This is a genomic window from Paracoccus ravus (genome assembly GCF_004522175.1).
Taxonomy (GTDB): domain Bacteria; phylum Pseudomonadota; class Alphaproteobacteria; order Rhodobacterales; family Rhodobacteraceae; genus Paracoccus; species Paracoccus ravus.
The window spans coordinates 111,009-167,400 of the sequence record NZ_SDEB01000006.1; the positions used below are offsets into that span (position 1 = coordinate 111,009).

Here is a 56,392-nt window from a genome sequence, read left to right on the forward strand (position 1 = left end):
GCACCGCCTTTTCGCCTTCATTCTGCTGATCCTTGCCGCGCCGGGTCTGGCCGTGGCTCAGGACTGGGCTCTGGACGGGATCGACCCGGTTGCCTATGGGCAGGCCGATGCCGCGGTCCCCGGGCGCAGCGATATCGTGACATTATGGCGGGGCAAGGTCTGGCATTTTTCTTCGGAACGGAACCGGGACACGTTCGAGGCCAATCCCCGATCCTTTGCGCCGGGTTTCGGCGGCCTTTGCGTCGAGGCCCTGTCCGAGGGTCGCCGCGAGCCGGGCAATCCGCGCCTCTTCGCGATCATCGGACAGCGCACCTATCTGGTGCGCTCCGAAGCCGCGCAACGCCGGCTGTTGGCCGATCCCAAAGGGGTGCTGATGCGCGCCAAAGCCCGCTGGTTGAGGCTCAACCCCTGAATTCTCACTTTTTCGCGAGAGGTGTGGAACTTTTCGGCCACAGTGGTCATTTATTTCATGAACGTGAGCACGGAACGCTCATGTTCAGATCACTGTCCCTCGTTCCGCGACTTGCGCCCGGCCACACTGGACCGGGCGCTTTTTCTATGCGACCTTAGGTTGAGATCTGGGGGAGGATCAGATGCAGTTTGCCATATTGCGCGACATCGGCAGCACGCCGATGGACGATGACATTGCTCGAGTCGCCCGCGAGACCCGCTGCATTGCCATGGTCGGCTTGTCACCGAATGAACTGCGCCCCGCCTGGGGCGTGGCCCGCTTTCTGAAATCGCAGGGTTTTCGGGTGATTCCGGTCAATCCGCATCATGCGGGGACCTATCTGCTTGACGAGCTGGTCTATCCGGATCTGGCCTCGATCCCGGATGAGGCGCAGGTGGATATGGTGGATATCTTTCGCCGCGCCGAGGCGGTTCCGGCCATTGTGGATGAGTCGCTCGCGAGCCTGCGTCATCTGCGCACGATCTGGCTGCAACTGGGCATCCACCATTTTGCCGCCGCAGAACGTGCGCGTGCCCGGGGGCTCACGGTGATCGAGGATCGTTGCCCGAAAATCGAGTTTCCTCGGTTCCTGTAACGAAAAACCCCGGTCGCATCCCTGCGTCCGGGGTCTTCTTCTGCGCGGATGGGCCACGCATCGGAAATTCCAGTTCAGAAGCCGGTATAGAGGCCTTCGTAGATCGGGCCGAGCGTATCGACCTCGAAGAGCGAACTGACCGAAGTGCCGTTCCAGATATTCAGGATGGCCTGCGCAAACATCGGCGCGGTCGGCACGATGCGAATATTCGCGGCCGCCTTGACCTTGTCGGTCGGCTCGATCGAATCCGTGATGACCAGCGATTTCATCACCGATTTCTGTACGCGCTCGACGGCGGGACCGGACAGGACGCCATGGGTGATATAGGCATGGACCTCGACCGCGCCATGCTCGGTCAGGACTTGGGCGGCCTTGCACAGCGTGCCTGCGGTGTCGCAGATGTCGTCGACGATGATACAGGTCTTGCCGGTCACGTCGCCGATCACGGTCATCTCGGCAATCTCGCCGGGCTTCTCGCGGCGCTTGTCGACGATTGCCAAGGGCGCGCCGATGCGCTGCGCCAGATCGCGGGCGCGGGCCACGCCGCCCACATCGGGCGAGATCACCATCAGGTCGGACAGCTTGTCCTTGAAATGATGCAGGATATCCAGCGCGAAGACCGGCGCGGCATAGAGGTTGTCCACCGGAATGTCGAAGAAGCCCTGAATCTGCGCGGCATGCAGGTCGAGCGTCAGCACGCGGTCGACACCGGCCTCGGTCAGCAGGTTCGCGACAAGCTTGGCGCTGATCGGGGTGCGGGCTTTCGCGCGGCGGTCCTGACGGGCATAGCCGAAATAGGGGATGACGGCGGTGATGCGCTGCGCCGACGAGCGCTTCAGCGCGTCGGTCATGATCAGCAGTTCCATCAGGTTGTCATTGGCCGGGTTCGAGGTCGACTGGACGATGAACATGTCCTCGCCGCGGACGTTCTCATAGACCTCGACGAAGATTTCCTGATCGTTGAAGCGCTCGACGCGGGCTTCGATCGGGGCGACATTCATGCCGCGATGCATCGACATGCGACGAGCGATGGAATTGGCCAGAGGCCGGTTCGCATTGCCCGCAATCAACTTGGGTTCGGTCATGGCCGGCATGGCTTGCTCCGTCTGGATTTGGCTGTAAGGGTGCTGGATTCGCAAGATTGCGCACCGCTTATCACCGCGTTAGCTTGCCCGCAAACCCCGGAGGCGAACTTATGGCGCATATCGACTATTACTTTGGGACGCAAAGCCCCTGGACCTATCTTGCTGGCGATCGGCTCGAGGAAATCGCCGCGCGGCACGCTGCGACGATCACCTACAAGCCGCTTGATCTGCTGCAGCTTTTCGACCGCACCGGGGGCATCCGCCCGGCCAACCGCCATGCCTCGCGGATGGAATACCGCATCCAGGAACTACGCCGCTGGGCGGATCACCTTCAGATGCCGCTGAACCTCAAGCCCGCCTTCTGGCCGGTGAACCCGGCACCGTCCTCTTACGCGGTCATCGCCGCGCAGAAGACGGGCGGGGGCGATCTGGCCGGGCTTGTGCAAAGCTTTGTCCGCGCCTGCTGGGCCGAGGAAAAGAACATCGCCGATGACGAGGTGATCCGCGCCTGTCTTTCGGCGGCCGGTTTCGATCCGGCCTTGGCCGATAGCGGGCTTTTCATCGGCGCGCAGGTCTATGAGCGGAACCTCGAAGAAGCGGTCGAGGCCGGGGCCTTCGGCGCGCCCTTCTATGTCGTGCGCGAAACCGGCGAGCGCTTCTGGGGTCAGGACCGTCTGGATTTCCTCGACCGCCATCTCACCAAGATCTGAGCCATGACACATTCCCGAACCTGGCGCGGGCGCGAGGATCGCCCGGCACTGGCGCTGCATTGCATGATGGGAAATGCGAGCTACTGGCGCCCCATTGCCGCCGAACTCGAGGATCTCGTGCAGATCACCGCCCCGGATATGCCGGGCCACGGGCCTGCCCCGGCCTGGCATGCCGGAGATCTGGACTATCATACCGTCGTGACGCGCCAGACCGCCGCGCTGATCAATCGCCCGCTCGACCTGATCGGGCATAGTTTCGGCGCGACCGTCGCCTTGCGCATCGCCGTCGGCGCGCCCGAAGCGGTGCGCAGCCTCACCCTGATCGAACCGGTGCTTTTCGCCGCGACCGACGCCCCGGAGAATGCCGCCCAACTGGCCGAGATCCGTGGGCTGGTCGCCGCCGGACAAGCGACCGAGGCGACACGTCAGTTTCTGGATATCTGGGGCGGGCTCGACTGGGCCTCGCAAACGCCGGCCAGCCAGGAAAGGCTGACGCGCCAGATCGCGCTGGTCGTCGAGGGAAATGACACGCTGTTGCATGACAGTGCCCGCATCCTGCGCGAGGGCGGGCTCGAATCCATCGACGCGCCGGTGCTTCTGGTGATGGGCGAGCACTCGCCCCCGGTCATCCCGGCCATTGCCGAGGCTTTGGCCGAACGCCTTGCCGATGTCGGGCGCGCGACAATCGAGGGCGCCGGGCATATGCTGCCCATCACCCACCCTGCCCAGCTGGCTGGGCTGATCCGGCTCAACCTGGAACGCGCCTGAATTCAGCCGGCATCGAAATCCTCAAGGTATCGCACGGGACCGATGGCCATCCAGCTGGCCCGAGCCCGCGCGACCCGGGTATCGCCCCAGGTGCGGAATTCCACGACGAAGCCCTCGGTGGTGACATCCGTGGCGCGCAGATCGACGCGCTGATTGGCATTCACCGCGATATCCCACATCACCAGCGAGAGATGCACCGCAGGCGGCTCGGCGAAAGGCTCGTCAAATCTGACCTCGCTGCGCTCAAGACGCGGCCCATGGCCGGTCCACATGGGCTGGCCCTCTTCAAAGGCAGAAAACAGATCGAGCGCGCCATTGGCGACGCCCACCGAGAAATGATCGAATCGGCGCAAGCGGGGCCCCCCTGCCGCCTATAAAAAAGGTCGTTCAAAATGGAGTAAAGCCCCGGAATTTCCGGAGCTTTAGAGATCTCAGGTCATTATGCGCCCGTCAGTGCGGAAAGTTGGACTGGTTCGGGTCCAGACCGATATGGGTGCCAAGGGCCTCCATGTCGGCCAGCAGTTTGACGGCTGCGGCGACGACCTCTTCGCCAACCGAGGAACGCTCTTGAGCGACTTTCACCTGACGTTGGGCCTGAGCCATCATGTCATTGAAGATGTCTTGCGTCATTTCGGCGCGCGGCAGGCCACGCTCGGCCAGAAGGGTGACGGATTCGCCGTTGATCTCGGCGAAACCGCCGGTCACCGCGAATTCCGTGTCCGACCCGTCAGCCTTGACCACGGTCACCAGACCGGGGCGCAGGTTGACGATGGCCGGCGCATGGCCGGGCATCGCCGTCAGGTCGCCTTCGGCGCCGGGCAGGCGCACCTCGCGCACGGGAACGGAAAGCAGGTTCCGTTCCGGCGAGACGAGGTCGAACTGCATCGTGTCGGCCATGTCGCCCCCTTACGCCGCGTCAGCAGCGAGACGCTGAGCTTTGGCTTTCACATCCTCGATGCCGCCGACCATGTAGAAGGCCGCTTCCGGCAGGTGGTCATACTCGCCGTTGACGACAGCCTTGAACGACTTGATCGTGTCTTCCAGCGGAACCTGGACGCCGTCCGAACCGGTGAAGACTTTCGCCACGTCGAAGGGCTGCGACAGGAAGCGCTGGATCTTCCGGGCGCGGGCCACGGTCAGCTTGTCCTCTTCCGACAGTTCGTCCATGCCGAGAATGGCGATGATGTCCTGCAGCGACTTGTATTTCTGCAGGATACCTTGGACCGAACGCGCGGTGTTGTAATGCTCTTCGCCGACGACGGCCGGATCGAGAATACGCGAGTTCGAGTCGAGCGGGTCAACGGCCGGGTAGATGCCCAGTTCCGAGATCGCACGCGACAGAACGGTGGTTGCGTCGAGGTGGGCGAAGGTCGTTGCCGGAGCCGGGTCGGTCAAGTCGTCGGCCGGAACGTAGACGGCCTGGATCGAGGTGATCGAGCCGTTCTTGGTCGAGGTGATGCGTTCCTGCATCGCGCCCATGTCGGTGGCCAGCGTCGGCTGGTAGCCCACGGCGGACGGGATGCGGCCCAAGAGCGCCGACACTTCCGAACCAGCTTGGGTGAAACGGAAGATGTTGTCGACGAAGAACAGAACGTCGGTACCGGTGGAGTCGCGGAACTGTTCGGCGATGGTCAGACCGGTCAGCGCGACGCGCATACGGGCTCCCGGAGGCTCGTTCATCTGACCGTAAACCAGAGCCACCTGCGATTCCGACAGGTTGTCCGGCTTGATGACGCCCGATTCAACCATCTCGTGATACAGGTCGTTGCCCTCACGGGTCCGTTCGCCAACGCCCGCGAACACCGAGTAACCCGAGTGCACTTTCGCGATGTTGTTGATCAGTTCCATGATCAGAACGGTCTTGCCGACGCCTGCGCCGCCGAACAGGCCGATCTTGCCGCCCTTCGAATACGGAGCCAGCAGGTCGATGACCTTGATGCCGGTGACGAGGATTTCCGAAGCGGTCGCCTGCGCGGCGAATTCGGGCGCCGGCTGGTGGATCGCACGCTTCTCGGTGACGGCCAGCGCTGCACCTTCGTCAACGGGCTCGCCGACGACGTTCAGGATGCGGCCCAGCGTCACGTCGCCCACCGGAACGGTGATCGGCTCGCCAAGATCCTTGACCGCCAGACCACGGACCAGACCTTCGGTCGCGTCCATGGCGATGGTGCGGACGGTGTTTTCGCCGAGGTGCTGGGCAACTTCCAGAACCAGACGCTTGCCGTTGTTCTCGGTTTCAAGAGCGTTCAGAATCGCGGGAAGGTGACCGTCGAACTGCACGTCCACGACGGCGCCGATCACCTGCGTGATTTTACCTTTGGCCTCTGCCATGTGTTTACCTCTACGTGTCAGAGCGCCTCGGCGCCCGAGATGATTTCAATCAGTTCCTTGGTGATCGCAGCCTGACGCGAGCGGTTGTACTCGGTGGTCAGGCGATCGATCATGTCGCCCGCGTTGCGCGTGGCGTTGTCCATTGCGCTCATCCGCGCGCCCTGCTCCGAGGCCGCGTTCTCCAGCAGCGCCGCGAAGACCTGGGTTGCCACCGAACGGGGCAGCAGGTCGTTCAGGATCGCGCCTTCGTCCGGCTCGTAGTCGTAAAGCGACGAGGCACCGGCCTCGGCAGTCTCTTCGACGACGGCGGGGATGATCTGCCGGGCAGTCGGAACCTGGCTGATGACGGATTCGAACCGGTTGTAGAACAGCGTGGCGACATCGAACTGACCGCCCTCGAACCGCTCGAGGATCTCGTCCGCGATGGAACGCGCATTGTCATAGCCGATGCGCTTCACTTCGCTGAGATCGACGTGATGGACGAAAAGCTCGCCATATTCACGCTTGAGCTGCTCGCGGCCCTTCTTGCCCACGGTCAGGATGGCGACCTCTTTGCCCTGAGCGCGAAGCTCGATCAGGCGGGTGCGGGCCAGCTTGACGATGGACGAGTTGAACCCGCCCGCAAGCCCGCGCTCCGAGGTCAGCACCACCAGCAGGTGGCGACGGTCGTCGCCGGTCCCTGCCAAGAGGCGCGGTGCCGCGTCCGAGCCGGCCGCCGAAGCGGTCAACTCGGCCATGACAGCGGCCATCCGGTCAGCATAGGGACGCGCAGCCTCCGCCGCTTCCTGCGCGCGGCGCAGTTTCGCGGCGGCGACCATTTGCATCGCCTTGGTGATCTTGCGCGTGTTTTTGACGCTGCCGATCCGGTTCTTTAGGTCCTTGAGGCTGGGCATCTATCCCTCCCTCAGGCGTAGGTCTTGGCGTAGCCGTCCAGCGCTGCCTTGATCGCATCCTCCAGTTCGCCCGCGATCTTGCGGTCGTTCCGGGTCATGTCATCAAGCAGATCAGCTTTCTGGTTGCGCAGGTACTGAAGCAGGCCCGCTTCCCATTTCGTCACCTCGGCGACCGGAACAGTGTCCAGATAGCCTTTGGTGCCGGCATAGATGACGATGACGATCTCGGCGGTCGTCAGCGGCGAGTATTGCGGCTGTTTCATCAGCTCGGTCAGGCGCGCACCGCGGTTCAGCAGCTTCTGGGTCGCGGCGTCGAGGTCCGAGCCGAACTGAGCAAAGGCTGCCATTTCGCGATACTGGGCCAGTTCCAGTTTCACCGGACCCGCGACCGATTTCATCGCCTTGGTCTGAGCGGCCGAGCCAACGCGCGATACCGACAGACCGGTGTTCACGGCCGGGCGGATGCCCTGGAAGAACAGGTCGGTTTCAAGGAAGATCTGGCCATCGGTGATCGAGATCACGTTGGTCGGGATATAGGCCGAAACGTCGCCCGCCTGGGTTTCGATGATCGGCAGAGCGGTCAGCGAGCCAGCGCCATTGTCTTCGTTCAGCTTGGCCGAACGCTCGAGCAGGCGCGAGTGCAGGTAGAAAACGTCGCCCGGATAGGCTTCACGTCCCGGCGGACGGCGCAGCAGCAGCGACATCTGACGGTAGGCGACGGCTTGCTTGGACAGGTCATCATAGATGATCAGGGCGTCCATGCCGTTGTCGCGGAAATATTCGCCGATCGCGGTCGCCGAATAGGGCGCGAGATATTGCATCGGAGCCGGGTCCGAAGCGGTCGCAGCGACGACGGTCGTGTAGGCCATCGCGCCGGTTTCTTCGAGCTTTTTCACCAGCTGGGCGACGGTCGAACGCTTCTGACCCACGGCGACGTAGATGCAGTGCAGCGTCTTCATGCCATCGGCTTCGCGGCCGTTGTAGTTCGCTTGGTTCAGGATGGTGTCCAGAGCGATCGCGGTCTTGCCGGTCTGACGGTCACCGATGATCAGCTCGCGCTGGCCACGGCCGACCGGGATCATGGCGTCGACGGATTTCAGGCCGGTCGCCATCGGTTCGTGAACCGATTTGCGCGGCATGATGCCCGGAGCCTTGACGTCTGCGACGCGGCGCTCGGTCGAGTCGAGCGGGCCTTTGCCGTCGATCGGGTTGCCAAGGGCGTCGACGACGCGGCCCAGCAGGCCCTTGCCGACCGGCACTTCCACGATGGCGCCGGTGCGCTTGACGGTGTCGCCTTCCTTGATCGAACGGTCGTCGCCGAAGATCACGACGCCGACGTTGTCGGTTTCAAGGTTCAGCACCATGCCGCGGATGCCACCCGGGAATTCAACCATCTCGCCGGCCTGGACTTTGTCCAGACCATAGACGCGGGCGATACCATCACCGACGGACAGGACCTGTCCGACTTCGGCCACCTCGGCGTCCTGACCGAAATTCTTGATCTGATCCTTGAGGATGGCCGAAATTTCGGCTGCCTGGATTCCCATTATCCGACCTCTTTCATAGCATTCTGGAGGGAGGCGAGCTTCGAGCGGATCGAGCTGTCGATCATCTGCGAGCCCAGTTTTACGATCATGCCGCCGATGAGGCTCTCATCGACGCGCGCGTTCAGTTTGATTTTCTTGCCCGATTTGCTGGCGAGCGTGTCGGCCAGACGGGTCTTCTGTTCTTCGGTCAGCTCTTGGGCGCTGAGCACATCGGCGGTCATCTCGCCACGCGCATCGGCGATCAGGCCTTTGAGCTTGGCGATGAATTGGGGCAGCGTGAAAAGCCGGCGGTTCTTGGCCAGCAAGCGCAGCGTATTGGTCAGCTCGACCGACAGACCCATGCGCGAGGCCAGCGCGGAAATCGCGGCCTCCTGCGCATTGCGGTCATAAAGCGGCGAGACGGTCAGATCGCGAAGATCCGCGCTTTCACCATAGGCGGCAGCCAGGTCGTCGATTTGCGTGGACAGGGCGTCGAGACCCGAATCCTTCACCAGATCGAAAAGGGCCTGTGCATAACGCCCGGCGATATCAGCGGAAATCGAAGCGGAATTGGCCACGGTCATCCTTCCGGTTTGCGCAAGCTCCGCTGGCGGGCCTGTCCTTTGGCTTGGGACAGGTCAGTCACGGAGCGCGGGTCAATGGGCTTCTCAGGCCGTGCCCGGCCGCAAGTCTCCCGAAAAATCTGCCGCGTCATTAGCAGGTGATTTCCCGTGCCGCAACTGCATTGCACACGGAATTGCGAGGGAGTGCGCCCTAGGTCTGATGACCTTGCGGCGTTTGAAAAGACGATTGCGCTAACGCGCGCGGCTGCGGGCTTTTGAAGGCCCTAGGCTAAATATTCAATTGCCCGGACCGGGCTGCGCACCCCCTGACCGCGCGGTTTTGCCGCTGCCCGCCGGTTTGGGCCGGGCGATGCCTTCCAGCACGTCCAGAGGGCTTGGCACGCTGACCCGTCGGAGCCTGCCGACCGGGGCCGGAACCTGCTTGGAGAATTCGCTGATGACCACCCCCGCGACGAGAACCTGGCTGATCCTTGCCCCGGCGCGCTCCCACATCTGGGCGCTGCGCAGCCAGAAGCGGCGATCCGAGGGCGGGATGTAGAGCGCCGCTCCGGTCCGCTCGGCGACAAAGCCCGCACTGCGCGCGAGCGCCTCAAGCTGCCCCGCGGTATAGCTGCGCCCGAAACCGAAGGGCGTCGCATCCGAGCGCGCCCAGAGCCCCGCGCGGTTCGTCGCCATCACCAGCATCCGACCGCCCGGCCCCAGCACGCGCCATGCCTCGGACAAGACCGCCTGCGAATGGCCCGCATTCTCGACCGCATGAAGCAGAACCAGCCGGTCGACGCTGCCCGTATCCAGCGGCCAGGAGGTTTCCTCGCTCAGCACCGAGCAATTCGGCAGGCCCGGCGGCCAGGCCATGACCCCCTGCGCGCCGGGCATCAGGCTGATGACGCGTCTCGCCCGCGCCAGATAGGGCCGAAGCAGCGGTGCCGCGAAGCCATAGCCCAGAACCGTCATGCCCAAGGCCTGCTCGGGCGGCCAAAGCTCGGTCAGGCGATCGCGCAGCACCTTCTGAACCACCCGGCCCAAGGCCCGGTTGTAATAGAATTTTCGCAACTCGATGACGTCCTGATACATTGCACCCCGCCTCTTGTCGGGTCAGACTGCGGCAAAGCAAGGGAATTGCCAATGCCGCTGGAACTCGTCCCCATCCGTTGTCTGACAGACAATTTCGCCTGGCTCGTGCATGGCAATGGCCAGACCGCGCTGATCGACGCGCCGGAAGCCGCGCCGATCCTGGCCGAGCTTGCGGCGCGCGGCTGGTCGCTCGACCTGATCGCGCTGACGCATCACCATGACGATCACATTCAGGCCGTGCCCGATCTGGTCGCCATGACCGGGGCAAAGGTCATGGGCAATGCCGATGACGCCGCGCGACTTCCGCCACTCGACATTTCCACCCGCCCCGGCGAGACCGTGACGATCTGCGGCGAAGAGGCGGCGGTGATCGACGTTTCCGGGCATACGATCGGCCACGTCGCCTATCACCTGCCGGGCTCTAAGATGGCCTTCACCGCCGATAGCCTGATGGCGATCGGATGCGGACGGCTCTTCGAGGGAACGCCGGAAATGATGTGGGAAAGCCTCTCGCGCCTCAATGCCCTGCCCGGCGAGACACTGATCTGCTCGGGCCATGACTATTGCCGGGGCAATGGCGCATTCGCCCTTTCGATCGAGCCCGGCAATGATGCATTGAGGCAACGGCTGGCCGAGACCGCCGCCGGAAACCGGATCTGCGCCCGTGCCACGCTGGATGAGGAACGCGCGACCAATCCGTTCCTCCGCATCGCGGAATTGCGCGAGGCGCTTGCGATGGGTTCGGCCGATGATGTCGCTGTTTTTGCTGAAATTCGCGCGCGAAAGGACAGGTTCTGAGCATTTCGCCGCATTGCAGCAAGGAAATTCTTGCATCTCGTATCCCGGATCGTCGCGGTGACGGACCGCGTGCTGCCCTGCTTGAAATTCCGGCAAGCGGCAATCACATCTCATTCAACCATCGGAGTTTCGGCGGAAGCCAAGGCAGATACCGCTTGAATTGCGCGAGATTCCACCAATTCTTTATGTATCGTGACAGTCTGGTCAGGTGGACCGCCTTGCGTGGCCCATACCGCCAGCCGACTGACAGGAGCTGAATCGTGCCGTCCTTTTCGAACACTTTGGAACAGGCAATCCATTCCGCGCTGGCTTTGGCCAATGAGCATCGTCATGAACTCGCCACGCTCGAGCATCTGCTGCTCGCGCTGACCGATGAGCCTGACGCAGTCAAGGTGATGCGCGCCTGCAACGTCGATCTGGACGAATTGCGCCGCATGCTCGTCGAATTCATCGAGGACGACCTTTCCACGCTCATCACCGATGTCGAAGGCTCCGAAGCCGTACCGACCGCCGCCTTCCAGCGCGTGATCCAGCGCGCGGCGATCCATGTCCAGTCCTCGGGCCGGACCGAGGTGACGGGCGCGAATGTGCTGGTGGCGATCTTTGCCGAGCGCGAGTCGAACGCCGCCTTCTTCCTGCAGGAACTGGACATGACCCGTTACGACGCGGTCAATTTCATCGCCCATGGCGTGGCCAAGAACCCGTCCTTTTCCGAGAACCGGACGGTGCAGGGGGCCGAGCATCCCGAAGAGGCGCAGACCGAGCAGCCGGCCTCGAAGGATGAATCCGCGCTGTCGAAATATTGCGTCAACCTGAACAAGAAGGCATCTAAGGGCGATGTCGACCCGCTGATCGGCCGCGCCGACGAGGTCGAGCGCTGCATTCAGGTTCTCTGCCGCCGCCGCAAGAACAACCCGCTGCTGGTCGGCGATCCCGGCGTCGGCAAGACCGCCATCGCCGAGGGGCTGGCGCTGAAAATCACCCGAGGCGAGACGCCTGACGTGCTGGCTGGTTCCACCATCTTCTCGCTCGACATGGGCGCGCTGTTGGCCGGGACCCGCTATCGCGGCGATTTCGAGGAACGCCTGAAGGCCGTCGTCAAAGAGCTTGAGGATCACCCCGACGCGATCCTCTTCATCGACGAGATCCATACCGTGATCGGCGCGGGCGCGACCTCGGGCGGCGCGATGGATGCCTCGAACCTGCTGAAACCGGCTTTGTCGGGCGGCAAGCTGCGCTGCATGGGCTCGACGACTTATAAAGAGTTCCGCCAGCATTTCGAGAAAGACCGCGCCCTGTCCCGTCGCTTCCAGAAGATCGACGTGAACGAGCCGACCGTGCCCGACACGATCAAGATCCTGATGGGCCTGAAGCCCAGCTTCGAGAAGCATCACGATCTGCGCTATACCAATGATGCGATCCGCATGGCAGTCGAGCTTTCGGCGCGCTACATCCATGACCGCAAGCTGCCCGACAAGGCCATCGACGTGATCGATGAGGCCGGTGCCGCCCAGCATCTGGTTTCGGAAAGCAAGCGTCGCAAGACCATCGGCCCGAAAGAGATCGAAGCCGTCGTCGCCAAGATCGCCCGCATCCCCCCGAAAAGCGTCTCCAAGGACGATGCGGCGGTGCTGAAGGATCTCGAGGCCACGCTTAAGCGTCTGGTGTTTGGTCAGGATGCCGCGATCGAGGCGCTATCCTCGTCGATCAAGCTGGCGCGTGCGGGCCTGCGCGAGCCCGAAAAACCCATCGGCAACTATCTCTTCGCGGGTCCGACCGGAGTCGGCAAGACCGAGGTGGCCAAGCAACTCGCCTCGACTCTGGGCGTCGAACTGCTGCGCTTCGACATGTCGGAATACATGGAGAAGCACGCGGTCAGCCGCCTGATCGGTGCGCCTCCAGGCTATGTCGGCTTTGATCAGGGTGGACTCCTGACTGACGGCGTGGACCAGCACCCGCATTGCGTGCTGCTGCTCGACGAGATCGAAAAGGCGCATCCGGACGTCTATAATATCCTGTTGCAGGTGATGGATAACGGCAAGCTGACCGACCATAACGGGCGTCAGGTCGATTTCCGCAATGTGATCCTGATCATGACCTCGAATGCGGGCGCTGCCGATCAGGCCAAGGCCGCCTTCGGCTTTGGTCGCGACCGTCGCGAGGGCGAGGATACCGCCGCCATCGAACGCACCTTCACGCCCGAGTTCCGCAACCGTCTGGATGCGGTGATCAGCTTCGCGCCCCTCTCGCGCGAGATCATCGTGCAGGTGGTCGAGAAGTTCGTTCTGCAACTGGAAGCCCAGCTGATCGACCGTGGCGTCCATATCGAACTGACCTCCGAGGCCGCGCATTGGCTGGCTGAAAAGGGCTATGACGACAAGATGGGCGCGCGTCCGCTGGGCCGCGTCATTCAGGAAACGATCAAGAAGCCGCTGGCCGAGGAACTTCTCTTCGGTCGCCTCACCAAAGGCGGCGTGGTCCGCGTCCGGATCGAAGAGGACAAGCCCGTCTTCGACATTACCGGCCCCGAGACCCCGCGCATCAGCAAGTCAAAGCCGCCGCTTCTGACGGCGGATTGATCCGGCAAGTTCGACACGAAAGGCGGCGCTGCGAAGCGCCGCCTTTTCCTTTGGAAGATGGTGGAAAACATCCCGCAAACCGGGGCAATGAACCCGCAGCCAAATCAGCGCTTGGCGCGGCCCTCCTTGATCTTCGCCGCCAGTTCCTTGGCAACCGCGAAAGCGCCCTTGATGCGGTCGGCATCCGAGGGCCAGTCCTGCAGCACCACGATCTTGTTGTCGGTGACCTTCGCCTGCCCCTTCTGGTCATGGATGAATTCGACAAGGCCCGCGGGATTCGGGAATTTGTCGCCGTGGAACTGGATGGTGACACCCTTCGGCCCGGCATCCAGCTTCGAGATATTCGCCCGCTTCGCCATGGCCTTGATGCGGATGACCAGCAGAAGCGTATTCACCTCGCGCGGCAGCGGGCCGAAACGGTCGATCAATTCGGCGGCGAAGCCTTCGAGTTCCACCTTGGTCGTCAGTTCCGCCAGCCGCCTGTATAGCCCCAGCCGGACATCCAGATCAGGAATATAGCTTTCGGGGATCGTCACCGGCACGCCGAGATTCAATTGCGGTGCCCATTCATCCTCGGGCGTGCCTTCGATCTCGCCGGATTTCAGCTTGGCGATCGTTTCCTCCAGCATTTGCTGGTAAAGCTCGAAGCCGACCTCCTTGATATGGCCGGATTGTTCTTCGCCCAAGAGGTTCCCCGCGCCGCGCAGGTCCAAGTCCTGCGAGGCAAGGTTGAAGCCCGCGCCAAGACTGTCGATCGCGCCCAGGAATTTCAGCCGCCGCATCGCCTGCGGGGTCAGCGGCACGCGGGGTTTCGTCGTGAGATAGCAATAGGCCCGCGTCTTCGAGCGCCCCACCCGGCCCCGGATCTGGTAAAGCTGCGCCAGGCCGAACATATCGGCGCGCCAGACCACCATCGTATTCGCGGTCGGGATGTCGAGGCCCGATTCCACGATGGTCGTGGCCAGAAGCACATCCGCGCCCCGGTCGTAAAAGGCATTCATCCGGCTATCCAGATCGCCCGCCGCCAATTGTCCATGAGCAACGATGGTGCTGACCTCGGGGACATGCTCTTTCAGCCAGTCCTCGACCTCGGGCAGGTCCGACAGGCGCGGCACGACGAAGAAGCTCTGCCCGCCGCGATATTTCTCGCGCAGCAAAGCCTCACGGATCGTCACGCTGTCGAACTCGCTGACATAGGTGCGGATCGCGAGCCGGTCCACCGGGGGGGTCCCGATGATCGACAGGTCCCGCACGCCTGTCAGCGATAGCTGCAAGGTCCGCGGAATCGGCGTGGCGGTCAGGGTCAGGACATGGATGTCACTGCGCAACTCCTTGAGCCGCTCCTTATGGGCGACACCGAAATGCTGTTCCTCATCGACGATCAGCAGGCCAAGATTCTTGAACCGCACCTGCTTGGCCAAGACCGCATGGGTGCCGACGACGATATCGACCGTGCCTTCGGCGAGGCCCTTGCGGGTCTCGGTCGCGTCCTTGGCGGAAACGAAGCGCGAGAGCGGGCGGACATTGATCGCCGTGCCCCGGAAACGCTCGGCGAATGTGCGAAAATGCTGGCGCGCCAGCAGCGTCGTGGGCGCGACCACCGCGACCTGACGGCCCTGCGAGGCCGCGATAAAGGCCGCGCGCATCGCCACCTCGGTCTTGCCGAAGCCGACATCGCCGACCACAAGCCGGTCCATCGGACGGCCTGCCGCCAGATCCTCGCTGACATCCGAAATGGCGCTCGCCTGATCCTCGGTCTCGGCATAGGGGAAGCGGGCGGCGAAGCCCTCGATCTCGTGATGCTCCGGCTCCAGCACCGGGGCGGGACGCAAGAGACGCTCGGCCGCGACCCGCATCAGCTTGTCGGCAATGAGCTTGATGCGCTCTTTCAGCTTGGCCTTGCGGGCCTGCCATGCCCCGCCGCCGAGCTTGTCCAGCATCCCCTCTTCATGGCCGTAGCGGCTGAGCAGTTCGATATTCTCGACCGGCAGGTAAAGCCGGTCGCCGCCGGCATATTCCAGCGCCACGCAATCATGCGGCACTTTCAGCGCCATGACGGTTTCCAGCCCGGTATAGCGCCCGATGCCATGCTCCACGTGAACGACGAGATCGCCGGGAGACAGGGTCTGGGTGTCGCGCAGGAAATTCTCGGCCTTGCGGCGCCGCTTCGCACCCCGGATCAGCCGGTCGCCCAGCACGTCCTGTTCCGAGATGACCGCCAGCGGGCCGGTCGCCTGCCCGTCCGAGACAAACCCTTCCTCGAGCGGCCAGACCGCCAGACCCAAGGCACCGGGTTGGTCCGGAAGGTCGCGCATGGTGCCGATCGGTTTGGCCCCAATGACGCCCTCATCGGCCAGAAGCCCGGCCAGACGCTCACGCGCGCCTTCCGAAAAACTCGCGATCACCACGCGGCGCGCGCCGCGCTGGTCGCGCAGGTGATCCGCCAAAGCCTTGAACAGATTTCCCTTTTCGGCCTGGCGTTCCGGGGCGAAATTGCGCCCGACCCGACCGCCCGCATCCAGCACGCCCGGGCCCGGAGGCTGCGGCAATACAGCGAGCTTCAGCACGCGATGCGCGGCGAGCCAGGATTTCCACTCGGCCTCGTCAGGGAACATTTCGGCGGGTGGCACAGGGCGATAGACATTATCGGTGCCGCCCTTGCGTTTGAGGGCCTCGCGCCGGGCCTCGAACTGCTCGCCGATCATGTGCCAGCGCGCATCGCGCACCTGATCGAGATGGTCGTCAGTCACCAGGCTCGCCTCGGGCAGATAGGCGAAGAGACTGTCCATGCGCGCATGGAACCAAGGCAGCCAATGCTCCATCCCGGCCATCTTGCGGCCCGCGCTGATGCCCTCATACAGCGGATCATTCGCGCCGCCGCCATATTCCGCGCGGTAATTCTGGCGGAAGCGGGTGATCGCGTCCTCGTCCAGAATCACCTCGGACATCGGGGCAAGCTCGATCCGGTCGAGCTTTTCGATCGAACGCTGGGTCTCGGCGTCGAAGCGCCGCGCGCCGTCCAGCACGTCGCCGAACATGTCGAGCCGGATCGGCCCGATATCGCCGGGCGGATAGATGTCGATGATACCGCCGCGGACCGCGAAATCGCCAGGCTCGGTCACGGTCGGCGATTGCGAAAAGCCCATCCGGATCAGAAAGGCGCGCAGCGCGCTTTCGTCCATGCGGCTGCCGACAGTGGCTGAGAAACTGGCGTCGCGCAGCGCATCGCGGGGCGGAACGCGCTGCATCGCGGCCGAAAGCGTGGTCAGGATCACGAAGGGACCGCGCAGGGCCTTATGGGCCAGCGCGCTCAGCACCGCCATGCGGGCGGCCATCACGCCGGGCGCGGGCGAGACGCGGTCATAGGGCGTCGTGTCCCAGGCCGGAAATTCCAGCACCACCGCGCCGGGATCGTAAAAGGCCAATGCGGCGCGCATCGCGGCCATGCGCCGGTCGTCGCGGGCGATATGGATCACGGGCTGCCCGCGCGAGAGTTCGCGCAGGACCAGCGCGGCATCGAGCCCCTCGGGGGCGCCGGATAGGATCAGATGGTCGGACATGGGAACCGAGGTAAAGACGGAAAAAGTGAAGTCAAGCGGCTAGAAGCCGAAGGGGTGGTCCAGAAACCACAATGCGGCCCGATAGGCGGTGACCGCGACCACCAGAATCGACAGCCCGGTGATGAGGGCGCGATGCCGCGACATCAGCCGCGAGGCCTGTCCCGCCGCGCCATTCAGGGACAGATCCCCGCGCACCGCGGCCTCGACCAGCAGAGAAAGCCTGTGGGCAAGCCGGATTTCGAGAGGCAAGAGCGCAGCGAAGGGCAGGATCAGCAAGGCCAGCGCCTGCGCCATTTCAAGCCCATAGACAAAGCCCAGGATCACGAGGGCGCTCAGCACGAAGGTCGCCGCGAAGAGCAAAAGCAACGCCTCGGGCCGGCCGATGACCCAGCGCGGCAAGGTCAGCGACAACCAGTCCAGCAGCAGGATCGCCGCTGGATCATCCGGTCCGTCCTTAGGGAGGTGCCGGGCTTTCTGGGCGATGTCAAAGGGAACCCCGGCGATCCGCCGCCCGGCCAGCGACCAGACCAGCGCAAGGACCAGCCAGAACCAGATCGACCCAAAGGATCTGCTGTCGAGAAGCGCAAGTATTCCCTCGGTCAAGGCGGGCGGTCTCCTGAAACTTGATCGGAACCTAGCCCCAGCTTGGGGAAAGGAAAACCTCGAACGCACGGCTTGGGTCCGCGGGGGTTGCGCCCCTGCAACTGAGGGTGCAGTTTCGGACCCGCCACCCGTCAGGAAAGCCTCTGCCATGCCCGATCCGATCCTCGCCCCGTTTCCGGCCACCCGCCTGCGTCGCTTGCGGCGCACCCCCGCCCTGCGCGCCCTGACGACCGAGACGAACCTGACGGCGGGAAACCTGATCTGGCCGATCTTCGTGACCGAGATCGCGGGCGGCGAAGGCGAGATCCCTTCGATGCCCGGCGTCCAGCGCCTGACGCTTGACGGCGCGAAACGCGCGGCCGAAACCGCGATGCGGCTCAACATCCCGGCCCTGTGCATCTTTCCCCATTCCGATCCCGACCAAAAGACCGAAGGTTGCGAGCGCGCCTGGGACCCCGAGAATATCGGCAACCGCGCCATCCGCGCCATCAAGGAGGTCGCGCCCGATCTTGCGGTGATGACCGACATCGCGCTCGACCCCTATAACGCCAATGGCCATGACGGGCTGGTGCGCGACGGGGTGATCCTGAATGACGAGACCGTCGAGGCGCTGGTGCGCATGGCGCTGGTCCAGGCCGAGGCCGGGGCGGATATCCTTGGGCCCTCGGACATGATGGACGGGCGCATCGGGGCGCTGCGCGGCGCGCTCGAGTCCCATGGTCGCAAGGATGTCGCGATCCTCTCTTATGCAGCGAAATATGCCAGCGGCTTCTATGGGCCGTTCCGCGACGCGGTGGGGGCCTCTGGGCGGCTCGTCGGCGACAAGAAGACCTATCAGATGAATCCCGCGAATCGTGAAGAGGCGCTGCGCTGCGTCGCGCGCGACCTTGCCGAAGGGGCAGATATGGTGATGGTCAAGCCGGGGATGCCCTATCTCGATATCTGCCGCGAGGTGAAGGACCGCTTCGCCGCGCCGACCTATGCCTATCAGGTCAGCGGTGAATATGCGATGCTCGAAGGCGCGATCCGCAATGGCTGGCTGGGTCGCGGCGTGGTTCTGGAAAGCCTGATCGCGTTTCGCCGGGCGGGCTGCGACGGCATCCTGACCTATTACGCCCCCGAAATTGCCGAAATGCTGGCATGACGGCCGGATTGCTTCTATCATCCCAGACCAACGAGCGGGACAACCGCCGATCAGAGGGACGAGGAAAGATGCAATCCATCAAGGGGCTGAGCAGGCGCAACCTGCTACTGGGCGGCGCGGCTCTCGGGCTTGCCGGATGTTCCAACGCGGTCGGCCAGGATGCCGATGCGCGGCTTGACGCCAGGGTCGATGCGACGCGGAACTATCTGCTGCAGAACTATCCCAACGAGGCCGCCTTGGCCCAGGGCGCGCGCGGCGTCCTTTACATGCCGCTCATGACCGAGGCCGGATTCGGCGTCGGCGGGGCCTATGGTCAGGGTGCGCTGCGCATCAACAATATCACGGTCGATTATTACTCGGCGACGCAGGCCAGTGTGGGCTTTCAGATCGGCGCCCAGCAATATGCCCATGTGCTGATCTTTCAGACCGATCAGGCGCTGGCGAATTTCCGCAGCGCACCGGGATGGGTGGCCGAGGCGGATGCCTATTACACCCTGCCCTCGCGCGGCATGACCACGAATATCGACACGATCCGGGCGCAATACCCCGTCGTGGCGGTGATCTTTGGGCAATCGGGCTTGATGGCCGGTGCGGCGATCGCCGGGACGAAATACAACCGCGTGATCCCCTCGACCTTCTGAGACCAGTGGAAAGGCCACAAGCCGCGGCCTTTCGCTGCCTGTGGCCGATCAGCTGCCGTGAATGATGCGGACGTAATTCGTCGTTTCGCGATAGGGCGGCACGCCGCCATATTTTTGAACCGCGCCCGGACCCGCATTATAAGCCGCAAGCGCCAGTTTCCAGCTGCCGAAGGTGTTGTACATCATCCGCAGATAGCGCGCCCCGCCTTCCAGATTCTGCAGCGGATCGCTGGCATTGACGCCCAACTTCGCCGCCGTTCCTGGCATCAGCTGCGCCAGACCCTGCGCGCCCTTATGCGAGCGTGCCGAGGGGTTCCAACCCGATTCCTGCTGGACAAGGCGCAGGAACAGATCCTCGGGCACGCCATGTTTGCGCGCCATCGCCTTGGCATGGGGCAGATACTGGCTGCGGCGGTTGCCGCGATAGGCCGGGATCGCGCTGGGAAGGTCGATATCGACGACACTTTTCGTCGAAGTTCCGGCCGGCTTCAGCCGCGCGGATTGCTGATACTGTCCGGAAAGGCGCGAATCCATCAGCCGGGTCTGGCGCTCGAACTGGGCGATCCGGGATTTGCCTGTTTTCTGCAACCGCAGACCTTCGGCACCGGCCGGCATCGCCAGCCCCAGTCCCAAGGTCACGGCCAAAACCGCATGGCCCACGAATCGCAGCCCGGCGCGTGCAGGTGAAAGCATCTTTCGTCCCTCATGCCGTCATTGGTTTTTTGCCGAGCACTATAGCTCAAAAGACCGGAAATCCTGCAAGTTCGATTCATCTTCGCCGCCGACAGGCTTTCAAATCGGCAGAAACCTGCCCAAGCGTGGCGGTGGGGACACATCACAAGCGCCCTGCCGAAAGGCCTTGGGGCCTTGCCGCGAAGGGGCAAGAGGGTCTAGACCAGCGAAGAACAAGACACGCAAGGACAAAGGACCGTTTGCATGGCAGGCAGCGTGAACAAGGTGATCCTGATCGGCAATCTGGGCCAAGATCCCGAGATCCGCAATTTTCCGAATGGTGGCAAGGTCGCCAATCTGCGGATTGCAACCTCGGAGACCTGGAAGGACCGCAATACCGGCGAGCGCAAGGAACGCACCGAATGGCACACGGTCGCGATCTATTCGGAACCGCTGGTGCGCGTGGCCGAGCAATTCCTGAAGAAAGGCTCCAAGATCTATGTCGAGGGCCAGCTGGAAACGCGCAAATGGCAGGACCAGCAGGGCAATGACCGCTACTCGACCGAGGTGGCGCTGCGCCCCTTCCGCAGCGAGTTGACCATGCTCGACGGCCGCGCCGGCGGCGGCCAGCGTGACGACAGCTATGGCGGTGGTGGCGGCTATGGCGGCGGCTATGAGGGCGGCTCGGGCGGCCAGTCCTCGGGCGGCGGCTATGGCGGCGGCGGTCGCGGCGGCCCGGCGTCGGGCGGAGGCCGGTCGGACTTCGACGACGAGATCCCGTTTTAGGGCACAAACTTCCAGATCGGAAGTTTGACAGAAAAAGGCCCTTACCTCAGAGGGGTAAGGGGCTACTATCGAACGAAAGGTGAATGCAAGCAGTTCGATATTGGGCATGCCATCACAACAGCGGAAGTTTCGACGAGTCTCGATCCATCTCCGACCGGACGGAGAGCGTTTGCCGATCCTCCTCGAAGCAGGTGGCTGCCCTGCCTACTACCCGACCTGCCTCCTCTTGGATCTACGCACCAAGAATGCCGCATGGCGAACCATGGAGGTCTTGGCCAATGACCTCCTCCATCTCGAGCATATCCTTATCTTTGCTGGCATTACCGGTATCGAGCGCAGAATGGAGGATGGCCGATACTTGGATTCGTCCGAAGTTCACATCATTGCCGATCTTTGCGGCGTGTCGCTTGCTCGACTCCGCAAGTTAAGCGAGCTGAAAGTGGCTCCAGCCAGCCTCGATCAGGCTTTCGCCCAAGAGCACGCAGTCACCAACATCGTTAAGCATCGGCGCATCACGAACATCGCTCGCTACCTCGACTTGATTGCCCGGGTCGGTGAAGCTCACGTCTTAGCCCCCGGTATTCGACGGGAACCCGTCATGCAGCGTGAGGCGATGCTCGACAACTTGCGCCAGCTCCGTCCCAGATTTCGGCACTCCAGGGGGCGGAGGACCGTGGAATATCAGGATCTGGCGCGCGTAATAGAGTTCATCATGATCGGCGACCCTGAAGCGATATGGAGCAAAGCAGAAATCCGTAGCCGCAATTGGGCGATTGTCACTACCCTTGCCCTCCTGGGCCTCCGCCAGGGCGAACTTCGACAACTGAAAACCTCGGACGTAAACACTAACGTCGGAAGACTGACAGTTGCTCGCCGCTCCGACGATCAGGAAGACCCTCGACTTCGCGAACCTAATGCTAAGATCTCTGATCGAATCGTTCCGCTCCTCGACGTCGTGTCTGAGCGTATCGAGGATTATCTCTATAACCACCAAAGCCACGCCGCCGAATTTTCCGGATCAACTTTCTTGTTCCTTAGCCACGGTCCCACGTCGCGGGGCCAACCAACGCCGGCCAGTTGCGGGCACCCGCTGAAGTGACATCGCGCTGCCCAGGTCGGCGGCTCCTGCACATGCCGGGCAATGCACATGGGCAAGGCCCTGCGCCCACTCAAGGGGCGCGTGAGCAGGATCCTCCGGGACCAACGCCGAGCCTTGCGGCAGTCTTGGAAACGCTCTGGCTGTCGGTCGCCCGTTGGCGCTGTCTTCCGATGAGCAAGGGCAATAACTCTTCCCTGCACGAAGCCGCGACCGATTGCACCGCCAAGTGCAAGGCGCGGGTCAGTCATACATTCGGCATCAAGAACCCGCCGCGCCACCTTATCGGCGAGGGCTACGCCCTCGGTGCCCGCAGCTTTTCCGGCAACCCATATGATGCCCAGACCCTGACACCTGCCCTGAAGAAGTCGCCATCTCGACCAGCAGCCTGCCCGCTCTCGCCGTCGTTGATCGCGGCCATGGCGTGGGGTCCAGCAAGAACATGAGCAGCGGCATGCGAAGCTGCAACATGGCGCCGCCGACCAAGCTACCGAGTCCGGTCTAAACAACTCAGAACACATTGAGTTTTCGTGAGAAAGCTGGGGTTTTTTGGCTTTGAAACGCAGGGTTTCGTATGCTTTGGCCAGAAACCTTGCGATTCCAGGTGCCTGATGAAACCCCATTCCCGCGTCCCTGAACAGGATGACCTGCTCCGCCCGCGGCTGGTCGACATGATCGACGCCCGTCATGAGCAGGTAAAACTCGCGGCGCTCATCGACTGGGATTTCTTCGAACGGGAATGGGCGAGCTTCTTCCCCTCGCACCAAGGCCGACCGGCAACCTCGCCACACCTGGTTGCAGGGCTGATGTATCTGCAGCATGCCTTCAAGCTCTCGGACGAGGCGGTTATCGCGCGCTGGGTCGAGAATCCCTACTACCAGCACTTCACGGGCGAGACCTTCTTCCAGCACCACCCGCCGATCGATCCATCCTCTCTGACCCGCTGACGCAAGCGGATCGGCAAAGAGGGCGTGGAATAGTGGTTCCCGGGAAAGCTGCGGGCGCCGACGACGACGCCCTCATCGATGGTGGTGGCGAGGCTGACCTTTGTGCCGAACTCGTAACGGATGTGGGCCTTGCCCTTGGAGATACAGTCGACCTCCGCTCGTGCGGGGAATAGATCTTATCCTTGCTCTTCGGACCCTGCTCGAGCAGGCAACCGACCAGCCAGAGTGCTTCACCGCGGCCATCGCGGCCACGGTGTGAACAGCACCAAAGTCCTGATCAGCGGCATGCGACGCGGCCTCACGCCGTTACTGGCAGGGCTGTTGAAACGGCGCGGTGCCATCGGGCCCGAGATGGCCACATTAAAGCAGACGGTCGTCTCGCCAGATCTCCGCTGAAAGGCCGCATCGGCGATGCCGTCTTCGCCGTCCTTTGCGCCTGCGGCCACAATATCCGAAAGATCCTCGCCCATCTCCGAGCGATTTTGTCGCTGTTCTTTCAGATGCTCGCCGCGATCCTTTGGCAGGAAAATCCCCGCAGCGGGGTCACAATCGGCGCCTGAAAGGTTATTCAGACCGGACTCCTGAAGCGGCGTCGCGCCACCAAGCCCGATATCTCCCAGATGAAGGGGACCGTCGCTGCGCCAATGCCCGCTCAAAGGCCGCATCGGCGATGCCCTCCGCGCCGCGCTCTGCGCTTTCGGCCATGCCGACGCCCGCCGTTGCGGAGGTCATCTGGGATGCAAGGATTGCCAAGATAAGGTCGCACTCGCCTGAAGCGATTGTGCGGAACGGAGTAGCTATACCCCCACTGATCGAAACGGGCGCTGTCACGTGCCCCTTCTTCGTGTCCGTCCCCGGTGTGGCGAAGATGGGCCCGGCCGAAACGGCAAGGACCGCGCCCATTGCCGGGCGCGGTCCTGCTTGATCGGATATGATCCGGAAGATCTTACTTGATCTTGCCTTCTTTGTACTCGACGTGCTTGCGCACGACCGGGTCGTATTTGTTGACCGTCATCTTCTCGGTCATCGTGCGGGCGTTCTTCTTGGTAACGTAGAAGTGCCCGGTCCCGGCCGAGGAGTTCAGGCGGATCTTGATCGTCGTCGGCTTCGCCATGTGCTTCGCTCCTGCTGTGGGGCAAAACGCGTATAGCAAACCCCGTGGAATCTCTTGAAGCCCGCCTTTTAGCCATCGGGCCGCCAAAGTCAACGCAGAATCCGGCGCGAGACCTCGGTTTTCCTCGTGAAACGCTGGATCTGAGGTCAGGGATAAAGGTATTTCAGCCAGTTCCCATGCACCCAGCCCAGACCTCGCCCCGTGATCTGGCGTTTCGGTCCGTTATTGCCGCATAGATCGCGCTCCTTCACCCCGGCTTTCGATACGGCGATTCCCACCCAGTCGCCGCGCCGTTCGATCTCGGTCACGCGGTCGCCATTGTGCAATTCGCCCAGCTTGCGGTACTTCGCCCCCGGCCCCGAGCGGAGGGCGAGAAACCCGTCCCCGCCCGGCTTGAGCCCGCTCACCTCGCTGATGCCGCAGGTGGCGGCCTGACCGTCGCCTGCCATCTCGTGGATCGGCACATCGAGCCCCTGCGCGGCGGCTCCACCGGCAAAGATCATCAGGAAAACGGTCGCAAGACGCATCATCCGCCTCCCCCAGAACGGAACAAGGATAGCATGGGATCTGGGCGATACATCGGGAATTGCGCGGATGGCCTGTAAGCCGGATTTTGTTCCGGGGTTGCCCCCTTCGATGACCATTCCTCTGGCCCCGCCATTGCTGACGGGATCTAGCTGCCAACCCGGACCTGCTGGGGCGAAAGCAGCCCTGTCTTGCGACACGCGGTCCCTATTCGGCATTGCTCCCGGTGGGGCTTGCCTTGCCGGTCCTGTTGCCAGTCCCGCGGTGGGCTCTTACCCCACCGTTTCACCCTTACCCATGCAAGCATGGGCGGTCTGTTCTCTGTGGCGCTTTCCCTAGGGTTACCCCCGCCGGGCGTTACCCGGCACCGTGCCTTCATGGAGTCCGGACTTTCCTCGACGATTGCTCGCCGCGGTCATCCGGCCATCCGCGCAAGGGCCAGATATGCCGCCCCAGTTGTCGGGTCAAGGGGCGGGTCAGGCCTAAGGGGCGCTGACCCAGACCTTCGCCGCCTCAAGCGCGTTGCCCGGAAAGACCGCGACCTCGCTGGGCATGAGCGGTGCAAAGAGCTTCACCGAGCGGGTGATCCAACCGATATCGGTGACGAGCGCCACCCGCTCGAAGCTGCGCCAATGCGTCAGGCCCAGCCGCGCATCGTCCCAGATCGCGCCTGCCGAATAGCCCTCGAACTCGGGGCCAAGCGCCATGAGCAGCCGGACCTTGCCGAATTTGTCGGCCTTTTCGCGCACCAAGGGGATCAGCACGTCGTCATAATCGCGCGAGGTGACCTCGCCCATGGCGCGGATCGCGATGACGTTGTCGGGAAAGCCGTCGAGCAGGCGGTAGCCCTCGGGTGCGGTTTCGTCGGCACCGGCCCATGCGATGGCCTGATCCTGCTCCTTGACGTCGAAATGCCGGATGCGGGCCTGCGCAAAGACATTGGCAAGCCCCGGCACGAGCGAGAGGCCCATCACATCCGTCACCACCGCCACGCGCGGCAAGGTTGAGGCATGTTTGCGGATCACCTCGAAATGCGCCTTGAGCGCGGAAAGCCCCTCCCAATGGGGTATGCCGGTCGGAAAGACCACCAGCCCCGGCAACTTGCCATGGGCCTTGGAATAGGCCGCTATGGCCTCTCCCAGCGCCTCGAAATCCGAGGCGGGCAGCACCCCCTCGGGACGGGCCAATATCACATTGCGCTTGTCGTCGGTTTCGATCTTCAGCATGGGGGACCTCCCTGATGGCAGATCCCGAACGCCGAAGGGGGCCAATGGGTTCTCAGAACGGCACGTCGTCCAGAGCGCCCCCGCCCGAGGAAGGCTGCACATAGCCCGCCTTGATCGTCTTGAAGCCGGTCGGGAATTCGATGGTCAGCGTATCCTCGGCGATGCCCATGATGGTGCCATTGCCGAATTTCTGGTGAAACACCCGGTCTCCGACCTTATAGGTCATGCTAGGCGAAGCATCGATGGTGACCGGCACGCGCGGTTTCACCTGCACCGGCTTGCTGCCGCGCTCCTGCATCCGCTTCCAGCCCGGCGAGTTGTAGACATCGGCCTTGGAGGCGCGGTCATGCATCGAGCTTTGCCCGAACGCGGGCTGGCCGAAGCTTTGCGCCGCCGCGCCATAGCCGCCGCCGTAAAGGCCGGGCGGGGTCAGCACATCGACATGGTCCTCGGGCAGTTCGTCGATGAAGCGCGAGGGCAGCGAGCTTTGCCATTGCCCATACATGCGGCGGTTTCCGGCGAAGCTGATCGTCACCAATTCCTCGCCGCGGGTGATCCCCACATAAGCGAGGCGGCGTTCCTCTTCGAGGCCCTTGGTCCCGCTCTCGTCCATGCTGCGCTGGCTCGGGAACAGCCCATCCTCCCAACCGGGCAGGAAGACGATGGGATATTCGAGCCCCTTGGCGGCGTGCAGCGTCATGATCGACACTTCCTCGGCTTGCTCGTCCTTCTGGGTGTCCATGACCAGCGCGACATGTTCAAGGAATCCCTGAAGATTGTCGAATTCCTCAAGCGCCTTCACGAGTTCCTTGAGGTTTTCCAGTCGACCCGGCGCATCGGGCGATTTGTCGTTCTGCCACATGGCAGTATAGCCGGATTCGTCCAAGATACGCTCGGCCAGTTCGACATGGTTGGCCGAGCTATCGATGGCATCGGCGTGCCAGCGCCCCATGCCCTCGACAAAGACCCGAAGCGCGCCCGCGGCCTTGCCGCCAAGCGCCCCCACGGCCACGGCCGAGGCCGCGCCCTCCAGCAGCGACAACCCGCGCTCGCGCGCCTCGCGCTGGATGGTCTGCACCGCCTTTTCGCCAAGGCCGCGCTTGGGCAGGTTCACCACCCGCTCGAAGGCGAGGTCGTCGGTTGGGCTAACCGCCAGCCGGAAATAGGCCATCGCATCGCGGATTTCCTGTCGCTCATAGAAGCGCGGACCCCCAATGACGCGGTAGGGCAGACCAATGGTCATGAAGCGGTCCTCAAATGACCGCATCTGATGGCTGGCCCGCACGAGGATCGCGATATCGTTCAGGCTGTGCTTGCCGACGGAATGGCGATGGCCGCCTTGGAAGCTTTCGATTTCCTCGCCGATCCAGCGTGCCTCGGCCTCGCTGTCCCAATGGCCTATCAGGCGCAGGCGCTCGCCGCCCTCGGCCTCGGTCCAAAGGGTCTTGCCCAAGCGGCCCTTGTTCGCCGCAATCAGCCCCGAGGCCGCCGCCAGAATATGCGCGGTCGAGCGGTAATTCTGTTCCAGCCGGATGACCTTGGCGCCGGGGAAATCGCTCTCAAACCGCAGGATATTGCCGACCTCGGCGCCGCGCCAGCCATAGATCGACTGGTCGTCATCGCCGACGCAGCAGATATTGCGATGGGCGCGGGCCAGCAGCCGCAGCCACATATATTGCGCGACGTTGGTGTCCTGATACTCGTCCACAAGGATATAGCGGAAACGATCTTGCCATTGGTGCAGCACATCGGGATGGGCCTGGAAGATCGTGACGCAATGCATCAGCAGGTCGCCGAAATCGACCGCGTTCAGTTCGAGCAGGCGGCGCTGATAGGCGGCATAGAGCCGCGCGCCTTTGCCGTCGAAGCTCGCGATCTCGCTGCGCGGCACGTTGGGCGGCGTCAGGCAGCGGTTCTTCCAGCTATCGATCAGCCCGGCCAAGGCACGGGCAGGCCAGCGCTTGTCGTCGATATTCTCGGCCGAAAGCAACTGCTTCAGCAGCCGGATCTGGTCGTCGGTGTCGAGAATGGTGAAGCTGGGCTTCAGATGCAGGGTCGCATCGCCTACCAGTTCGGCATGGCGGCGCAGGATCTTGACGCTGACGCTGTGGAAGGTGCCAAGCCACGGCATCCCCTCGACCGTCTCGCCCAGAAGGCGACCGATGCGGTCCTTCATCTCGCGCGCAGCCTTATTGGTGAAAGTCACCGCGAGAATTTGCCCCGGACGCGCCTTGCCCAAGGTCAGAAGATGCGCGATCCGGGTGGTCAAGGCGCGTGTCTTGCCCGTCCCCGCACCCGCAAGCAACAGGACCGGGCCGTCGAGTTCCTCGACCGCCGCGCGCTGCGCCGGGTTCAGCCCGTCGAGATAGGGCATGGGTCGTGCGCCCATCGCCCGCTGCGACAGGGGGACCACGGGGGCCGTGGCGGCCTCGAAGGCATCAAACTCGTCGAAATCACTCATGGCGTCAGCATAGACTCTGCCTGCGCGTGGGGAAAGCCCGTGTTCACGCCTTGTTCACATCACGCCCGAAGGCCCGCGAAAATCGAAGGGTCGAGGCTTACCTGCGCGAAAGTCTCGCCCTGCGTCAGCACCGAAACCGCATCATGGGAATGCAGCGATTCCTGATGGCTGGCAACCACGCGAAAGTCGCCGATGCGCGGATCCGCCATCAGTCCGGCGGCAAAGGCGCGCACGGCATCCTCGACAAAGATCGGGTTGGCGGCATTGAGTTCCGCGAAAGCCTGCTCATCCTCGCGCTTGACCATGACTTGGGTTTCGGTCGGCACGGCGGCGCGGCAGAGATCCACCAGATCCTCGAACCAGATCCGCTCATGGCCCAAGACCACCGCCGAAATCCGCGCAATGGAACGCTGAGAATGGGGCGTCGCCAGTTGCCCGCGCATCTGCCGGGCATGTTCCGACAGTTCCAGCGAGCAGGGGCAGGTCGAACTATAAACGAAATCCAGATGCATGATCTGAAGCCGCTGGCCGGCACGTTCCACGAGTTCCAACGCGATATCGTAATATTGCCAACCGCTCAGCCCCGAGCGCAGCGATTCCACCCGCATCGGGAAGCTGAAGCGCATCTGAATACGCGCGTCCAGACTTTCGAGGTCGGATTTGTAATCATCCAGCGCCGCTTCCAGCACACCCATCGAAAAACGCTTCTCGGCATGGGCATAGAAGCTGCGCATGATGCGGGACATATTGATGCCCTTGCGGTCGGCTTCAAGGCTGACCGTGCCGGTGACGCTGGTTTCCAGCGTGATCTCACCACCCTCACGGGTCTGGTAGCGGATCGGCAGGCGGAAATTCGAGATGCCGACATGCTGGATCGGGGCGCGTGCGCCCACGATCAGGCTGGCCGGCCCGTTTTGCAGATCGGGAAGGCTGGCCTTGTAGCTGTCATCGACACGGAAATCCGCGGGATATTCGCGTTTGAGCGCCGGATAGGCGCGTTCGGTCGCGATGGGGCGGGCTTCGGTCATGGTCGTCTCCCCCTTGCAGGTCGGGAACAATCTGGGATCTGGGGACGAAAATTAAAGGGGCGGCACGACCGCCCCGTGACAAGCCGCCCCTGTTTTTATGCGAGTGCCTCGCGGAAATCCGCAAGAAGATCGTCCGCATCCTCAAGTCCGATGGACAGGCGCAGCAAACCCGCCGTGATGCCCAACCCAGCCTGAACCTCGGGGGACAGACGCGAATGCGTCGTGGTCGAGGGATGGGTCACGATGGATTTCGCGTCGCCCAGATTGTTCGAAATCTGGAAAATCTTCATCTTGTTCATCGCGGAATAGGCGCGTTCCTTGCTGCCCACATCCACGGCGACCATCGTGCCACCCGCGCCCATCTGACGCATCGCCAGATCGTGCTGGGCATGGCTTTCAAGGCCCGGATAAATCACTTTCAGCGCGGGATCGGCCTGCAAAGCGGTGGCAAAGGCCGACGCGGTCTCGGACATGGCGCGCACACGCAGGTCCAGCGTGGTCAGACCGTTCAGCATGATCCAAGCGTTGAAGGGGCTGATCGCCGCACCGGTATGCTTGAGATAAGGCTCGGCCACTTCGCGCACGAACTGCTTGGTGCCGCAGATCACGCCGCCAAGGCAGCGCCCTGCCCCGTCGATATGCTTGGTCGAGGAATAGACCACGACATCGGCGCCCTGAGCGATAGCCTGCGAATAGACCGGAGTGGCAAAGACGTTATCGACGATGACCAGCGCGCCGACCGCATGGGCCAGTTCCGCGACGCCCGCGATATCGACCAGTTCCAGCGTCGGGTTCGAGACGGATTCAAAGAACACCGCGCGGGTCGTCGGACGGATCGCCGCCCGCCAGGCGTCAAGATCGGTGCCATCGACGTAAGTCACCTCGACCCCGAAGCGGGCCAGCACATCCAGGACATAGAGGCAGGAACCGAACAGCGCCTTGGCCGAGACGATGTGATCGCCGGGCTTCGCAAAGCTCATCAGCGCACCATTGACGGCGGCCATGCCGCTGGCAGTGGCAAAGGCGTCCTCGGCCCCTTCCAGATTGGCGATGCGATCCTCGAACATGCGCGAGGTCGGGTTGCCGTAGCGGGCGTAGATGAACTCGTCATCGCCGACCTTGATGAAGCGGGCCTCGGCCTGCTCGGCGCTGTCATAGGAAAAACCCTGCGTCATGAACAAAGCCTCGGCCATCTCGCCATATTGGCTGCGGCGAATGCCGTGATGGACGGCGCGGGTGCGCGGATGCAGAGGCTTATCGGTCATGTGCGGACTCCTGTGCGTGGGAGGTCCGGTTACTCCTGCACAGGAAATGGCGCAAGGGTCGTCGGGCTATTCGCTGTCGCGCGGCAGCGCGTGACGCTCGAAGAGTTTCGAATTCAGCACGAAAAAGACGACCATCAGCAGCGGCAGGCCAAAAGTCTTGAAATTAACCCAGGCGGTTTCGGACATCATGCGCCAGACGAATTCATTGGCTACAGCAAGGCCCAGGAACAGCGCCGCCATACGGCCGGTCAGGATACGCCAGCCCGTCTCGCTCATCGGCAGGGCCTCGGCCATGACCAGCCCCAGCCAGTTGCGGCGCAGCATCAGGCTAAGACCCAGAGTGCCCGCGAAAAGCAGGTAAATGATCGTCGGCTTCATCTTGAAGAATTTCGGGTCGTTCAACCAGACCGACAGCCCGCCGAACAGCACCACCAGCACCAGGGTCGCGATCTGCATGGCCGAAAGCCTGCCAGTCAGCCGCCACAGCGCCAGCGTCGTCGCGACCAGCACCGGAATGAAAATCAGCGTGGCGACGACGAAGCCGGAATATTCCGTGCCCGCCAAGGTCACCGTCTTGTCGCGCAGCCGCATGAAGGCCAGGAAGAACAGCGCGACGGGGCCAAGCTCCAACGCGGTCTTCAGCCAGGGGTTTATCTTTTTCGGGTCGCTCATCGGGGCCTCGGCATTCTGTCAGTCGGCCTTGTTTCTGGCCCACAAGGCCCGATCAGTCCAGCCGGATCGCGGCAAGGATCGGGCCGGTCGCACGGCCCTCGCGCGGGCCTGCCTCCTGCGCGAGGATGGCGTGACGCGTATCGGGCGGGAAATCCGGACCTTTGGCACCACTTGCGCGCGCCGTCGCCGTGACATTCATGCGCAGCGGCGCCCGCCCGTCCCATTCCGCGATCCGCTCGGCATCCAGAACGACATTGCGATAAGTAACGATCATGCCGCGATTTTCACCTGCATGGATCTCGATCCGGCGTTCAGGAACATAGCGCACCAGCAGGATCACCACACCGTTGCGGATCTGGGCGCGCGGCGTGAGTTCAAGCCGGAACCCTTCGGGCTGCGGCGTCGAGGTCACCAGAACCGGGGCAGGTCGGGCCATCTGGGCCTCGACCAGTGCCATCAACTCGGCGGGGTTGACCTGCAGCATGGTGTCCGTGCCGCCCACGACCATCTGAGGGGTGTAGACAGCGCGTTCGCGCCAGGCATGGGCATAGGCCTTTTGCCGGCGGGTAAATTCGGGCCGCGCGAACTCATCTGCCCAGCCAAGATAGTCCCAGTAATCGACATGCCACGCCAGGGCCAGGATATCCTCGCGCGCGGCAAGGTCGTTGAGCATCTGATCCGCGGGCGGGCAGCTTGAACAGCCCTGCGAGGTGAACAGTTCCACCACCACGGGCGAATGGCCGCGCACCGCCGAGAACTCGCGCGCCTGCGCGCTCCGGCGCTCGGCAAAGGCGGGGGCAACGCCATCGGCATCTGCATTGATCCGGCCCATGCTGAGATCAGCAGAACTGCCAGCGCGAAACCCGTTCCGGCCCTCGGGGGCCTCGATCAGACCGATCCGGCCGTCATCCTCGGGCTGTGCCTCGGGACTGTCGGAAAAGGACGGATTCGGGCCTCGTTCCGGCTCGCTCGCCACGCCTTCGGAAGGGCCGCGCGGATCCATGCCCGCCCGCTCTTGCGCAAGGACGGGCTGTGCCGCGACCGAAGCCATGACAAGCGCCAGCATGGCCAGTCCCTGAGTGAGAGCACCAATACGCCCTCCCCGCTGCCCGTCCCGTAGGCGCGTGCAACCTTTTGCCATGCCAGACGTCATAATTCCCGAATATCCCAATGTTATGGTCTTGCCTCACCTAACGCCCATGCGTCACGCTCCGCAAATCAAGGCTATGTTAGCAGCGCGCGTGCGGCGCGTGATCGTTGCGCGAAACCCACATCCAACGGCGCGCGTTACGGTATGCGATAGTATACAAACCTGCCCCGTCCCTCTTGATCGGCTGCCGGAAAAGCGCCACATCTCGGGACGACACAGTCATTCAGCCACCTTGCGACAAGGAGAGGGAGCCGAGTCATGCCCATTCAAACCGGAACCGATACTGCAGGCACGCGCCGCCAGCTTGAGGTGGCAGGCGCCTCGATCGCCTATTACTCGATCGACGCCGCAACCGAAGCGGGCCTGGGCGATTTCTCGAAGCTTCCCGCCTCGCTCAAGGTCGTTCTAGAGAACCTGCTGCGCTTCGAGGATGGCGGCCGCACGGTCAGCGTGGACGACATCAAGGCCTTCGCCGAATGGGCGACCCTTGGCGGCAAGAACCCGCGCGAGATCGCCTATCGCCCGGCCCGCGTTTTGATGCAGGATTTCACCGGCGTTCCGGCGGTCGTGGACCTTGCCGCCATGCGCGACGGCATCAAGGCGCTTGGCGGCGATCCTCAGAAGATCAACCCGCTGAACCCGGTCGATCTCGTCATCGACCATTCGGTGATGATCGACGAATTCGGCACCCCCCGCGCCTTCCAGAAGAATGTCGAGCTGGAATATGAGCGCAATATGGAGCGTTACACCTTCCTGAAATGGGGCCAGAACGCGTTCAACAATTTCCGCGTCGTGCCGCCCGGCACCGGCATCTGCCATCAGGTCAATCTCGAATATCTCGCCCAGACCGTCTGGACCGACAAGGATCAGAACGGTGTCGAAGTTGCCTATCCGGACACTCTGGTCGGCACTGACAGCCACACGACCATGGTCAACGGCCTCGCGGTGCTCGGCTGGGGCGTCGGCGGGATCGAGGCCGAGGCGGCAATGCTGGGCCAGCCGATCTCGATGCTGATCCCGGAAGTCGTCGGCTTCAAGATCACCGGCGCGCTGAAGGAAGGCGTGACCGCGACCGACCTCGTCCTCAAGGTCGTGCAGATGCTGCGCAAGCATGGCGTGGTCGGCAAATTCGTCGAATTCTACGGCGAGGGTCTGGACCATATGCCGCTGGCCGACCGCGCCACCATCGCCAACATGGCCCCGGAATATGGCGCGACCTGCGGCTTTTTCCCCATCGACGATGAAACCCTGCGCTATCTGCGCCAAACCGGACGCGAGGAAAGCCGCATCGCTCTGGTCGAAGCCTATGCGAAGGAAAACGGCTTCTGGCGCGGCAAGAACTACGCCCCGGTCTATTCCTCGACGCTGGAACTGGATCAGGGCGACGTGGTCCCCGCGATTTCCGGTCCAAAGCGCCCGCAGGACCATGTCGCGCTGACCGATTCGGCCCGTGAATTCCGCAAATATATCTGCGACACGCGCAAGCTGCCGGAACCCACCGCCAATGGCGAACGCCGCTGGAGCGCCGAGGGCGGAGCCCCTGCCCCCACGGACCTGCCCGGCCATCACGAGGGCTATAACGAAGGCGCGGTCGAGGGTCAGGATTACAAACTGCATGACGGCTCGGTCGTGATTGCCTCGATCACCTCCTGCACCAATACCTCGAACCCCTATGTGCTGATGGCTGCGGGTCTGGTCGCCCGCAAGGCGCGCGCTCTTGGGTTGACGCGCAAGCCTTGGGTCAAGACCTCGCTCGCCCCCGGCTCGCAGGTGGTCGAGGAATATCTGAAGGCCGCAAACCTGCAGGAGGATCTGGACGCGCTTGGCTTCAACCTTGTCGGCTTCGGCTGCACCACCTGCATTGGGAATTCGGGGCCGTTGCAGGCGGAAATATCGAAGTCGATCAACGAAAACGACCTTGTCGCGGTGTCGGTCCTGTCGGGGAATCGCAACTTCGAGGGCCGGATTTCCCCCGATGTGCGCGCGAATTATCTGGCCTCACCGCCGCTCGTCGTGGCCTATGCGATTGCGGGCGACATGAATATCGACCTGACCAGCGAACCGCTGGGCTATAGCTCCGAAGGCGCGCCTGTTTTCCTCAAAGACATCTGGCCGACATCGAAAGAGGTCGCGGAACTGGTCGACAGCATCGTCACCCGCGAGATGTTCCAGACCAAATATGCCGATGTCTTCAAGGGCGACGCGCGCTGGCAGGCGGTCGAGGTCACCGATAGCGAGACCTATGACTGGCCCGCGACCTCGACCTACATCCAGAACCCGCCCTATTTCCAAGGCATGTCCGCCGAGAAGGGCGCAATCCACGATATCCACGGCGCGCGGGTTCTGGCGCTCTTGGGCGACATGATCACCACCGACCATATCTCTCCGGCCGGCTCCTTCAAGCCGACCACCCCGGCGGGCGTCTATCTGACCGAGCGGCAGGTCGCGCCCAAGGACTTCAACAGCTACGGTTCTCGCCGCGGCAACCATGAAGTCATGATGCGTGGCACTTTCGCCAATATCCGCATCAAGAACGAGATGCTGGACGGCGTCGAAGGCGGCTACACCACCGGCCCCGACGGCACGCAGACCTCGATCTATGACGCCGCGATGGCCTATAAGGAAGCCGGTATCCCGCTGGTGATCTTTGGCGGTATCGAATATGGCGCGGGATCGTCGCGCGACTGGGCGGCCAAGGGCACGAACCTGCTGGGCGTCAAGGCCGTGATCGCGGAAAGCTTCGAGCGCATCCACCGCTCGAACCTCGTGGGAATGGGCGTTATCCCCTTTGAGTTCACCGGCGGCGACAACCGCAAGACGCTGGGGCTGAAGGGCGACGAGGTCGTTTCGATCGATGGTCTAGAGGGCGATTTCAAGCCGCTCTCTCTGGTTCCGGCGACCATCCGCTATGCCGATGGCCGCGAGAAGGTCATCCAGCTGAAAGCCCGCGTCGATACCGAGGTCGAGATCGAATATCTCGAAAACGGCGGCGTGCTGCATTACGTCCTGCGCAACCTCGCGAAAGCCTAAATCAGAAGGCCCCGGAGAAATCCGGGGCCTTCCGCGCTGCCCTCTTGCCTTCCCGATGCGCCGCCTGAATTGTGACAGTTTCATGACAACAGGGACGCAAGCAAATGCTCAAAAAAGGTTTTTCCGTTATCGCCGCGACGCTCGCGCTTGCTGCAGCCGTGCCCGGCCATGCGGATGAAGCCGCCGACGCTTCGGCCAATGCGCTGCTTTACGCGGTCGCATGGAAACAGACCGCCGCCGAATATCGCGCGCTTTACCATCAAGGCTATAATATCGCCCGCGACCGCGTCGACGCCGCCTTGGCCGCCCGCAAGGATGGGGACAAGCCTTTGGCCGTCCTTACCGACATGGACGACACCGTCCTGCTGCCGCTGCCCTATTGGTCGAAACTGACGGGCGAAGGCAAAGCGTTCTTCGACGACCCGATCTGGGATGCTTGGGTCCCGCAAAACGATCTGGTGATCGCACCGGGCGCCAAGGAATTCTTTGAATATTGCAAGGAAAAGGGCGTCGAGGTCTTTTACATCACCAGCCGCGATCAGGGCGAAAAGACCTATGAATACGCGCTTGGGAACCTCAAGGCGCTTGGCCTGCCCTATGCCGACGAAGAGCATCTGACCGTTCTGACCGACAGCTCAAACAAAGAGCCGCGCCAGCAGGAACTGGCCGAGAAGTTCACGCCCGTGGTCTATCTTGGCGACAACCTGAACGACTTCCAGCGCAAATATTACATCAAAGGCGACGTCGCCGGACGGATCGCGGCGATGGAGGCCGACCGCGAAGAATTCGGGCGCCGCTTCGTCATCCTGCCCAATCCGACCGACGGTCACTGGATGGCGGCGGTCTTTGGCGAAAGCGAACCCGCCGACACGCCTGAGGCCCGCGCCAAGCTGGTCGAGGCCGCGAAAACCGTCCTGCGCTGATCCGAACCCGCGCCGCCGCGAACTTCGCGGCGGCGTAACCCGCCTATTCTTCGGCGCAATACCACATGGTGCCACCCGCAGCCGCCGTGCCAACCACCAGCGACCCGACCGCGACCGGAGAGGCCGCGACCCCGGCCGCCGCCGATCCGGCGGCCTGCGCCATGCCCACAACCCCGCCCGAGGTCGCCGCCAAAATCGTCGCGCCCGGCCTTTGCGTGACGGCATCGAAACCGGCAACCGCCAGATCGTTCGCGCTTTTCATCGTCGCAGCCCGCGCCCCGTTCACCTTCTCGCAGAAGGTCTTGCGGCAGAGGGCATTGCCTTTGCGCTCGCCGATCTGCGCGCCGATATAGGTGTCGCCCGCCTTGTCCCAGAGCAGGCAATAGCTGCCATCGTCGGTCATCGCATTGCGGCGCAGGATCTCGCGCAGGGTGACATAGCCCGGACAGGAGATCCTGCCCCAGCCCGACAGGTTCTTTTCCAGCTTGCCGACATTCTCGCGGAATTCGCTGTCGCGGACATAGTTGATCTCGGTCCGCTGGCCCGCGATCGAAGTTTCGCAGGTCCAGAGGCGTTCGTCCTTCGGGCTCACTTCGCTCTCTTGCGCATGGGCCGGGGTCATCCCGACGGCCAGCATGGCCACAAGCATCAGGCTCCGCATCTTTCTCTCCAGCATTTCAGGCAGGGGCATAGATCCCTGTTCCAAGGGCAGGTTGCAATCCGAGCACCGCATCTTCCGGGGATTGTGATCGCCCTGTCACCGAAACGGAAAAGGCCGCCCCCGAAGGGACGGCCCTGAATTCCTGCGAACCGAAAAGGATCAGTTCTTCGCGTAGAATTCGACGACCAGGTTCGGTTCCATCACGACCGGGTAGGGCACGTCGCCCAGAGCCGGGGTGCGGACGAAGTTCGCGGTCATTTTGTTGTGGTCGACTTCCAGATAGTCCGGAACGTCGCGCTCGGTCAGAGCGACGGCTTCCAGCACGATGGCCAGCTGACGCGAACGCTCACGGATCGAGATGACGTCGCCTTCTTTGACGCGGTAGGAAGCGATGTTCACTTTCTTGCCGTTCACTTCGACGTGGCCGTGGTTCACGAACTGGCGTGCGGCGAAGATGGTCGGAACGAATTTGGCGCGGTAGATGACCGCGTCCAGACGACGCTCCAGCAGACCAACCAGGTTCTCACCGGTGTCGCCCTTGACGCGCTCGGCTTCACCATAGATGCGGCGGAATTGCTTCTCGGTCAGGTCGCCGTAGTAACCTTTGAGTTTTTGCTTGGCGCGCAGCTGGGTACCGAAGTCCGACAGCTTGCCCTTGCGGCGCTGACCGTGCTGGCCCGGGCCGTATTCGCGCTTGTTCAGCGGCGACTTGGCGCGGCCCCAGATGTTTTCGCCCATGCGGCGGTCGATTTTGTACTTGGCAGCGGTGCGTTTGGTCATCGCTGATCTCCTTCTTTATGTTATCTTCTCGAAGGGCGTTGTCCTCTGGCCGAAGCCTGACAGGGTTCCCCTTGCGGGGTCCACCAACACCAATGAAGCGGCGCTTATAGCCGCGACAGGGGCAAAGTCAAGCACCCCTTGAGACGGCGAGCGACTGCCCTTATGTGAATGGCAGCGAACAAGGAAGTCCCGATGTTTTCGATCCCCGGCAAGCCCCCCGTCTCGATCACCCCTGCTGCCGAGCGCCAGATTGCGCGTCTGATGGCGGCGAAATCCGCCAATGGGCTGCGCATCGGCCTGAAAAAGGGCGGCTGCGCGGGCATGGAATATACGATGGAACTGGCCGAAACCGCGACGCCCGGCGACGAGGTCGTCGAACAAGGCGAAGCCCGCGTTCTGATCGCCCCAATGGCGCAGATGTATCTGTTCGGGACCGAAATCGACTACGAAAGCGGCCTGCTGGAATCCGGCTTCAAGTTCCGCAACCCCAATGTCACCGATAGTTGCGGCTGCGGCGAATCCGTCAATTTCGCCCCGATCGAAGGCACGCGGGCGCAGGTCTGAGGATTCTTCGCCTCCGTTAGCGCACACATCCTTCCCCCCGTCTTGATCGCATGAAACCCCCGGCCTAATGCCCTTTTCAGACATGAGAAAAGGGAGAGGCTGATGGCCCCGCGCAAACTCGCCGCCGGCAATTGGAAGATGAACGGAACGCTGGCTTCGCTGGAGCAGATAGACCAGCTGCTGGCCGACCACCCAGCGCCCGGCTGCGACGTGCTGATCTGCCCTCCGGCGGTGCTGGTCCATGCCATGGCCGCGCGCGCCTCGGGCAGGATCGCGGTGGGCGGTCAGGACTGCCACGCCAAGGCCTCGGGCGCGCATACCGGCGATATCGCTGCCGTGGAGCTTGCCGATGTCGGCGCAAGCCACGTCATCCTGGGCCATTCCGAGCGCCGCACCGACCACGCCGAAACCGATGCGCAAGTCGAAGCCAAATCCGTTGCAGCCCATGAGGCAGGTCTGATCGCGGTGATCTGCGTCGGAGAAACAGAGGCCCAACGCGATGCGGGCGAGACGCTGGACGTGATCTCGGCGCAACTTGCCGGTTCAGTCCCCGCAGGTGCGACGGCCGCCAATACAGTCATCGCCTATGAGCCGGTCTGGGCTATTGGAACCGGTCGCACCCCCACCAACGACCAGATCGCCGAGGTTCATGCCCTTATGCGCGAGCGCCTATCCGCGCGTTTCGCGGATGGGGCGGATATGTCGCTGCTTTACGGTGGCTCGGTGAAGCCCTCGAACGCCGCCGAGATCTTCGCCACGCCCCATGTCAATGGCGCGCTGGTCGGCGGCGCGAGCCTCAAGGCTGCCGATTTCGGCCCGATCATCGCGGCGCTTTCCGCCGCGTAAGACGCGCAACAGGAAACAAGTTCCATCCGGCACGCCCCGGATGGAACAATATGAGCATTTTGCAGGCCAAGTGCCTCTTGCAAAGACCACATTCCCGCGCATAGGTCACGCCTGACATTCAGGAAGGACCCATGGCAGAGCCAGCAATCTCATTTCAGGGCGTGACGCGCCGCTATCCGCAAAAAGGCGGGGCGGGCGATGTCGTGGCCTTGCAGGACATTTCCCTCGACGTGCCGCAAGGCGCGATCACCGGCATCATCGGGCGCTCCGGCGCGGGCAAGTCCACATTGCTGCGCATGGTAAACGGGCTTGAGCGCCCCTCCGAAGGCAAGGTCATCGTGAACGGTCACGATGTCGGCGCGGCCTCGGACGCGGCGCTTCGCGGCATCCGCCGCGAGGTCGGGATGATCTTCCAGCATTTCAACCTGCTGGCCTCGCGCACCGTGGCGCAGAATATCGCTTTGCCGCTGGAAATCGCGGGCGTCGATTCCGCGCTGATCCGCCCCCGCGTCGCGGAACTGATCGAGCGTGTTGGCCTGACCGCGCAGGCGGCCCGCTATCCTGCAGAGCTTTCGGGCGGCCAGAAACAGCGCGTCGGCATTGCCCGCGCGCTTGCAACCGGGCCGCGCGTGCTGCTGTCGGACGAGGCGACCTCGGCGCTGGACCCCGATACGACGCGGCAGGTTCTGGACCAACTCAAGGACATCAACCGCGATCTGGGCCTGACCATCCTGCTCATCACGCATGAAATGGCCGTCGTTCGCGATATTTGCAGCCATGTCGCGGTGATCGAGGCGGGCAAGATCGTTGAAGCGGGCGAGACCTATTCCGTCTTCTCGCGCCCGACGCATCCGACCACGCGCAGCTTCCTGCAAGGCGTGACCGGCGTCACCGTGCCGCAATTCGTCGCGGGCCAGCTTCGGGCCGCGCCTCAAGCCCATGACGCCGAGGCGGTGGTGCAGATCACCTTCACCGGCCGCCACGCCACCGACCCGATGCTGGCGCGCCTGACCTCCGAGCGTGGCGTCAGCGTCAACATCCTTGCCGGTGCCATCGAGGAAATCGGCGAGCGGCCCTTTGGCAGCCTGATCGTCGGCCTGCCGGTCGAGCGGCTAGACGAATCCCGCCAATTCCTCGAAGAACACGGCCTTCTGACGGAGGTGCTTGGCTATGTCGGCTAACCTCATCCCGCTTCTGTGGGAATCCCTGCTGCAGACGCTCTACATGGTGTTCATGTCCACCGCGCTTGGCACGCTGATCGGCGCGCCGCTGGGGATCTTCCTCGCCACCTCGCGCAAGGGCGAGCTGCTGTCCGCGCCGGTGCTGAACAAGGTGCTGGGCCTGATCGTGAACGCGGCACGCTCGACCCCCTTCATCATCCTCGTGGTCGCGATCATCCCGCTGACCCGGCTGATCGCGGGCACCTCGATCGGGACCACCGCCGCCATCGTGCCTTTGACCATCGCGAGCGCACCCTTCATCGCCCGCCTGATCGAGACCGCGATCCGTGAAGTCGATGCAGGCCTGATCGAGGCCGCCCGCGCCATGGGCGCGACACCGGGCCAGATCGTGCGCAAGGTGCTGATCCCCGAGGCCATGCCCGGCATCATCCTGGGCCTCACGCTCGCCGTGGTCAGCCTGATCGGCTATTCGGCCATGGTCGGCGCGGTCGGCGGCGAGGGTCTGGGCGATCTCGGCATCCGCTACGGCTATCAGCGCTTCATGCCCGAGGTGATGCTGGCCGTCGTCGTCATCCTGATCGTTCTGGTGCAACTGGTCCAAAGCCTTGGCGAATGGATCGCGGCCCGCTTCGACAAACGCGCCCCCCGCAACCGGGGCCGCTAAGTGATTTTCAACCCGAAAGGACAATCCATGCGTAAACTTCGCATTGCCGCCCTCGCCTCGACCCTCGCACTGGTCGCCGGCATGGCTTCGGCCGAGGACATCAAGGTCGGCGTCTCGGTCGGCGAGCATGCCGAGATCATGGAGCAGGTCGCAGCCGTCGCCAAGGAAAAGGGCCTGAACATCGACATCATCGAGTTCACCGATTACGTCGTGCCGAACCAAGCGCTGAACGACGGCGACCTGCAAGCGAACAGCTTCCAGCACCAGCCCTATCTGGACAACCAGATCAAGGATCGCGGTTTCGATCTGGTCTCGATCGGCAAGACCATCACCACCCCGATGGGCGTCTATTCCGAGAAGCTGAAATCGCTCGACGATCTGCCCGAGGGGGCCAAGATCGCGCTGCCGAATGACCCGACCAATGGCGGTCGCGCGCTGCTGGTTCTGCAAACCAAAGGCGTGATCAAGCTGGCCGAAGGCACCGGCCTGACGCCCACCCCGCTGGACGTCACAGAGAATCCGAAGAACGTCAAGTTCCTTGAACTCGATGCCGCCCAGTTGCCGCGCGCTCTGGCCGATGCCGATGCCGCCGTCATCAACACCAACTACGCGCTGGAAGCCGGTCTGAACCCGGAAAAAGACGCGATCGCGATCGAAGCCGCCGAAAGCCCCTATGCGAACATCATCGTCGTGCGTACCGCCGACAAGGATGCCGAATGGGCCAAGACGCTGGTCGAGTCCTACAACTCGGACGCCGTGAAGAAATACATCACCGAGAAATACTCGGGCGCGGTCATCCCCGCCTGGTAAGTCCTTCGCGGACCGGAAATGGAAACGCCCCGCTTTCGCGGGGCGTTTTTTTAGTGCGGTTTCATTGTCCCGGTGCGGCTTTCATTGTCCCGGTGCGGCGCAGCCGGTCATGCCAGCTTAGCGCCTCCTCCAGCAGATGTGGTGTATGCCCGCCCCGAGCGACTGCGCGGTCGAAGTAATCCTGCAGCCCCTCACGCCATTCCGGATCGACGCAATTGTCGATGATCAGTTGCGCACGCTCGCGCGGCGCGAGACCACGCAGATCAGCCAGCCCCTGTTCGGTGACAAGGATATCCACGTCATGCTCGGTATGATCGACATGGCTGACCATCGGTACGATGGAGGAAATCCGACCATCCTTGGCGGTGGACTTGGTCACAAACACCGACAGATAGGCGTTGCGCGCGAAATCGCCCGAGCCGCCGATGCCGTTCATCATATTCGTGCCCATGACATGGGTCGAGTTCACATTGCCATAGATGTCAAACTCCAAGGCCGTGTTGATCGCGATAATGCCAAGGCGACGAACGACCTCGGGATGGTTCGATATCTCTTGCGGGCGCAGGACCAGCTTGCGCTTGTAATCCTGGAACCGCGCCATGACCTCGGCATATTTCGGCTCGGAGAGCGTGATGGACGAGCCCGAGGCAAAGACCATCTTGCCCGCATCCATCAGATCGAAGGTCGAATCCTGCAAGACCTCACTATACATCGTCAGACCCTCGAAGGGGCTATCGATGAAGCCATGCATCACCGCATTGGCGATGCTGCCGATGCCCGCTTGCAAGGGATGCAGCGAGGCAGGCATCCGGCCCTTGGCGACTTCCTGCGTGAAGAACTCGGTCAGGTGCCCCGCGATCTGCCGCGTGCCAGCATCGGGCTCGGTCACAGTCGAGGACGAGTCGAGCTTGTTCGAGATCACGATTGCCGCGATCTTTTCCGGCGGGATCGGGATATAAGGGAAGCCCGCGCGACTTTCCGGCGTCACGACCGGGATCGGCGTCCGCACCGGCCAATAGGTCGGGATATAGATGTCATGCAGCCCTTCCAGATCGGCGGATTGGTTCAGGTTGATCTCGACGATGACCTGCTTGGCGAGAATGGCGAAGCTGGCCGAATTGCCGACGGAGGTGGTGGGGACAATGCCGCCATTTTCGGTAATTGCGGCAGCCTCGACGATGGCGATATCGACGCCCGGCAATTGCCCGGTGCGCAGCTGTTCGACGGTCTCGGACAAATGCTGGTCGATATACATGACCTCGCCCGCATTGATGGCGCGGCGCAGCGACGGGTCCGACATGAAGGGCATGCGGCGGGCGGTGACATGGGCCTCGTTGAGGATCTTGTCCAGATCATTGCCCAAGGACGCCCCGGTCATCAGCGTCACTTTCAGCGGGGACTGCCGGGCGCGCTCGGCCAAAGCCAGCGGCACGGCCTTGGCCTCGCCCGAGCGGGTAAAGCCGCTCATCCCCAGTACCATGCCGTCCCGGATCAGGCCAGCGGCCTCATCGGCACTCACGACGCGGTCGCGCAACCCCTTGTGGCGGATACGATTCAGATAGTCTTCGGTCATGATGTCCTCAGTCTCCTCGATCCGACCCGATTATGAGGGTTCAGGATCACAGACAAATCAAGGCCGACATGCGCATAGCGCAAAGCCGGGCCAAGGCCCGGCTTTGTCGCATTCACGTGGTGTCATTTTCTGCGGGAAAGCGCCCATGACCCGTCGCCCAAGAGCGACAGCGCGCCCATCACCACGGCCCAGAGGACGGGATATTCCCAGCCGCCGCCTTGGTTCGAGAAGGTGAAGCCATTGCTGCCATGACCGAAGACGGCAGCACCCAGCAGCACCGGGATCATCACGAGCGAGATCCAGCGCGTATAGATCCCCGCGATCAGGGCAAGACCGCCGCCGACCTCGATCAGGATCGTGAGGTAACCCAGCGCGCCCGGCAGGCCGATGGATTCAAAGTAACCGGCGGTTCCGGCGGGGGTGAAGATGAAGAGCTTGATCAACCCGTGGATCAGGAAGAACAGGCCGGTCGAGACACGAAGCAGGAAAGCGGCAAGATCTGCCCGGTTTTCCGTGCCGGAGGCGTAGCTCAGCGAAAGATCAGACATTTCGATGTTCCTTTGAGGGGGTGTGTTCTGATGCAGGGGATTTAGGCGGTTGCCACTGTCGCAAAAATGGACATTATTATGGAAACATTACCGCCAATTTGAGGATAGAATGGACCGGCTGGACGGAATCCGCGCCTTTGTCGCCGTGGTGGACGCGGCGTCCTTCACGCGGGCGGGCAAGCGGCTGGGGATCTCGAACAAGCTGGTCAGCAAATATGTCGCGACGCTGGAATCGCATCAGGGCGTGACGCTGCTGAACCGCACGACGCGCTCGCTGTCTCTGACGCCAGCGGGAGAGCGTTTTCTCTTGGCAGCGCGGCGGGTGCTTTCGGCGGTCGAGGAGCTTGACGCGCAGGCCCGCGCCGATGAAGGCACGCTTTCTGGCAGGCTGCTCGTCACCGCCCCGGTCACTTTCGGCGAGATGTTCGTCTCGGTCCTGACGCATGATTTCATCGCTGCCAATCCGGGCATCTCAATCGACCTGCGCCTGACCGACCGCTATGTCGATCTTGCGGCCGAGGGTTTCGATCTGGCGCTGCGCATCGGGGTTCTGGCCGATTCCAGCCTGATCGGGCGGAGGATCGGGCGCACCGAATCCGTCACCGTCGCCAGTCCCGCCTATCTCGATGCGCATGGCCGCCCGAACCATCCCGACGCGCTGCGCGAGCATGTGAACATCCGCGACAGCAATGTGCCGTCGATCCATCGCGCGACCTTCGTGATCGAGGGCAAGGCCGTCAGCGTCCCCCTGCCCGGCCGGATCACCGTGAACAGCCCGCAAGCCGTGCGCCGCCTTGCCCTGGAGGGGCACGGCATCGGCATCATCCCGCGCTTCGTCGTCGAACACGACTTGGCCGAAGGGCGGCTGGAGCGGCTGCTCTCAGGCTTTCCGGGGCCGCAGCTTGATATCCAGGCGCTCTATCTGCCGCAGCCTTTCATCCCGCCGCGGCTGACGGCCTATCTGGAGCATCTGCGGCGCAATCTCAGCCCGCAGATCGGGAAAGCACTGCCCCCGGATTCATGATCCCCAGCGGGTCGAGCGCCGCTTTGATCGCACGCATCGCCGCCAGCCGCGCCGGATCACCCCAGCGTTCCAGTTCCGCGACCTTGAGCCGCCCGACACCATGTTCCGCCGAGAAGGAACCACCCCGCGCAACGACCATCTCATGCACCATCAGCGACAAGTCCTTTCGCTGATCGTCATATTCCGTGCGGTCGCGGCCCTTTGCGGGGAAGAGGTTGTAATGCAGATTGCCGTCGCCGAGATGGCCGAAGCAATTCACCCGCAGGTCCGAGCGCGCCGCCAAGGCCGCATTGGCCTCGCGGATGAAGCCCGCGATCTCGGAAAGCGGCAAGCTGATATCATGGCTCGCAATCGCGCCGATACGGCGGTTCGCCTCGGGGATATGCTCGCGCAGATGCCAGAACCCCGCAGCCTGCTGACCCGATTGCGCGATCACCCCGTCGCTGACGAGGCCCTGCTCCAAGGCATCCGCAAAAAGCGCTTCCAGAGCCGCGTCGGGCGAGATGCCCGCAGGCAGACCGACCTCGATCAGCACCGACCATGAGGCTTTGGGCAAGGGCTGGCGGATCTCGGGCAAGGTCTCGGCGAGGAAGGCCAGACCCTGACCGCCGATCAGCTCGAACGCCGTGACGCCGCCCGCCATATGGCCCTCGGCCAGCGACAAAAGCGTCAGCGCCGCCTCGGGCGAGGGCACCTGCAGCATCGCCACGCCGACATTCGGCGGCGGCACGACCAGCTTGAGGCTGGCGGCGGTGATCACCCCCAGCGTCCCCTCGGCCCCGATCAGGAGGTCGCGCAGGTCGTAGCCGGTATTGTCCTTGCGCAGGCGCTTGAGGTCATGGACGACGCTGCCGTCAGGCAGCACCGCCTCGATGCCAAGGCACAGCGCGCGGGCCGTGCCGTAGCGTAGGGCGGTGACGCCGCCCGCATTGGTCGCAAGGCAGCCGCCGATCGCCGCCGTGCCCTGGCTTGCGAGCGACAAGGGGAACAGCCGCCCTTCCCCCTCTGCGGCGTCACGCACGGCTTGCAGGGTCATGCCCGCCTCGGCCACCAGCACGTTTTCCGAGGGAAAAATACTGCGCAGCGCAATCATTCGCTCAAGCGAGAGAACCAGAGGCGCGGGGCCGTCCGCCATCACCTGCCCGCCGACCAGCCCCGTGCCGCCGCCCCGCGTGACGATGCCGACGCGCGCCTCGGCGCAGGCCCGGACCACGGCAGCGACCTCGGCCGTGTTGCGCGGGGCTGCGACCAGACCGGCCTGACCGTGATAGCGGCCACGCGGCTCTTCCAGATAAGCGGGGGTAACGGGACGCAGCACGCCCTCGGGCAGCAGAGCGGCAAGCCGGTCATCGGCGGGATTGAGCATTAGCGGACCTCGGTCTTGCCCCGGCGATCTGTGCGCAGGTTCGAGTAAAGCACATGGTTGCGCCAGCGCCCGTTGATTTGCAGGTAGCTTTGCGCAACGCCCTCATATTTGAAGCCCGCCCGTTCCAGCGCTCCGCGTGAGGCGACATTCTCGGGCAGGCAGGCGGCCTCGATCCGGCTCAGATCCATCCCGGCGAAAGCGTGATTGACCAAGGCCCCGATGGCCTCGCGCATGAAACCCTGGCGGGCATGAGGCTGGCCGATCCAATAGCCGATGGTCGCCGATTGCGCCGGGCCGCGCCGGATATTGTCGAGTGTGATCGCGCCCAGAAGCGTGCCGTCATGGCGCACGAGGAACAAGGGCAGCGCCGTGCCATTGCGGTTCGCGCGCTGCGCCCAATAGACGCGATTGGTGAAGCTTTTCTTGGAGAGATGATCGGGAGCCCAGACGGGCTCCCAAGGGGTCAGAAAATCGCGGCTGACCGTACGCAAGGCCGACCATGCGTCGTAATCGCCATGTGCTGGCAAACGCAGCACCATCCGCTCGGTTTCAAGGCGAGGCGGACGGCGGCGGTTGAACATCAGGCGGCGAGCCTTTCAGCCAGTTTATCTCGGCTCGGAGCAGAACGCACCGGACCGTAAAGCGCAAGGGCTGGTCGCGCATTCTGGATCAGGCGCTCGGCATGGGCGCGCACATCGGCCACACTCACCGCGTCGATCCTTTCGGCGACCTCGGCCGGATCGGCGACCCGGCCCCAGATCGCGAGCGAGCGCGCCATGCGTTCGGCCTGACCGGTCGGGCTTTCCAGTCCCATCAGCAGACCCGCTTTCAACTGAGCGCGGGCGCGGGCGATCTCGGTCTCGGTCATATCCTCGGCCGAGCGTTTCATCTCATCAATGGTCAGATTGGCCAAATCGGCAATCTGATCACCCGAGGTTCCGGCATAGATCGTGACCATGCCGGTATCGTCATGGAAGCCCGATTGGGCAAAGATCGAATAGCACAGGCCACGCTCTTCGCGCACCTTCTGGAACAGGCGCGAGGACATGCCGCCGCCCAGGGCCGAGGTCCAGATCTGCGCCGCGTAGAAATCCGGGGCCATATAGCCCGGACCCTCGAAGGCCAGCGCGAAATGGGCCTGTTCGAGCTTCTTCACGCGCCGCGTCTCGGCACCTTGCCAGCGGGCAGGCTCGCGCCGCGTTTGCGGACGGGCGGAAAGATGCGAGAAGATGCCCTCAACCTGACGCAGGATCGCGTCGTGATCGACCGCACCGGCGGCGGCCACGATCATGCGTTCGGGACCGTAATGCTCGGTGATGAAACCCGAGAGGTCCTCGCGCGAGAAATTGCTGACCCGCTCGGCCGGACCAAGGATGGTGCGACCCATCGGCTGGTTCGGATAAGCGGCCTCTTGCAGCCAATCGAAGATCACGTCGTCAGGCGTGTCGAGGCTTTGGCCGATCTCCTGCAGGATCACGCCACGCTCGACCTCGATTTCGCGCTGATCGAAGATCGGGTTCAGCACGATATCCGAGATCACGTCCAAGGCCATGCCAACATCACCCGAGAGCACCCGCGCGTAATACGAGGTCACATCGCGCGAGGTATAGGCGTTGATATAGCCGCCGACATTCTCGATCGCTTCTGCAATCTGCAAGGCACTGCGCGTCGGCGTGCCCTTGAAGGCCATATGCTCGAGAAAATGGGCAATGCCGTTCTGGTCCGCGCGCTCGTCGCGGCAGCCGGCACCGACCCAGACCCCGATGGCGGCCGAGTGCAGGCCGGGCATATCGCGCGTGATGACGCGCAGGCCATTGGAAAGGGTGCTGATGCGGGTTTGGCTCACAGAGTTCTCCGTTCAAGGATCAGCGATTTAATCTTGTCCGCGTCGTTTTCAACCCGCGTGATGCGTTCGTCGCGATCAAAGAGGTCGGCCATATGCGCCGGAAGCGCCGGACGGATGCCGATAGCAGCTTCCACCGCATCGGGGAATTTCGCCGGATGCGCGGTCGACAGGCTGATCATCGGGACGCCCGCGCGCAGATGCTCGCGCGCGACTTTCACGGCGACAGCGGTATGGGGGCAGATCACCTCGGCCGTCTCGGCGCGGATCGTGGCGATCATCGCGGTGGTTTCCTCTTCCGAGACGCGGCCCGAGACATAAATCTCGCGCAGATGCTGAAGCGCGCCTTGGCTGATCGCGAAGCCGCCGGATTTGAGTTCGTCCATCAACTGGCTGACGGCGGCGCTGTCTTGGCCGTAAGCCAGCCACAAGGCACGCTCAAAGTTCGAACTGACCTGAATATCCATCGACGGGCTGATCGAAGGCTCGACCGTGCCGGTGCGATATTCACCCGTGGTCAGCGCGCGGTGCAGGATGTCGTTCTGGTTCGTCGCGACCACCAGTTTGCCGATCGGCAGACCCATCGCCTTGGCAATGGAACCCGCGAAGACATCGCCGAAATTGCCGGTCGGAACGGTGAAATCGACCTCGCGCATCGGCGCGCCAAGGCTGCTGGCGGCAGTGAAGTAATAGACGATCTGCGCCAGCACCCGTGCCCAGTTGATCGAGTTCACCCCCGCAAGACCCACGCCATCGCGGAACTCGTGATCGTTGAACAGGTCTTTCAGCCGCGCTTGGCAGTCGTCGAAGGTGCCGTCCACCGCCAGCGCATGGACATTGGCATCGGCGGGCGTCGACATCTGGCGACGCTGCACTTCGCTGACGCGGCCATGCGGATACATGATGAAGACATCGACATTCGAGAGGCCGCGGAAGGCCTCGATCGCGGCCGAGCCGGTATCGCCCGAAGTCGCACCAAGGATGGTGACGCGGTCGCCGGACTTCGCCAAAGCCAGCTGGAACAGCTGACCGATCAGCTGCATGGCGAAATCCTTGAAGGCCAGCGTCGGCCCGTGGAACAGTTCCAGCAGGAAATGCCCCGGCGCCAGCTGCACCATCGGCGCGCGGGCAACATGGTCAAAGCCCGCATAGGCGCGCGAGATCGCGCCTTTCAACTCATCCTGCGTGAAGCTTTCGCCCACGAAGGGGGTGATGACGCGCAGGGCCACTTCCTCATAGGACAGGCCCTCAAAGGCTGCGATTTCTTCGGCGGTGAAGGTCGGGATCGCTTCCGGCAGGTAAAGGCCGCCATCGCGGGCAAGGCCCGTCATCATGGCCTGCGCGAAATCAAGAACCTCTGCCCGGCCTCGGGTCGAAACGTAGCGCATCACTATCCTCTAGAATTGTCGCTGCCTGATACGCCAGATCAGCGCCAGTGTCATCCCTGCCCAGACTGCAGCAATCATGAACCATTGCACCGCATAGCTGAGGTGATTGTTCGGAATGCCTTGCACCGCAACCGGCATAGCCTTCACGCCCTGCCCGTCGCCCCGGATTTCGGCGGCGACGACCAGAATGGGATCAGTCTTTAGCTGCGCGGCCATAGCGGGCACGTCGCGGGCGAACCAGATGTTCTGCTCAAGGTTCGGTGCCGGGGTCGATGAGGATTTCTCTTCGGGCCAATGCAGGTTTCCGGCGACTTCCAGCCGCGTTGCGGGCCTCGGATCGTGCTTGTGGTCCTGATCGACAAAGCCGCGATCGAGCAGGATGCGCCGACCGTCATCAGTCACAAAACTGGAAATCACCTGATAGCCGCCACCGCTGTCCTTGGTGCCGGAAAGCACGTCGATCTCATCGCCGGTGGTCATGCCGGAAACCAGCACGGGCTGGTATTTCATCTCGGGCATGGGCGCGGCGGGCAGCGGGACCGGTGCCGCAGCGATCCGGTTCTCGATCTGCTCGATCATCGCCTGCTTCCATTTCAGGCGGTCGAGCTGCCAAAGGCCCAGCGAGATCAGGATAGCACAGCCGAGCAGGCCGGAGATCAGGGGAAACAGGTAACGACGCATGGGTTCTTCCAATGAAAACGGCGCGAGAATGACCTCGCGCCGCCGGAAATTCGATGAGGGATCAGCGGCCCCAGATATAGATCACGACAAACAGGAACAGCCAGACCACGTCGACGAAGTGCCAGTACCAGGCGGCAGCCTCGAAGCCGACATGCTGTTTCTGGGTCATCTGGCCCCGCAGCAACCGGATCAGGCAAACGAACAGGAAGATCGTCCCGATAATGACGTGGACGCCGTGGAAGCCCGTCGCCATGTAGAACGCGCCCGCATAGACCGTATCGGCCAGACCGAATGCTGCATGGCTGTATTCATAGGCCTGAAGCGCGGTGAAGCAGAGGCCAAGGATCACAGCGACGATCAGCCCGTTGATCGTGGTCTTGCGGTCGCCCTCATGGACAAAGGCATGGTGCGCCCAAGTCACCGCGACGCCCGAAAGAAGCAGGATCAGCGTGTTGATCAGCGGCAGGTGCCACGGGTCAAAGGTGACGATGCCCTCGGGCGGCCAGACGCCGTCCTTGATCGGGCTGTCCGGCCCCATCGGATACATGGCGTTCTTGATGAAGGCCCAGAACCAGGCGACGAAGAACATCACCTCGGACATGATGAACAGGATGAAGCCGTATTGCAGGCCAATCCGCACGACGGGCGTATGCTCGCCGCTCTCGCCCTCATTCACGACATCGGCCCACCAGCCGAACATGACGTAAAGCACCGCAACAAAGCCGATCAGGAACATCCACGGCCCTTCGATCGGCGCGCCGAAGAAGGTGATCCCCTTCATCCAGGCCACTGCCCCGGTCAGCATCACGAAGGCCCCGATCGCGCCGAGGAACGGCCAGATCGAGGGCGGAAGGATCTGGTAGTCGTGGTTCTTTACATGGGCCATGGCTGCGTTCCGCTGTTGCTGCGTCTTGTTGCTCTAGTTGATTTTCGGTGTCGTCGCCCCGTTCAGCGCCGCCTGTTTCGGTGCCGAAGGTTCGCTTCGATGGAAAGTATAGGACAGGGTAATATCGCGGATGCGCCCCGCGTCGCGATCATCGACCAGACCGGCATCGACGAAGAAGCTGACCGGCATTTCGATCCGCTCGCCCGGTTGCAGGGTCTGCTCGGTGAAGCAGAAGCATTGAATTTTATTGAAATAGTAACCGGCGATCTCGGGGGCGACATTATAGCTGGCGGTCCCGGTGATCGGCTGGTCGGTATTGTTCACCGCCTCGTAAAAGGCGATGGCGTTCTCGCCGATGCGCAGCTCCATCTCGCGCTGCATCGGGCGGAAGGTCCAGCCCATATTGGTGTCGACATTGGCGTCGAAACGGACGCGCACTTTCTCTTCAAGCACCACATCCGAGGCGGCGGCGGCGACATTCGTCGTGCCGCCATAGCCGGTCACGCGGCAGAACCAGTCATAGAAAGGCACGGCCGCCCATGACAAAGCGCCCATAACGATCACAACGCCGACCAGAAGGCTGACAATGCGGGCGTTCGAGCGCGGCTGTGTCATGGCTTGACCTGAGCTGCGCCGGGCGTTCCGGGGGCTGCGACCGGAGCGGCGTTCGGGACCGGGGGATTGGGGTCTTTGGGCAGCATCGTGGCGCGGGGCTGGTGATCATAGCCCTCCAGCATGTCGCCGCTGGTGATCTTGGCGATGGACAGGCCGAAGACCAGCGCAACAAAGCCCAGAAGCACGGCCAGCAGCCCTAGATTCCGGCTCCGGCGACGCTTGTGCAACTCATGTTCGACCTGCGGCAACATCACCATGCCCCCACCCAATGTTGGACCAGAAGCGCGGTGAAATGCAGGAACAGATAGTAAAGTGACAGGCGGAAGTAGCGTTTCTCGACTTTGTACTTGTCGGCTGCCGCCGCATCGTCGCCGCGGCGCAGGATCTGCCAGCCGCCTGCGATGAACAGCAGGTTCAACACCGCTGACACCGACAGGTAGATCCAACCCCCAACCGAGGTGAAGCCCAGCCAGATCGCAAACGGTGCCAGAACCAGCGTATAGCCAAAGATATGACGGCGCGTGACCTTGCGGCCATGCGTCACGGTCAGCATCGGCACGCCCGCATTGGTGTAGTCATTGTTCATGAACAGCGCGAGCGCCCAGAAATGCGGCGGCGTCCAGAAGAAGATCAGCGCGAACATCAGCAGCGATTCGAGGCCGATGCCGCCGGTGGCGCAGGCCCAGCCGATCATCGGCGGGAAAGCACCCGCCGCACCGCCGATCACGATGTTCTGCGGCGTCGAGCGCTTCAGCCAGATCGTATAGACGACCGCATAGAAGAAGATGGTGAAGGCGAGGAAGGCGGCCGCGAACCAATTCGCAGCCAGCCCCAGCATCATCACCGAGAGGCCCGACAGCGCGATACCAAGCGCCAGCGCATCCTGCTTCGGGATCAAACCCGCCGGAACCGGACGGCTTGCCGTGCGCTTCATCACCGCGTCGATATCCGCGTCATACCACATGTTCAGCGCGCCCGAGGCCCCGCCGCCAAGCGCGATGAACAGGATCGAGCAGAAGGCGACAAAGGGGTTCATCGACACCGGCGCGATCCACAGCCCGACAAAGGCCGTGAACACCACCAGCGACATGACGCGCGGTTTCAGGAGGGCGACGTAATCCCCGAATCCGGCCTCGGCCGGCCCGTGATATGCGTTGATATCGGCCACGTTTGGTCCTTATTCGACCGAGGCCAGCTTCACGGGCTGGCCCGGCAGGTAATCGGATGCGTCGGCGGCGAATTCCTCTTTGGCGCCCGCCAGCCACGCATCGTATTTCTCTTGCGAAACCGCCTTCACGACGATCGGCATATAGGCGTGGTTGATGCCGCAAAGCTCCGAGCACTGGCCGAAATAAACGCCTTCCTGATCCGCTTCGAACCAGAGCTGCGCGATACGGCCCGGCACGGCGTCCTGCTTCACGGCAAAGGCGGGAATGGTCCAGCTATGGATCACGTCGGTCGCCGTGACCTGAACCAGAACCTTCTTGCCAATCGGAACAACCACCGGGTTGTCTGCCGCGAGCAGGTATTCATCCTCGGAATAACCGGCCTCGGCAAGCGCGTCCTTTTCCAGCATCAGCGCGTCGAATGCAATGCCGTCATTGGGGTATTCATAGGACCAATACCACTGATGCCCGATCGCCTTGATCACGAGATCGGGATCATTGGGCATCTCTTGGCTGCGGAACAGCGCCGGCAGAGAAAATACGCCAATCCCCACAAGGATGAGCACCGGAACCAGCGTCCATGCCACCTCGATCGGGGTGTTATGGGTAAAACGGGCCGGCACCGGATTGGCGCGGCTGTTATAGCGCAGGATGCAGATCAGCAGCAAAAGGCAAACGAAAATCGTGACCGCGGTGATGATGTACAGGACGAAATGGTCCAGCCATTGCTGATCATGTGCGAGGGGGCTCGACGCCGGCTGAAAGCCCATGCCGCCATTCACCGGCTTGCCGATCACGGGCAGGTCGCCCAGCACTTCCTGCGCAGCGGCCGGGATACCCGCCAGAGCCGCAAGTCCAAGCCCGGTTCCCGCCGCCAGAGTGCGGCGCATCGTCGCAAATGCCATTATCCCATCCCGTTGCCTACATCCCATCGGCGGGCAATGTCCTCCAGCCCGGCCGATATCGGTACAGTTTGACAAGCATATCTTCCCCGGTCGGGCAAGCCATACCTATCGACTTACAGCCAAAAAACCCATAGTCGATGCCTTCTGGCACACCCATCACGATGCCATCCGGCAAGAAGGACTTCACGCATGACCGCATCGCCGTTTTCGCCATTCGAGACCCATCTTGACCGCAACCATGCGTTGCAGATCCTGAAAGAATCGCTTGCCGGGGCCGATGATGGCGAGCTTTTCCTCGAACGTTCGCGGGGCGAGGCGCTGGTCTTCGACGATGGCCGGCTGCGCACGGCAAGCTATGACGCCGATCAGGGTTTCGGGTTGCGTGCGGTGCGCGGCGAGGTGACTGGCTATGCCCATTCCACCGAAATCAATGAGACAGCATTGCGCAAGGCCGCGGAAACGGTGCGCCTTGCCGTGGGCGATGGCGGTGGCACGCTGGCCTTGCCGCCCAAGGGCAAGATCGCCCCGCTTTACGCCGCGCTCGACCCTGCCGAGGGCATCAGCTTCGCCACCCGCGTGGCGCTTCTGCGCGAGATCGACGCATTCGCCCGCGATCTCGACCCGCGCGTGGTGCAGGTTTCGGCCAGCATCTCGACCTCGGTGCAGGAAATCGCGATCCTGCGCCCCGAAGGCGGGCTGGCCACCGACATCCGCCCGATGGCGCGGATCAATGTCTCGGTCATCGTGGAATCGAACAGCCGTCGCGAATCAGGAAGCGCAGGCGGCGGCGGGCGCATTCCGCTGGACGGGCTGATCGCTCCGGATCACTGGCAGGCGCAGGTGCGCGAGGCTTTGCGCATCGCGCTGGTGAACCTGCGCTCGGTCCCCGCCCCCGCAGGCGTCATGGATGTGGTGCTTGGCCCCGGCTGGCCCGGCATCCTGCTGCATGAGGCCGTGGGCCATGGGCTCGAGGGCGATTTCAACCGCAAGGGCCATTCGGCTTTCGCCGGGCTGCTGGGCAGCCGCGTCGCCTCGCCCGGCGTCACGGTGATCGACGATGGCACGATTCCCGACCGGCGCGGCTCGATCTCGGTCGATGACGAGGGCAACGCCCCTGCCCGCAATGTCCTGATCGAGGACGGCATCCTCGTCGGCTACATGCAGGACCGCCAGAACGCGCGCCTGATGGGCGTCGAGCCGACCGGCAACGGCCGCCGCCAAAGCTATGCCCATGCTCCCATGCCGCGCATGACCAATACCTTCATGCTCGGCGGTCAGGATGAACCCGCCGCGATTCTCGCCGATCTCAAGGACGGGATCTATGCGGTCGGCTTTGGCGGCGGACAGGTCGATATCACCAATGGAAAATTCGTCTTCTCCTGCACCGAGGCCTACCGCGTGAAGAACGGTGAGGTCGGAGATCCGATTCGCGGTGCGACCCTGATCGGCGACGGGGCGACGGCGCTGCAGCAGATCCGGGCGATCGGCGATGATCTGGCGCTGGATCCCGGCATCGGCAATTGCGGCAAGCAGGGCCAATGGGTGCCGGTCGGCGTGGGCCTGCCGAGCCTGATGATCGGCGGGCTGACCATTGGCGGCTCGGCCGCGTGATCTCTGCGTCACCGCTAACGAAATCTTAACCGGCGAATGCCATCACCCATGCAGCGATGAAACGAGGCATGGCGCATGGCAAGAGCAGTTCCGATCGTGACAGATCGGCCGGATCGTGGATTTGACCGGGTCGCCACGCTGAGGCTGATCCGGTCCCGCCGCGTCGGGCCTGCCACATTTCACCGGCTTCTCGCCGAATATGGCGGGGTCGAGGCCGCGCTTGCGGCACTGCCCCAAATCGCGCGGGATGCGGGGCTCGCAGATTACAGCCCCTGCCCCCTTTCGGTGGCAATGGCCGAGATCGAGGCCGGATCGCGCGCCGGTGCACGGCTGATCTGCTGGGGCGACGCGGATTACCCGCCGCATTTGCGTGACATCGCCGACGCCCCTCCGGTTCTGTGGATACGAGGCAATCCCGCAGTCTTGTCGCTTGTCCCGATCGCCGTGGTGGGCGCGCGAAACGCCTCGTCGCTCGGGTTGCGCATGGCCCGAGGAATGTCTGCCGGGCTTGCCGCTGCCGGCCTTGGTGTCATTGCCGGTCTGGCGCGGGGGGTGGACAGCGTGGCTCATGAGGCCGCGCTTGCAACGGGCACCATCGCCGTCATGGCTGGCGGCATCAACCGGGTCTATCCCCGTGAAAACGCCCGACTGGCAGAAGCGATCTGCGAAACCGGGCTCCTGATCAGCGAGCAGGCTCCGGGCACAGAGGCGGTGGCGCGTCATTTCCCGGCCCGCAACCGCATCATTTCGGGCCTGTCGCAGGCCGTGGTCGTGATCGAGGCCGCGCATCGCTCGGGCAGCCTGCTCACCGCCAAGGCGGCCCTTGATCAGGGTCGTGAGGTCATGGCCGTTCCCGGCCACCCGATGGATGCCCGCGCCGCCGGATGCAACGGGCTGATCCGCGACGGCGCGACTCTCGTGCGGCACTCCGAGGATGTGCTGGCCGCCCTGAACATCGACACGCAGGCCGTTCCGCACCCCCGGCGCGATAGGGCGGCGGGCGCGACCTCGCCGGTCTCATCGTCCGCCGCCCTATCGCGCCA

The 56,392-nt window shown here is 63.2% G+C and carries 53 protein-coding genes, 1 other RNA gene and 3 pseudogenes (2 of these 57 only partly in view); 23 read left to right on the plus strand and 34 right to left on the minus strand.

What is annotated here, in order from left to right:
* Both ESZ60_RS07220 and ESZ60_RS07225 read left to right on the plus strand, forming a co-directional pair.
* Window positions 1-412 carry the 3' portion of a YHS domain-containing (seleno)protein gene (locus tag ESZ60_RS07220; RefSeq protein WP_245155607.1) on the plus strand. The gene continues 38 nt to the left of window position 1, outside the view, so 412 of the gene's 450 nt are visible here — the last part of the coding sequence; its start codon lies off the left edge, out of view; it ends in the stop codon at window positions 410-412.
* A gap of 181 nt (window positions 413-593) precedes the next feature.
* On the plus strand, window positions 594-1,046 hold the full coding sequence (locus ESZ60_RS07225; protein WP_134679746.1) for a CoA-binding protein: 453 nt from the start codon (window positions 594-596) through the stop codon (window positions 1,044-1,046).
* A gap of 74 nt (window positions 1,047-1,120) precedes the next feature.
* On the opposite strand, the gene ESZ60_RS07230 is transcribed toward ESZ60_RS07225, so the two are convergent.
* On the minus strand, window positions 1,121-2,140 hold the full coding sequence (locus ESZ60_RS07230; protein ID WP_134679747.1) for a ribose-phosphate pyrophosphokinase: 1,020 nt from the start codon (window positions 2,138-2,140) through the stop codon (window positions 1,121-1,123).
* Between the two features lie 101 nt (window positions 2,141-2,241).
* Between ESZ60_RS07230 and ESZ60_RS07235 the strand changes: the two genes are divergently transcribed.
* Window positions 2,242-2,841 (plus strand): 2-hydroxychromene-2-carboxylate isomerase, encoded by a 600-nt coding sequence (locus ESZ60_RS07235; protein WP_134679748.1) that lies wholly within the window; start codon window positions 2,242-2,244, stop codon window positions 2,839-2,841.
* Window positions 2,842-2,844: 3 nt separating this feature from the next.
* Window positions 2,845-3,609: an alpha/beta fold hydrolase gene (locus tag ESZ60_RS07240; RefSeq protein ID WP_134679749.1), complete on the plus strand. Its 765-nt coding sequence runs from the start codon at window positions 2,845-2,847 to the stop codon at window positions 3,607-3,609.
* 2 nt (window positions 3,610-3,611) lie between these two features.
* On the opposite strand, the gene ESZ60_RS07245 is transcribed toward ESZ60_RS07240, so the two are convergent.
* The 7 genes from ESZ60_RS07245 to ESZ60_RS07275 form a co-directional block, all read right to left on the minus strand.
* Window positions 3,612-3,962 carry an H-type lectin domain-containing protein gene (locus ESZ60_RS07245; RefSeq protein ID WP_245155608.1) on the minus strand — a complete coding sequence of 117 codons (351 nt, stop codon included), beginning with the start codon at window positions 3,960-3,962 and terminating at the stop codon, window positions 3,612-3,614.
* Between the two features lie 97 nt (window positions 3,963-4,059).
* Window positions 4,060-4,506: a F0F1 ATP synthase subunit epsilon gene (locus ESZ60_RS07250; RefSeq protein WP_134679750.1), complete on the minus strand. Its 447-nt coding sequence runs from the start codon at window positions 4,504-4,506 to the stop codon at window positions 4,060-4,062.
* Between the two features lie 9 nt (window positions 4,507-4,515).
* Window positions 4,516-5,940, minus strand: a complete 1,425-nt coding sequence (atpD, locus tag ESZ60_RS07255) for a F0F1 ATP synthase subunit beta (protein ID WP_134679751.1) — start codon at window positions 5,938-5,940, stop codon at window positions 4,516-4,518.
* A 17-nt stretch (window positions 5,941-5,957) separates the two neighbouring features.
* The gene (locus ESZ60_RS07260) at window positions 5,958-6,833 is read right to left on the minus strand and encodes a F0F1 ATP synthase subunit gamma (RefSeq protein ID WP_134679752.1); all 876 of its coding nucleotides are present in this window, start codon (window positions 6,831-6,833) and stop codon (window positions 5,958-5,960) included.
* An 11-nt stretch (window positions 6,834-6,844) separates the two neighbouring features.
* Window positions 6,845-8,380 (minus strand): F0F1 ATP synthase subunit alpha, encoded by a 1,536-nt coding sequence (gene atpA / locus ESZ60_RS07265; protein ID WP_134679753.1) that lies wholly within the window; start codon window positions 8,378-8,380, stop codon window positions 6,845-6,847.
* On the minus strand, window positions 8,380-8,943 hold the full coding sequence (locus ESZ60_RS07270; RefSeq protein ID WP_134679754.1) for a F0F1 ATP synthase subunit delta: 564 nt from the start codon (window positions 8,941-8,943) through the stop codon (window positions 8,380-8,382). The genes atpA and ESZ60_RS07270 overlap by 1 nt, the downstream gene beginning before the upstream one ends.
* 276 nt (window positions 8,944-9,219) lie before the next feature.
* Complete coding sequence (locus ESZ60_RS07275) at window positions 9,220-10,017, minus strand: class I SAM-dependent methyltransferase (RefSeq protein WP_134679755.1); 798 nt, start codon at window positions 10,015-10,017, stop codon at window positions 9,220-9,222.
* 51 nt (window positions 10,018-10,068) lie between these two features.
* On the opposite strand from ESZ60_RS07275, the gene gloB reads away from it, so the two are divergent.
* Window positions 10,069-10,815, plus strand: coding sequence for a hydroxyacylglutathione hydrolase (gene gloB, locus ESZ60_RS07280; RefSeq protein WP_134679756.1), 747 nt, complete (start codon window positions 10,069-10,071; stop codon window positions 10,813-10,815).
* A gap of 260 nt (window positions 10,816-11,075) precedes the next feature.
* Window positions 11,076-13,394 carry an ATP-dependent Clp protease ATP-binding subunit ClpA gene (clpA, locus tag ESZ60_RS07285; protein WP_134679757.1) on the plus strand — a complete coding sequence of 773 codons (2,319 nt, stop codon included), beginning with the start codon at window positions 11,076-11,078 and terminating at the stop codon, window positions 13,392-13,394.
* A gap of 104 nt (window positions 13,395-13,498) precedes the next feature.
* On the opposite strand, the gene mfd is transcribed toward clpA, so the two are convergent.
* Window positions 13,499-16,954, minus strand: coding sequence for a transcription-repair coupling factor (mfd, locus tag ESZ60_RS07290; RefSeq protein WP_134679758.1), 3,456 nt, complete (start codon window positions 16,952-16,954; stop codon window positions 13,499-13,501).
* 39 nt (window positions 16,955-16,993) lie between these two features.
* Window positions 16,994-17,557, minus strand: coding sequence for a hypothetical protein (locus ESZ60_RS07295; RefSeq protein ID WP_134679759.1), 564 nt, complete (start codon window positions 17,555-17,557; stop codon window positions 16,994-16,996).
* 148 nt (window positions 17,558-17,705) lie between these two features.
* On the opposite strand from ESZ60_RS07295, the gene hemB reads away from it, so the two are divergent.
* On the plus strand, window positions 17,706-18,701 hold the full coding sequence (gene hemB / locus ESZ60_RS07300; protein ID WP_134679760.1) for a porphobilinogen synthase: 996 nt from the start codon (window positions 17,706-17,708) through the stop codon (window positions 18,699-18,701).
* A gap of 77 nt (window positions 18,702-18,778) precedes the next feature.
* Window positions 18,779-19,342 (plus strand): lipid-binding SYLF domain-containing protein, encoded by a 564-nt coding sequence (locus ESZ60_RS07305; protein ID WP_425331313.1) that lies wholly within the window; start codon window positions 18,779-18,781, stop codon window positions 19,340-19,342.
* 48 nt (window positions 19,343-19,390) lie between these two features.
* On the opposite strand, the gene ESZ60_RS07310 is transcribed toward ESZ60_RS07305, so the two are convergent.
* Window positions 19,391-20,035, minus strand: a complete 645-nt coding sequence (locus ESZ60_RS07310; RefSeq protein WP_134679762.1) for a lytic transglycosylase domain-containing protein — start codon at window positions 20,033-20,035, stop codon at window positions 19,391-19,393.
* 243 nt (window positions 20,036-20,278) lie between these two features.
* Here ESZ60_RS07310 and ssb point away from each other — a divergent pair, with 243 nt between their 5' ends.
* The 5 genes and pseudogenes from ssb to ESZ60_RS07340 form a co-directional block, all read left to right on the plus strand.
* A complete protein-coding gene (gene ssb, locus ESZ60_RS07315; RefSeq protein ID WP_134679763.1) occupies window positions 20,279-20,800 on the plus strand; it encodes a single-stranded DNA-binding protein in 522 nt (173 codons plus the stop codon).
* Between the two features lie 169 nt (window positions 20,801-20,969).
* Window positions 20,970-21,899: a site-specific integrase gene (locus ESZ60_RS07320; protein ID WP_167620083.1), complete on the plus strand. Its 930-nt coding sequence runs from the start codon at window positions 20,970-20,972 to the stop codon at window positions 21,897-21,899.
* 170 nt (window positions 21,900-22,069) lie between these two features.
* The gene (locus tag ESZ60_RS07325) at window positions 22,070-22,342 is read left to right on the plus strand and encodes a hypothetical protein (RefSeq protein WP_134679765.1); all 273 of its coding nucleotides are present in this window, start codon (window positions 22,070-22,072) and stop codon (window positions 22,340-22,342) included.
* Between the two features lie 165 nt (window positions 22,343-22,507).
* Window positions 22,508-22,840 (plus strand): annotated as a pseudogene (locus ESZ60_RS07330) (transposase); the annotation flags it as partial.
* Window positions 22,841-23,059: 219 nt separating this feature from the next.
* Window positions 23,060-23,334, plus strand: a pseudogene (locus ESZ60_RS07340) (IS5/IS1182 family transposase); the annotation flags it as partial.
* Between the two features lie 455 nt (window positions 23,335-23,789).
* Here the strand turns inward: ESZ60_RS07340 and rpmG are convergent.
* The 9 genes and pseudogenes from rpmG to ESZ60_RS07385 all read right to left on the minus strand — a co-directional run bounded on the left by rpmG (window position 23,790) and on the right by ESZ60_RS07385 (window position 32,200).
* The gene (gene rpmG, locus ESZ60_RS07345) at window positions 23,790-23,957 is read right to left on the minus strand and encodes a 50S ribosomal protein L33 (RefSeq protein ID WP_101752137.1); all 168 of its coding nucleotides are present in this window, start codon (window positions 23,955-23,957) and stop codon (window positions 23,790-23,792) included.
* Between the two features lie 146 nt (window positions 23,958-24,103).
* On the minus strand, window positions 24,104-24,487 hold the full coding sequence (locus ESZ60_RS07350) for an SH3 domain-containing protein (protein WP_134679766.1): 384 nt from the start codon (window positions 24,485-24,487) through the stop codon (window positions 24,104-24,106).
* A 56-nt stretch (window positions 24,488-24,543) separates the two neighbouring features.
* Window positions 24,544-24,913: RNase P RNA component class A (gene rnpB, locus ESZ60_RS07355), an RNA gene on the minus strand.
* A 51-nt stretch (window positions 24,914-24,964) separates the two neighbouring features.
* Entirely contained in the window at window positions 24,965-25,708 is a 744-nt protein-coding gene (locus ESZ60_RS07360; protein ID WP_167620084.1) for a SpoIIAA family protein, read from the minus strand.
* A gap of 52 nt (window positions 25,709-25,760) precedes the next feature.
* Complete coding sequence (locus tag ESZ60_RS07365) at window positions 25,761-28,169, minus strand: ATP-dependent helicase (protein WP_134679768.1); 2,409 nt, start codon at window positions 28,167-28,169, stop codon at window positions 25,761-25,763.
* Between the two features lie 59 nt (window positions 28,170-28,228).
* Window positions 28,229-29,161, minus strand: a pseudogene (folE2, locus tag ESZ60_RS07370) (GTP cyclohydrolase FolE2); the annotation flags it as partial.
* 131 nt (window positions 29,162-29,292) lie between these two features.
* The gene (gene metZ / locus ESZ60_RS07375; protein ID WP_134679770.1) at window positions 29,293-30,462 is read right to left on the minus strand and encodes an O-succinylhomoserine sulfhydrylase; all 1,170 of its coding nucleotides are present in this window, start codon (window positions 30,460-30,462) and stop codon (window positions 29,293-29,295) included.
* 66 nt (window positions 30,463-30,528) lie between these two features.
* Window positions 30,529-31,134 carry an inner membrane-spanning protein YciB gene (locus ESZ60_RS07380; RefSeq protein WP_134679771.1) on the minus strand — a complete coding sequence of 202 codons (606 nt, stop codon included), beginning with the start codon at window positions 31,132-31,134 and terminating at the stop codon, window positions 30,529-30,531.
* Window positions 31,135-31,186: 52 nt separating this feature from the next.
* Window positions 31,187-32,200, minus strand: a complete 1,014-nt coding sequence (locus tag ESZ60_RS07385; protein WP_245155609.1) for a DUF1223 domain-containing protein — start codon at window positions 32,198-32,200, stop codon at window positions 31,187-31,189.
* A gap of 342 nt (window positions 32,201-32,542) precedes the next feature.
* Here ESZ60_RS07385 and acnA point away from each other — a divergent pair, with 342 nt between their 5' ends.
* Together acnA and ESZ60_RS07395 are read left to right on the plus strand one after the other, a co-directional pair.
* Complete coding sequence (acnA, locus tag ESZ60_RS07390; RefSeq protein ID WP_134679773.1) at window positions 32,543-35,314, plus strand: aconitate hydratase AcnA; 2,772 nt, start codon at window positions 32,543-32,545, stop codon at window positions 35,312-35,314.
* 104 nt (window positions 35,315-35,418) lie between these two features.
* Entirely contained in the window at window positions 35,419-36,237 is an 819-nt protein-coding gene (locus ESZ60_RS07395; RefSeq protein WP_134679774.1) for a 5'-nucleotidase, lipoprotein e(P4) family, read from the plus strand.
* 43 nt (window positions 36,238-36,280) lie between these two features.
* Here the strand turns inward: ESZ60_RS07395 and ESZ60_RS07400 are convergent, their stop codons facing one another.
* Both ESZ60_RS07400 and rpsD read right to left on the minus strand, forming a co-directional pair.
* The gene (locus ESZ60_RS07400; RefSeq protein ID WP_134679775.1) at window positions 36,281-36,898 is read right to left on the minus strand and encodes a hypothetical protein; all 618 of its coding nucleotides are present in this window, start codon (window positions 36,896-36,898) and stop codon (window positions 36,281-36,283) included.
* A gap of 159 nt (window positions 36,899-37,057) precedes the next feature.
* Window positions 37,058-37,678 carry a 30S ribosomal protein S4 gene (gene rpsD / locus ESZ60_RS07405; protein ID WP_134679776.1) on the minus strand — a complete coding sequence of 207 codons (621 nt, stop codon included), beginning with the start codon at window positions 37,676-37,678 and terminating at the stop codon, window positions 37,058-37,060.
* Between the two features lie 192 nt (window positions 37,679-37,870).
* On the opposite strand from rpsD, the gene ESZ60_RS07410 reads away from it, so the two are divergent.
* From ESZ60_RS07410 to ESZ60_RS07430, 5 genes are all read left to right on the plus strand, one after another.
* Window positions 37,871-38,242, plus strand: a complete 372-nt coding sequence (locus ESZ60_RS07410; RefSeq protein WP_134679777.1) for a HesB/IscA family protein — start codon at window positions 37,871-37,873, stop codon at window positions 38,240-38,242.
* A gap of 102 nt (window positions 38,243-38,344) precedes the next feature.
* Entirely contained in the window at window positions 38,345-39,088 is a 744-nt protein-coding gene (gene tpiA / locus ESZ60_RS07415; RefSeq protein ID WP_134679778.1) for a triose-phosphate isomerase, read from the plus strand.
* A 131-nt stretch (window positions 39,089-39,219) separates the two neighbouring features.
* On the plus strand, window positions 39,220-40,269 hold the full coding sequence (locus tag ESZ60_RS07420; RefSeq protein ID WP_134679779.1) for a methionine ABC transporter ATP-binding protein: 1,050 nt from the start codon (window positions 39,220-39,222) through the stop codon (window positions 40,267-40,269).
* Window positions 40,259-40,933, plus strand: coding sequence for a methionine ABC transporter permease (locus ESZ60_RS07425; protein WP_134679780.1), 675 nt, complete (start codon window positions 40,259-40,261; stop codon window positions 40,931-40,933). The genes ESZ60_RS07420 and ESZ60_RS07425 overlap by 11 nt, the downstream gene beginning before the upstream one ends.
* Before the next feature lie 27 nt (window positions 40,934-40,960).
* Entirely contained in the window at window positions 40,961-41,743 is a 783-nt protein-coding gene (locus ESZ60_RS07430) for a MetQ/NlpA family ABC transporter substrate-binding protein (protein ID WP_134679781.1), read from the plus strand.
* Window positions 41,744-41,804: 61 nt separating this feature from the next.
* Here the strand turns inward: ESZ60_RS07430 and scpC are convergent, their stop codons facing one another.
* Window positions 41,805-43,316, minus strand: a complete 1,512-nt coding sequence (gene scpC, locus ESZ60_RS07435; protein ID WP_134679782.1) for a succinyl-CoA:acetate CoA-transferase ScpC — start codon at window positions 43,314-43,316, stop codon at window positions 41,805-41,807.
* Between the two features lie 122 nt (window positions 43,317-43,438).
* A complete protein-coding gene (locus ESZ60_RS07440; protein ID WP_134679783.1) occupies window positions 43,439-43,864 on the minus strand; it encodes a DoxX family protein in 426 nt (141 codons plus the stop codon).
* A gap of 109 nt (window positions 43,865-43,973) precedes the next feature.
* Here ESZ60_RS07440 and ESZ60_RS07445 point away from each other — a divergent pair, with 109 nt between their 5' ends.
* Window positions 43,974-44,888: a LysR family transcriptional regulator gene (locus ESZ60_RS07445; protein ID WP_134679784.1), complete on the plus strand. Its 915-nt coding sequence runs from the start codon at window positions 43,974-43,976 to the stop codon at window positions 44,886-44,888.
* Here ESZ60_RS07445 and ESZ60_RS07450 read toward each other — a convergent pair.
* From ESZ60_RS07450 to coxB, 10 genes are all read right to left on the minus strand, one after another.
* Window positions 44,848-46,254 (minus strand): FAD-binding oxidoreductase, encoded by a 1,407-nt coding sequence (locus ESZ60_RS07450; protein ID WP_134679785.1) that lies wholly within the window; start codon window positions 46,252-46,254, stop codon window positions 44,848-44,850. The genes ESZ60_RS07445 and ESZ60_RS07450 overlap by 41 nt on opposite strands.
* On the minus strand, window positions 46,254-46,835 hold the full coding sequence (locus ESZ60_RS07455) for a GNAT family N-acetyltransferase (protein WP_134679786.1): 582 nt from the start codon (window positions 46,833-46,835) through the stop codon (window positions 46,254-46,256). The genes ESZ60_RS07450 and ESZ60_RS07455 overlap by 1 nt, the downstream gene beginning before the upstream one ends.
* Window positions 46,835-48,100 (minus strand): M16 family metallopeptidase, encoded by a 1,266-nt coding sequence (locus tag ESZ60_RS07460; protein WP_134679788.1) that lies wholly within the window; start codon window positions 48,098-48,100, stop codon window positions 46,835-46,837. Before ESZ60_RS07460 ends, ESZ60_RS07455 begins: the two co-directional genes overlap by 1 nt.
* A complete protein-coding gene (thrC, locus tag ESZ60_RS07465) occupies window positions 48,097-49,485 on the minus strand; it encodes a threonine synthase (protein ID WP_134679790.1) in 1,389 nt (462 codons plus the stop codon). Before thrC ends, ESZ60_RS07460 begins: the two co-directional genes overlap by 4 nt.
* Before the next feature lie 9 nt (window positions 49,486-49,494).
* Window positions 49,495-50,166, minus strand: coding sequence for an SURF1 family protein (locus ESZ60_RS07470; RefSeq protein WP_134679792.1), 672 nt, complete (start codon window positions 50,164-50,166; stop codon window positions 49,495-49,497).
* A 61-nt stretch (window positions 50,167-50,227) separates the two neighbouring features.
* The gene (locus ESZ60_RS07475; RefSeq protein ID WP_134679794.1) at window positions 50,228-51,052 is read right to left on the minus strand and encodes a cytochrome c oxidase subunit 3; all 825 of its coding nucleotides are present in this window, start codon (window positions 51,050-51,052) and stop codon (window positions 50,228-50,230) included.
* A gap of 33 nt (window positions 51,053-51,085) precedes the next feature.
* Entirely contained in the window at window positions 51,086-51,667 is a 582-nt protein-coding gene (locus ESZ60_RS07480; protein ID WP_134679796.1) for a cytochrome c oxidase assembly protein, read from the minus strand.
* The gene (locus ESZ60_RS07485) at window positions 51,664-51,924 is read right to left on the minus strand and encodes a hypothetical protein (RefSeq protein WP_245155610.1); all 261 of its coding nucleotides are present in this window, start codon (window positions 51,922-51,924) and stop codon (window positions 51,664-51,666) included. The genes ESZ60_RS07480 and ESZ60_RS07485 overlap by 4 nt, the downstream gene beginning before the upstream one ends.
* Window positions 51,918-52,835, minus strand: coding sequence for a heme o synthase (gene cyoE / locus ESZ60_RS07490; RefSeq protein WP_134679798.1), 918 nt, complete (start codon window positions 52,833-52,835; stop codon window positions 51,918-51,920). Before cyoE ends, ESZ60_RS07485 begins: the two co-directional genes overlap by 7 nt.
* A 9-nt stretch (window positions 52,836-52,844) precedes the next feature.
* Entirely contained in the window at window positions 52,845-53,738 is an 894-nt protein-coding gene (gene coxB / locus ESZ60_RS07495) for a cytochrome c oxidase subunit II (RefSeq protein ID WP_245155611.1), read from the minus strand.
* A 189-nt stretch (window positions 53,739-53,927) separates the two neighbouring features.
* Here coxB and tldD point away from each other — a divergent pair, with 189 nt between their 5' ends.
* Window positions 53,928-55,349 carry a metalloprotease TldD gene (tldD, locus tag ESZ60_RS07500; protein WP_134679800.1) on the plus strand — a complete coding sequence of 474 codons (1,422 nt, stop codon included), beginning with the start codon at window positions 53,928-53,930 and terminating at the stop codon, window positions 55,347-55,349.
* Between the two features lie 75 nt (window positions 55,350-55,424).
* On the plus strand, window positions 55,425-56,392 hold the 5' portion of the coding sequence (dprA, locus tag ESZ60_RS07505; RefSeq protein ID WP_134679802.1) for a DNA-processing protein DprA. The gene runs 268 nt beyond the window's last position; 968 of the gene's 1,236 nt are visible here — the first part of the coding sequence; the start codon lies at window positions 55,425-55,427; its stop codon lies off the right edge, out of view.

Bases quoted from the DNA above. Each gene is read 5' to 3' on its own strand.
- ESZ60_RS07225 (WP_134679746.1), top strand. From the start codon at position 594: ATGCAGTTTGCCATATTGCGCGACATCGGCAGCACGCCGATGGACGAT.
- ESZ60_RS07230 (WP_134679747.1), bottom strand. From the start codon at position 2,140: ATGCCGGCCATGACCGAACCCAAGTTGATTGCGGGCAATGCGAACCGG.
- ESZ60_RS07235 (WP_134679748.1), top strand. From the start codon at position 2,242: ATGGCGCATATCGACTATTACTTTGGGACGCAAAGCCCCTGGACCTAT.
- ESZ60_RS07240 (WP_134679749.1), top strand. From the start codon at position 2,845: ATGACACATTCCCGAACCTGGCGCGGGCGCGAGGATCGCCCGGCACTG.
- ESZ60_RS07250 (WP_134679750.1), bottom strand. From the start codon at position 4,506: ATGGCCGACACGATGCAGTTCGACCTCGTCTCGCCGGAACGGAACCTG.
- atpD (WP_134679751.1), bottom strand. From the start codon at position 5,940: ATGGCAGAGGCCAAAGGTAAAATCACGCAGGTGATCGGCGCCGTCGTG.
- ESZ60_RS07260 (WP_134679752.1), bottom strand. From the start codon at position 6,833: ATGCCCAGCCTCAAGGACCTAAAGAACCGGATCGGCAGCGTCAAAAAC.
- atpA (WP_134679753.1), bottom strand. From the start codon at position 8,380: ATGGGAATCCAGGCAGCCGAAATTTCGGCCATCCTCAAGGATCAGATC.
- ESZ60_RS07270 (WP_134679754.1), bottom strand. From the start codon at position 8,943: ATGACCGTGGCCAATTCCGCTTCGATTTCCGCTGATATCGCCGGGCGT.
- ESZ60_RS07275 (WP_134679755.1), bottom strand. From the start codon at position 10,017: ATGTATCAGGACGTCATCGAGTTGCGAAAATTCTATTACAACCGGGCC.
- gloB (WP_134679756.1), top strand. From the start codon at position 10,069: ATGCCGCTGGAACTCGTCCCCATCCGTTGTCTGACAGACAATTTCGCC.
- mfd (WP_134679758.1), bottom strand. From the start codon at position 16,954: ATGTCCGACCATCTGATCCTATCCGGCGCCCCCGAGGGGCTCGATGCC.
- hemB (WP_134679760.1), top strand. From the start codon at position 17,706: ATGCCCGATCCGATCCTCGCCCCGTTTCCGGCCACCCGCCTGCGTCGC.
- ESZ60_RS07310 (WP_134679762.1), bottom strand. From the start codon at position 20,035: ATGCTTTCACCTGCACGCGCCGGGCTGCGATTCGTGGGCCATGCGGTT.
- ssb (WP_134679763.1), top strand. From the start codon at position 20,279: ATGGCAGGCAGCGTGAACAAGGTGATCCTGATCGGCAATCTGGGCCAA.
- ESZ60_RS07325 (WP_134679765.1), top strand. From the start codon at position 22,070: ATGAGCAAGGGCAATAACTCTTCCCTGCACGAAGCCGCGACCGATTGC.
- rpmG (WP_101752137.1), bottom strand. From the start codon at position 23,957: ATGGCGAAGCCGACGACGATCAAGATCCGCCTGAACTCCTCGGCCGGG.
- ESZ60_RS07350 (WP_134679766.1), bottom strand. From the start codon at position 24,487: ATGATGCGTCTTGCGACCGTTTTCCTGATGATCTTTGCCGGTGGAGCC.
- ESZ60_RS07360 (WP_167620084.1), bottom strand. From the start codon at position 25,708: ATGCTGAAGATCGAAACCGACGACAAGCGCAATGTGATATTGGCCCGT.
- ESZ60_RS07365 (WP_134679768.1), bottom strand. From the start codon at position 28,169: ATGAGTGATTTCGACGAGTTTGATGCCTTCGAGGCCGCCACGGCCCCC.
- metZ (WP_134679770.1), bottom strand. From the start codon at position 30,462: ATGACCGATAAGCCTCTGCATCCGCGCACCCGCGCCGTCCATCACGGC.
- ESZ60_RS07380 (WP_134679771.1), bottom strand. From the start codon at position 31,134: ATGAGCGACCCGAAAAAGATAAACCCCTGGCTGAAGACCGCGTTGGAG.
- ESZ60_RS07385 (WP_245155609.1), bottom strand. From the start codon at position 32,200: ATGCTGGCGCTTGTCATGGCTTCGGTCGCGGCACAGCCCGTCCTTGCG.
- acnA (WP_134679773.1), top strand. From the start codon at position 32,543: ATGCCCATTCAAACCGGAACCGATACTGCAGGCACGCGCCGCCAGCTT.
- ESZ60_RS07395 (WP_134679774.1), top strand. From the start codon at position 35,419: ATGCTCAAAAAAGGTTTTTCCGTTATCGCCGCGACGCTCGCGCTTGCT.
- ESZ60_RS07400 (WP_134679775.1), bottom strand. From the start codon at position 36,898: ATGCGGAGCCTGATGCTTGTGGCCATGCTGGCCGTCGGGATGACCCCG.
- rpsD (WP_134679776.1), bottom strand. From the start codon at position 37,678: ATGACCAAACGCACCGCTGCCAAGTACAAAATCGACCGCCGCATGGGC.
- ESZ60_RS07410 (WP_134679777.1), top strand. From the start codon at position 37,871: ATGTTTTCGATCCCCGGCAAGCCCCCCGTCTCGATCACCCCTGCTGCC.
- tpiA (WP_134679778.1), top strand. From the start codon at position 38,345: ATGGCCCCGCGCAAACTCGCCGCCGGCAATTGGAAGATGAACGGAACG.
- ESZ60_RS07420 (WP_134679779.1), top strand. From the start codon at position 39,220: ATGGCAGAGCCAGCAATCTCATTTCAGGGCGTGACGCGCCGCTATCCG.
- ESZ60_RS07425 (WP_134679780.1), top strand. From the start codon at position 40,259: ATGTCGGCTAACCTCATCCCGCTTCTGTGGGAATCCCTGCTGCAGACG.
- ESZ60_RS07430 (WP_134679781.1), top strand. From the start codon at position 40,961: ATGCGTAAACTTCGCATTGCCGCCCTCGCCTCGACCCTCGCACTGGTC.
- scpC (WP_134679782.1), bottom strand. From the start codon at position 43,316: ATGACCGAAGACTATCTGAATCGTATCCGCCACAAGGGGTTGCGCGAC.
- ESZ60_RS07440 (WP_134679783.1), bottom strand. From the start codon at position 43,864: ATGTCTGATCTTTCGCTGAGCTACGCCTCCGGCACGGAAAACCGGGCA.
- ESZ60_RS07445 (WP_134679784.1), top strand. From the start codon at position 43,974: ATGGACCGGCTGGACGGAATCCGCGCCTTTGTCGCCGTGGTGGACGCG.
- ESZ60_RS07450 (WP_134679785.1), bottom strand. From the start codon at position 46,254: ATGCTCAATCCCGCCGATGACCGGCTTGCCGCTCTGCTGCCCGAGGGC.
- ESZ60_RS07455 (WP_134679786.1), bottom strand. From the start codon at position 46,835: ATGTTCAACCGCCGCCGTCCGCCTCGCCTTGAAACCGAGCGGATGGTG.
- thrC (WP_134679790.1), bottom strand. From the start codon at position 49,485: ATGCGCTACGTTTCGACCCGAGGCCGGGCAGAGGTTCTTGATTTCGCG.
- ESZ60_RS07470 (WP_134679792.1), bottom strand. From the start codon at position 50,166: ATGCGTCGTTACCTGTTTCCCCTGATCTCCGGCCTGCTCGGCTGTGCT.
- ESZ60_RS07475 (WP_134679794.1), bottom strand. From the start codon at position 51,052: ATGGCCCATGTAAAGAACCACGACTACCAGATCCTTCCGCCCTCGATC.
- ESZ60_RS07480 (WP_134679796.1), bottom strand. From the start codon at position 51,667: ATGACACAGCCGCGCTCGAACGCCCGCATTGTCAGCCTTCTGGTCGGC.
- ESZ60_RS07485 (WP_245155610.1), bottom strand. From the start codon at position 51,924: ATGGTGATGTTGCCGCAGGTCGAACATGAGTTGCACAAGCGTCGCCGG.
- coxB (WP_245155611.1), bottom strand. From the start codon at position 53,738: ATGGCATTTGCGACGATGCGCCGCACTCTGGCGGCGGGAACCGGGCTT.
- tldD (WP_134679800.1), top strand. From the start codon at position 53,928: ATGACCGCATCGCCGTTTTCGCCATTCGAGACCCATCTTGACCGCAAC.